Annotated in this window: 28 protein-coding genes, 3 rRNA genes and 18 pseudogenes (2 of these 49 running past the window's edge); 39 read left to right on the top strand and 10 right to left on the bottom strand. The window is 71.2% G+C overall.

The genetic code is table 11. The features are described from left to right. Positions 1 to 1,147, top strand: the 3' portion of a protein-coding gene (glmM, locus tag ACZ411_RS08860) for a phosphoglucosamine mutase (RefSeq protein WP_464169991.1). 203 nt of this gene lie to the left of the window's left edge; the window shows 1,147 of its 1,350 coding nt (coding positions 204–1,350); its start codon lies beyond the left edge, outside the window; its stop codon occupies positions 1,145 to 1,147. Between the two features lie 61 nt (positions 1,148 to 1,208). Here the strand turns inward: glmM and coaA are convergent, their stop codons facing one another. Continuing rightward, positions 1,209 to 2,168 carry a type I pantothenate kinase gene (gene coaA / locus ACZ411_RS08855; RefSeq protein WP_464169989.1) on the bottom strand — a complete coding sequence of 320 codons (960 nt, stop codon included), beginning with the start codon at positions 2,166 to 2,168 and terminating at the stop codon, positions 1,209 to 1,211. Positions 2,169 to 2,301: 133 nt separating this feature from the next. Between coaA and glmS the strand changes: the two genes are divergently transcribed. The 7 genes from glmS to ACZ411_RS08820 all read left to right on the top strand — a co-directional run bounded on the left by glmS (position 2,302) and on the right by ACZ411_RS08820 (position 10,230). Then, positions 2,302 to 4,152 carry a glutamine--fructose-6-phosphate transaminase (isomerizing) gene (gene glmS, locus ACZ411_RS08850; RefSeq protein WP_094116570.1) on the top strand — a complete coding sequence of 617 codons (1,851 nt, stop codon included), beginning with the start codon at positions 2,302 to 2,304 and terminating at the stop codon, positions 4,150 to 4,152. A gap of 10 nt (positions 4,153 to 4,162) precedes the next feature. After that, the gene (locus ACZ411_RS08845) at positions 4,163 to 4,522 is read left to right on the top strand and encodes a holo-ACP synthase (protein WP_094116569.1); all 360 of its coding nucleotides are present in this window, start codon (positions 4,163 to 4,165) and stop codon (positions 4,520 to 4,522) included. Next, complete coding sequence (gene alr, locus ACZ411_RS08840) at positions 4,519 to 5,676, top strand: alanine racemase (RefSeq protein ID WP_464169985.1); 1,158 nt, start codon at positions 4,519 to 4,521, stop codon at positions 5,674 to 5,676. The genes ACZ411_RS08845 and alr (ACZ411_RS08840) overlap by 4 nt, the downstream gene beginning before the upstream one ends. After that, positions 5,673 to 7,448: an alanine racemase gene (alr, locus tag ACZ411_RS08835; protein WP_464169983.1), complete on the top strand. Its 1,776-nt coding sequence runs from the start codon at positions 5,673 to 5,675 to the stop codon at positions 7,446 to 7,448. The genes alr (ACZ411_RS08840) and alr (ACZ411_RS08835) overlap by 4 nt, the downstream gene beginning before the upstream one ends. Before the next feature lie 9 nt (positions 7,449 to 7,457). Further along, positions 7,458 to 8,075: a tRNA (adenosine(37)-N6)-threonylcarbamoyltransferase complex dimerization subunit type 1 TsaB gene (gene tsaB, locus ACZ411_RS08830; protein WP_094116567.1), complete on the top strand. Its 618-nt coding sequence runs from the start codon at positions 7,458 to 7,460 to the stop codon at positions 8,073 to 8,075. After that, positions 8,072 to 9,703 carry a tRNA (adenosine(37)-N6)-threonylcarbamoyltransferase complex transferase subunit TsaD gene (gene tsaD, locus ACZ411_RS08825; RefSeq protein WP_464169980.1) on the top strand — a complete coding sequence of 544 codons (1,632 nt, stop codon included), beginning with the start codon at positions 8,072 to 8,074 and terminating at the stop codon, positions 9,701 to 9,703. The genes tsaB and tsaD overlap by 4 nt, the downstream gene beginning before the upstream one ends. A 101-nt stretch (positions 9,704 to 9,804) precedes the next feature. Then, positions 9,805 to 10,230, top strand: a complete 426-nt coding sequence (locus ACZ411_RS08820) for a DUF4190 domain-containing protein (RefSeq protein ID WP_094116565.1) — start codon at positions 9,805 to 9,807, stop codon at positions 10,228 to 10,230. A gap of 91 nt (positions 10,231 to 10,321) precedes the next feature. Here ACZ411_RS08820 and ACZ411_RS08815 read toward each other — a convergent pair whose 3' ends face one another. Continuing rightward, positions 10,322 to 11,524 carry a class I SAM-dependent methyltransferase gene (locus tag ACZ411_RS08815; protein WP_464169978.1) on the bottom strand — a complete coding sequence of 401 codons (1,203 nt, stop codon included), beginning with the start codon at positions 11,522 to 11,524 and terminating at the stop codon, positions 10,322 to 10,324. A gap of 145 nt (positions 11,525 to 11,669) precedes the next feature. On the opposite strand from ACZ411_RS08815, the gene groES reads away from it, so the two are divergent. The 3 genes from groES (at position 11,670) to ACZ411_RS08800 (ending at position 14,508) form a co-directional block, all read left to right on the top strand. Next, positions 11,670 to 11,966, top strand: a complete 297-nt coding sequence (gene groES / locus ACZ411_RS08810) for a co-chaperone GroES (protein ID WP_012039257.1) — start codon at positions 11,670 to 11,672, stop codon at positions 11,964 to 11,966. 120 nt (positions 11,967 to 12,086) lie between these two features. Continuing rightward, positions 12,087 to 13,040, top strand: a complete 954-nt coding sequence (gene rarD / locus ACZ411_RS08805; RefSeq protein WP_464169942.1) for an EamA family transporter RarD — start codon at positions 12,087 to 12,089, stop codon at positions 13,038 to 13,040. A 178-nt stretch (positions 13,041 to 13,218) separates the two neighbouring features. After that, positions 13,219 to 14,508, top strand: a complete 1,290-nt coding sequence (locus ACZ411_RS08800; protein ID WP_094116563.1) for an ABC transporter substrate-binding protein — start codon at positions 13,219 to 13,221, stop codon at positions 14,506 to 14,508. Between the two features lie 479 nt (positions 14,509 to 14,987). On the opposite strand, the pseudogene ACZ411_RS08795 reads toward ACZ411_RS08800, so the two are convergent. The 4 genes and pseudogenes from ACZ411_RS08795 to ACZ411_RS08780 all read right to left on the bottom strand — a co-directional run bounded on the left by ACZ411_RS08795 (position 14,988) and on the right by ACZ411_RS08780 (position 18,916). Beyond that, a pseudogene (locus ACZ411_RS08795) lies at positions 14,988 to 15,747 on the bottom strand (ABC transporter ATP-binding protein). Then, positions 15,744 to 16,667: an ABC transporter ATP-binding protein gene (locus ACZ411_RS08790; protein WP_094116561.1), complete on the bottom strand. Its 924-nt coding sequence runs from the start codon at positions 16,665 to 16,667 to the stop codon at positions 15,744 to 15,746. Before ACZ411_RS08790 ends, ACZ411_RS08795 begins: the two are co-directional and overlap by 4 nt. Further along, positions 16,660 to 17,632 (bottom strand): annotated as a pseudogene (locus tag ACZ411_RS08785) (branched-chain amino acid ABC transporter permease). Before ACZ411_RS08785 ends, ACZ411_RS08790 begins: the two are co-directional and overlap by 8 nt. A gap of 6 nt (positions 17,633 to 17,638) precedes the next feature. Next, the gene (locus ACZ411_RS08780) at positions 17,639 to 18,916 is read right to left on the bottom strand and encodes an ABC transporter permease subunit (protein ID WP_464169939.1); all 1,278 of its coding nucleotides are present in this window, start codon (positions 18,914 to 18,916) and stop codon (positions 17,639 to 17,641) included. Positions 18,917 to 19,323: 407 nt separating this feature from the next. On the opposite strand from ACZ411_RS08780, the pseudogene guaB reads away from it, so the two are divergent. The 8 genes and pseudogenes from guaB (at position 19,324) to guaA (ending at position 28,569) form a co-directional block, all read left to right on the top strand. After that, positions 19,324 to 20,827 (top strand): annotated as a pseudogene (guaB, locus tag ACZ411_RS08775) (IMP dehydrogenase). A 425-nt stretch (positions 20,828 to 21,252) separates the two neighbouring features. Beyond that, on the top strand, positions 21,253 to 22,182 hold the full coding sequence (locus tag ACZ411_RS08770) for a hypothetical protein (RefSeq protein ID WP_464169937.1): 930 nt from the start codon (positions 21,253 to 21,255) through the stop codon (positions 22,180 to 22,182). Further along, positions 22,175 to 23,293 (top strand): annotated as a pseudogene (locus ACZ411_RS08765) (GuaB3 family IMP dehydrogenase-related protein). The gene ACZ411_RS08770 and the pseudogene ACZ411_RS08765 overlap by 8 nt, the downstream one beginning before the upstream one ends. 99 nt (positions 23,294 to 23,392) lie before the next feature. Beyond that, complete coding sequence (locus tag ACZ411_RS08760; protein ID WP_464169935.1) at positions 23,393 to 23,929, top strand: hypothetical protein; 537 nt, start codon at positions 23,393 to 23,395, stop codon at positions 23,927 to 23,929. After that, the gene (locus ACZ411_RS08755) at positions 23,824 to 25,476 is read left to right on the top strand and encodes a cation:proton antiporter (protein WP_464169933.1); all 1,653 of its coding nucleotides are present in this window, start codon (positions 23,824 to 23,826) and stop codon (positions 25,474 to 25,476) included. Before ACZ411_RS08760 ends, ACZ411_RS08755 begins: the two co-directional genes overlap by 106 nt. After that, positions 25,473 to 26,207, top strand: a pseudogene (locus ACZ411_RS08750) (SURF1 family cytochrome oxidase biogenesis protein); the annotation flags it as partial. The gene ACZ411_RS08755 and the pseudogene ACZ411_RS08750, both read left to right, overlap by 4 nt. A 308-nt stretch (positions 26,208 to 26,515) precedes the next feature. After that, positions 26,516 to 26,854 (top strand): annotated as a pseudogene (locus ACZ411_RS08745) (DUF3817 domain-containing protein); the annotation flags it as partial. Between the two features lie 135 nt (positions 26,855 to 26,989). Continuing rightward, positions 26,990 to 28,569: pseudogene (gene guaA, locus ACZ411_RS08740) on the top strand (glutamine-hydrolyzing GMP synthase). A gap of 113 nt (positions 28,570 to 28,682) precedes the next feature. Here the strand turns inward: guaA and ACZ411_RS08735 are convergent. Next, positions 28,683 to 29,485: pseudogene (locus ACZ411_RS08735) on the bottom strand (Bax inhibitor-1/YccA family protein). 141 nt (positions 29,486 to 29,626) lie between these two features. Between ACZ411_RS08735 and ACZ411_RS08730 the strand changes: the two are divergent. Then, on the top strand, positions 29,627 to 30,889 hold the full coding sequence (locus ACZ411_RS08730) for a glycerophosphodiester phosphodiesterase family protein (protein WP_464169931.1): 1,263 nt from the start codon (positions 29,627 to 29,629) through the stop codon (positions 30,887 to 30,889). A gap of 68 nt (positions 30,890 to 30,957) precedes the next feature. Then, positions 30,958 to 33,408 (top strand): annotated as a pseudogene (locus ACZ411_RS08725) (ATP-dependent helicase). A 327-nt stretch (positions 33,409 to 33,735) separates the two neighbouring features. Here the strand turns inward: ACZ411_RS08725 and ACZ411_RS08720 are convergent. From ACZ411_RS08720 to ACZ411_RS08710, 3 genes are all read right to left on the bottom strand, one after another. Beyond that, a complete protein-coding gene (locus tag ACZ411_RS08720; RefSeq protein WP_464169930.1) occupies positions 33,736 to 34,260 on the bottom strand; it encodes a hypothetical protein in 525 nt (174 codons plus the stop codon). A 120-nt stretch (positions 34,261 to 34,380) separates the two neighbouring features. Beyond that, entirely contained in the window at positions 34,381 to 34,950 is a 570-nt protein-coding gene (locus ACZ411_RS08715) for a hypothetical protein (RefSeq protein WP_464169928.1), read from the bottom strand. A gap of 551 nt (positions 34,951 to 35,501) precedes the next feature. Then, entirely contained in the window at positions 35,502 to 36,182 is a 681-nt protein-coding gene (locus tag ACZ411_RS08710) for an oxygenase MpaB family protein (RefSeq protein ID WP_464170108.1), read from the bottom strand. 341 nt (positions 36,183 to 36,523) lie between these two features. Between ACZ411_RS08710 and sucC the strand changes: the two are divergent. From sucC to xerD, 18 genes and pseudogenes are all read left to right on the top strand, one after another. Further along, positions 36,524 to 37,680: pseudogene (sucC, locus tag ACZ411_RS08705) on the top strand (ADP-forming succinate--CoA ligase subunit beta). Positions 37,681 to 37,707: 27 nt separating this feature from the next. Further along, positions 37,708 to 38,593: pseudogene (gene sucD / locus ACZ411_RS08700) on the top strand (succinate--CoA ligase subunit alpha). 236 nt (positions 38,594 to 38,829) lie between these two features. Continuing rightward, positions 38,830 to 39,240, top strand: a pseudogene (locus ACZ411_RS08695) (cell division protein PerM); the annotation flags it as partial. Positions 39,241 to 39,355: 115 nt separating this feature from the next. Further along, a complete protein-coding gene (locus ACZ411_RS08690) occupies positions 39,356 to 39,988 on the top strand; it encodes a cell division protein PerM (protein ID WP_464170106.1) in 633 nt (210 codons plus the stop codon). Between the two features lie 50 nt (positions 39,989 to 40,038). Continuing rightward, a pseudogene (gene purN, locus ACZ411_RS08685) lies at positions 40,039 to 40,628 on the top strand (phosphoribosylglycinamide formyltransferase); the annotation flags it as partial. 28 nt (positions 40,629 to 40,656) lie between these two features. Continuing rightward, a pseudogene (gene purH, locus ACZ411_RS08680) lies at positions 40,657 to 42,266 on the top strand (bifunctional phosphoribosylaminoimidazolecarboxamide formyltransferase/IMP cyclohydrolase). Positions 42,267 to 42,838: 572 nt separating this feature from the next. Beyond that, positions 42,839 to 44,361 (top strand): 16S ribosomal RNA (locus ACZ411_RS08675). A gap of 421 nt (positions 44,362 to 44,782) precedes the next feature. Beyond that, positions 44,783 to 47,916, top strand: a 23S ribosomal RNA gene (locus ACZ411_RS08670). Positions 47,917 to 48,033: 117 nt separating this feature from the next. Continuing rightward, positions 48,034 to 48,152: ribosomal RNA gene (gene rrf / locus ACZ411_RS08665) — 5S ribosomal RNA — on the top strand. Together the 16S, 23S and 5S rRNA genes form the textbook arrangement of a ribosomal RNA operon. A gap of 1,142 nt (positions 48,153 to 49,294) precedes the next feature. Then, on the top strand, positions 49,295 to 49,951 hold the full coding sequence (locus ACZ411_RS08660; RefSeq protein WP_464169926.1) for a hypothetical protein: 657 nt from the start codon (positions 49,295 to 49,297) through the stop codon (positions 49,949 to 49,951). A 10-nt stretch (positions 49,952 to 49,961) separates the two neighbouring features. Next, positions 49,962 to 50,267, top strand: coding sequence for a hypothetical protein (locus tag ACZ411_RS08655; RefSeq protein WP_464169924.1), 306 nt, complete (start codon positions 49,962 to 49,964; stop codon positions 50,265 to 50,267). Next, positions 50,257 to 51,295: pseudogene (locus ACZ411_RS08650) on the top strand (HAD-IIA family hydrolase). Before ACZ411_RS08655 ends, ACZ411_RS08650 begins: the two are co-directional and overlap by 11 nt. A gap of 269 nt (positions 51,296 to 51,564) precedes the next feature. Further along, positions 51,565 to 52,363, top strand: a pseudogene (locus tag ACZ411_RS08645) (TlyA family RNA methyltransferase). Beyond that, positions 52,327 to 53,288: pseudogene (locus ACZ411_RS08640) on the top strand (NAD kinase). Before ACZ411_RS08645 ends, ACZ411_RS08640 begins: the two co-directional pseudogenes overlap by 37 nt. Continuing rightward, positions 53,281 to 55,008 (top strand): annotated as a pseudogene (gene recN, locus ACZ411_RS08635) (DNA repair protein RecN); the annotation flags it as partial. The pseudogenes ACZ411_RS08640 and recN, both read left to right, overlap by 8 nt. A gap of 197 nt (positions 55,009 to 55,205) precedes the next feature. Next, positions 55,206 to 56,846 (top strand): CTP synthase, encoded by a 1,641-nt coding sequence (locus ACZ411_RS08630; RefSeq protein ID WP_464169922.1) that lies wholly within the window; start codon positions 55,206 to 55,208, stop codon positions 56,844 to 56,846. Continuing rightward, on the top strand, positions 56,843 to 57,544 hold the full coding sequence (locus ACZ411_RS08625; protein ID WP_464169920.1) for an NUDIX domain-containing protein: 702 nt from the start codon (positions 56,843 to 56,845) through the stop codon (positions 57,542 to 57,544). The genes ACZ411_RS08630 and ACZ411_RS08625 overlap by 4 nt, the downstream gene beginning before the upstream one ends. After that, positions 57,541 to 57,671, top strand: partial view of a site-specific tyrosine recombinase XerD gene (gene xerD / locus ACZ411_RS08620; RefSeq protein WP_464169918.1) — the 5' portion only. Its footprint extends 829 nt past the window's final position; the window shows 131 of its 960 coding nt (coding positions 1–131); its start codon is at positions 57,541 to 57,543; its stop codon lies beyond the right edge, outside the window. The genes ACZ411_RS08625 and xerD overlap by 4 nt, the downstream gene beginning before the upstream one ends.

Genomic DNA, 57,671 nt, shown 5'->3' with positions numbered 1-57,671 from the left:
CCTCGCGAGCTCCGGCGTCGACGTGTTCGACGCCGGGGTCATCCCGACGCCGGCCACGGCCTACCTCATCGCGGACATCGACGCCGACTTCGGCGTCATGATCTCCGCGTCGCACAACCCCGCTCCCGACAACGGGATCAAGATCTTCGCCGCCGGCGGACGGAAGCTCGCCGACGAGCTCGAGGACCGCATCGAGGCGCAGCTGAGCCAGCCCGTCCTGCTCCCCACGGGAGCCGACGTCGGCCGCATCCGCCGCTTCGCGGACGCCGAGGACCGCTACGTCCTCCACCTGCTCGGCACGCTGCAGCACCGGCTCGACGGCATCCACGTGGTCCTCGACTGCGCCCACGGCGCGGCGGCGGGCATCAGCCCGGAGGTCCTCACCGACGCCGGCGCGCGCGTCACCGTCATCGGCAACGACCCCGACGGCATGAACATCAACGACGGCGTCGGCTCCACCCATCTCGACCTCCTCGCCGAGGCCGTCCTCGCGCACGGCGCCGACGTGGGCATCGCGCACGACGGCGACGCCGACCGGTGCCTCGCGGTCGACCACACGGGCGCCCTCATCGACGGCGACCAGATCATGGCGGTCCTCGCGCTCTCCATGGCCCGCCGCGGCCTGCTGGCGGAGCGCACGCTCGTGGCGACCGTCATGAGCAACCTCGGCCTCCGCATCGCGATGGCCGAGAACGACATCACCGTGCTGCAGACGCGCGTGGGCGACCGCTACGTGCTCGAGGCCATGAACGAGGGCGGCTACTCCCTCGGCGGCGAGCAGTCCGGTCACCTCATCATCGCGGAGCACGCCACCACCGGCGACGGGATCCTCACGGGCATCCAGATCCTCGGCGAGATGGCCGCCACCGGCCGGAGCCTGCGCGAGCTCGCATCGGTCATGACCGTCTACCCGCAGGTGATGATCAACGTCCGCGGCGTCGACCGCGAGCGCGTGGGGGACGACGCGGAGCTGAACGCCGCGGTCGCGCGCGCGGAGGCCGAGCTCGGCGACACGGGACGCATCCTCATGCGCGCCTCGGGCACCGAGCCGATGATCCGGGTCATGGTCGAGGCCGCCGACCAGGCGACCGCCGAGCGCCACGCCGGCGAGCTGGCCGCCCTCGTCACCGAGCGCCTCGCGATCTAGCCCGGCGCCGGGCTCGTCCCACGCCCGCCGCGGGGGCCGACCCGGCTCGCCGCCCGTTCCGTCAGAGCTTCCGCAGCAGGACGTTCGCGACCGAGTGGTCGGCGTCCTTCCGCAGCACCAGCGTCGCCCGCGATCGCGTGGGACGGATGTTCTGCTCGAGGTTCGGCTCGTTGATGGTCGACCAGATGCGTCGCGCGCGCTCCGCCGCCTCGGCCGGGCTGAGCTCCGCGTAGCGGTGGAAGTACGAGCGCGGGTTGCTGAACGCGCCGCGCTGGAGGCTCAGGAACCGCTCCTCGTACCACTGGGCGATGTCGTGCGTGCGCGCGTCGACGTAGATGGAGAAGTCGAAGAGGTCGCTCACCGCGAGCTTCGCGCCGGACGCCGCGGGCTGCAGGACGTTGAGGCCCTCGATGATGAGCACGTCCGGCTGCCGGACAACGACCTCCGCTCCCGGGACGATGTCGTAGGCGAGGTGCGAGTAGAAGGGCGCGCGCACCTCGGGGACGCCGCTCTTCACCTGCGTGACGAAGCGCAGGAGCGCCCTCCGGTCGTACGACTCGGGGAAGCCCTTCCGCTCCATCAGGCCGCGGCGCTCGAGCTCGGCGTTCGGGTGGAGGAAGCCGTCGGTGGTCACCAGCTCGACGCGCGGGGTGTCCTCCCAGCGCGCCAGCATCTCGCGGAGGAGCCGGGCCACGGTCGACTTGCCGACGGCGACGGATCCCGCGACCCCGATGACGAACGGCGTGCTCTTCGCCCGCTCGCCGAGGAACGCGCTGGTCTCGCGGTGCAGCTTCTTGGTGCCCGACACGTAGAGGTTCAGCAGCCGGCTGAGGGGGAGGTAGACGTCGCCCACCTCGCGCATGTCGAGCCGGTCGCCGATGCCCCGCAGCTGCACGAGCTCCGTCTCCCGGAGGGGCAGGTGCGTGGCGGGGGCGAGGGCCGCCCAGTCGGCGCGGGCGATCTCCACGAACGGGGAGACGCTGCCGTGGCTCGTCGAGTGTCCCGTCGCGGTGTCTGGCATGGCCCCTCATCCTACGGCCGGTCCGCGGCGGCGACCGGGCGGCGGGCAGGCGACCGCCGGTGGGACCACCGGGGCGCGCCCGGCGCACGGCCGCGCAGGGGATCCCCGACCCGCGACGGTAAACTCCTGCCCCATGTGCGGAATCGTGGGATACGTCGGTGGGGCCAGGAGCCTCGAGGTCCTCCTCGGAGGGCTGCGGAGGCTGGAGTACCGCGGATACGACTCCGCGGGCGTGGCCATCCTCGACGAGGACGGGACGCTCGGCGTCCGCAAGCGCGCCGGCAAGCTCGACCGCCTGCTGGAGGACCTGGAGGCGTCGCCGCTCCCGGACGGGTCCACCGGCATCGGCCACACCCGCTGGGCCACGCACGGCGGCCCGACCGACCGCAACGCGCACCCGCACCTGGGCGACGACGGCAGGCTCGCCCTCATCCACAACGGCATCATCGAGAACTTCGCGGAGCTCAAGGACGACCTCCTCGCGGACGGCTACACCTTCGAGAGCGACACCGACACCGAGGTCGCCGCCCGTCTCCTCGGCCGCGAGTACGGCATCACGCACGACCTCGAGCAGGCGTTCCGCAACACCGTGAGCCGCCTCGAGGGCGCGTTCACGCTCCTCGCCGTGCACCGCGACCAGCCCGGCCTGGTGGTCGGCGCCCGCCGCAACTCCCCGCTCGTGATCGGGCTCGGCGAGGGCGAGAACTTCCTCGGGTCCGACGTCGCCGCCTTCGTGGAGTTCACGCGTCGTGCGGTCGCCATCGGGCAGGACCAGATGGTCGCGATCCGCCCCGACTCGGTCACCGTCACCGACTTCCACGGCGCGCCCGTGGAGACGCACGAGTTCGAGATCGCCTGGGACGCGTCGGCCAGCGAGAAGGGCGGCTGGTCGAGCTTCATGGCGAAGGAGATCAGCGAGGGACCGGACGCCGTGGCGAACACGCTGCGCGGCCGCATCGTCGACGGCGTCGTCGTGCTGCCCGACCTCGACGCGATCGGCGAGGCCGACCTGGCGGACATCCAGCGCATCGTCATCGTGGCGTGCGGCACGGCGGCCTACTCCGGCATCCTCGGCAAGTACGCCGTCGAGAAGTGGGCGCGCGTGCCGGTCGAGGTGGAGCTCGCGCACGAGTTCCGCTACCGGGATCCCGTGCTCGACTCGCGGACGCTCGTCGTCTCGATCAGCCAGTCCGGCGAGACCATGGACACGCTGCTCGCCGTGCGCTTCGCGCGCGAGGCCGGCGCGCGCGTGCTCTCCATCTGCAACACGCAGGGCGCCACCATCCCGCGGGAGTCGGAGGCCGTCGTCTACACGCACGCGGGCCCCGAGGTCGCGGTCGCGTCCACGAAGGCCTTCGTCGCGCAGGTCGCGGCGCTGTACCTCCTCGGGCTGCACCTCGCCCGCATCCGCGGCACGCTGTCGGCCGACGAGATCGTCGCGAACACGGAGGAGCTCCTCGCGATCCCGGAGAAGCTCGCCACGGTGGTCGAGCAGGGCGAGACCATCCGCCAGCTCGCGAAGTGGATGGCGGACACGCGCGCCGTGCTGTTCCTCGGCCGCAACGTGGGCTTCCCGGTGGCGCTCGAGGGCGCGCTCAAGCTCAAGGAGCTGGCGTACATCCACGCGGAGGGCTTCGCCGCGGGCGAGCTGAAGCACGGGCCCATCGCGCTCATCGAGCCGGGCCAGCCCGTTTTCGTCATCGTCCCGAGCCCCACGCACCAGCTGGCGCTGCACAAGAAGGTCATCTCCAACATCGAGGAGATCCGGGCGCGGGGCGCGCGCGTCATCGCGATCGCGGAGCAGGGCGACGCGTTCGTCCTGCCGCACGCGGACGAGGTCATCCCGATCCCGCTCGCCGCGCCGCTCTTCGAGCCCCTGCTCGCCGTGACCCCGCTGCAGATCTTCGCGATGGAGCTCGCGGCCGCGAAGGGCCTCGACGTCGACCAGCCGCGCAACCTCGCGAAGTCCGTCACCGTCGAGTGACCGGGCGCGCGTGATCAGGGGCATCGGCGTCGACGTGGTCGACGTGGCGCGCTTCGCCCGGAGCGCCGGGCGGACGCCGGGCCTCGTGCCGCGCCTGTTCGCGCCCGCCGAGCGCTCGCTCCCGGTGCGCTCGCTGGCCGCGCGGTTCGCCGCGAAGGAGGCGCTCATCAAGGCGCTGGGCGGTCCCGGCGGGATCAGCTGGCAGGACATGGAGGTCGTCCGCGACGCGCACGGCGACCCGTCGTTCCGCATCGGCGGGGCCGTCGCGGCGGTGGCCGGCGCGCGGGGCGTGACGCGGATCCACCTGAGCATGAGCCACGACGCCGGGCTCGCGACCGCGTTCGTGGTGACGGAGGGGGAGGGCGCATGACCGACGAGGCGACCCTCCAGGCCCCGGCGGCCCTCCGCCGCGAGGCGCGGATCGACACGGGCGCCATCGCCCGGAACGTCCGCACCCTCCGCGCCGCCACGGGCGCCCGGCTCGTGATGGCCGTGGTGAAGGCCGACGGCTACGGCCACGGCGCGGTCGCGTCCGCCCGCGCGGCGCTCGCGGGGGGCGCCGACCGGCTCGGCGTGGTCGACATCCGCGAGGCTCTGGCGCTGCGGGCCGCGGGCATCGACGCTCCCGTCCTCACCTGGATGCACGCACCCGGTGCGGACTTCGACACCGCCATCGAGCACGGCATCGACCTCGGGCTCAACAGCCTGCGCCAGGTTCGGGAGGCCGGGGAGGCCGCGCGCCGGGTGGGTCGCCCCGCCGACGTCCACCTCAAGGTCGACACGGGACTCGGCCGGAACGGCGTCACCACGGCGGAGTGGCCGTCCGTGGTCGCCGAGGTGCGCGCGCTCGTCGCCGACGGCTCCGTCCGCCTCGGCGGGGTGTTCAGCCACCTCGCCAACGCGGGCGCCGACGAGGACTCCGCGCAGGTGCGCGCGTTCCACGCGGCGCTCGACGTGGTGCGGGCCGCGGGGCTCGAGCCCGGGATCCGGCACCTCGCGGCGACCGCCGGAGCGATGCGCGTGCCCGAGGCGCGGCTCGACATGGTGCGGCTCGGCATCGGGATCTACGGCATCTCCCCGCTCGAGGGCGTCACGTCGGCCGAGCTCGGCCTGGTGCCCGCGATGACCCTCGTCGGCAGCGTCGTCGCGGTCAAGCGCGTGCCGGCCGACACGGGAGTCTCCTACGGCTACACGTACCGCACCACCCGCGCGACGACCCTCGCCCTCGTCTCGCTCGGCTTCGCCGACGGCGTCCCGCGCCTCGCGAGCAACCGCGCGCCCGTCGCGATACACGGCGGCCGCTTCCGGGTGAGCGGCCGGATCGCCATGGACCAGTTCGTGGTCGACGTGGGCGACGGCGTCGTCGACGGGCGCGCGGTGGCGGTGGGCGACGACGCCGTGCTGTTCGGGGATCCGGCGACGGGTGCTCCGTCGGTGGAGGAGTGGGCCGAGGCGACCGGCACCATCGGCTACGAGATCGTCACGCGCGTCGCCGGCCGCGTGACCCGGAGGCACCTCGCATGACCGGATCCGCGCACGCGGCGCCCGCACCCGGCGCCGACCGGCCGGCGCCCACCGCGGCCGCCCCGGCCCCCGTCGCCCCGGGTCGTCGCGCCGTCATCGACCTCGACGCCATCCGCCACAACGTCCGGACCCTCGCCGCGCTCGCCGCGCCCGCCCGCACGATGGTCGCCGTGAAGGCCGACGCGTACGGCCACGGCGCCCTCCAGGTGGCGCGCGCCGCCCTCGAGTCGGGTGCCGAGAGCCTCGCGGTGCTCGACGTGGCGTCCGCGGTCGAGCTCCGTCGTGCCGGCATCGGGGCCCGCCTCCTGGCCTGGCTGCACGGCGTCGACACCGACTTCCGCGTGGCCGTCGAGGAGGGCATCGACCTCGGCGTCTCCGCCCTGTGGGAGCTGGAGCGCATCGCGGCCGCGGGGCGCGCCACGGGGATCCGCGCCCGCGTGCACCTCAAGGCCGACACGGGGCTCAGCCGCAACGGCGCCACACCGGAGCTGTGGCCGGACCTCGTGCGCGCCGCCGTCGCCGCCGACGCGGCGGGGGAGCTGACCCTGCACGCGCTCTGGTCGCACCTCGCCGACGCCTCCCTTAAGGACGACGACGCGGCCCTCGCGCGCTTCCACGAGGCTGTCCGCGTCGCCGAGGAGCTGGGTGCGCGCCCGGTGGAGAAGCACCTCGCGGCCAGCTCCGCCGGGATCCGCCTGCCCGCCGCGCGCTTCGACATGGTGCGCTTCGGCATCGCGGTCTACGGCATCTCGCCCTTCGACGACCGCTCCGGCCGCGACCTCGGGCTCATCCCGGCGATGACGCTCGAGGCCGACGTGGTCTCCGTCAAGCGCGTCGAGGCCGGGCAGGGCGTCTCCTACGGGCTCGACCACCGCACCACGGGCCCGTCCACCCTCGCGCTCGTGCCGCTCGGCTACGGCGACGGGATCCCGCGCATCGCCGGCCCGCACGCGTCCGTGCTGCTGGGCGGCCGCCGCTTCCCGATCGCCGGCCGCATCGCGATGGACCAGCTCGTGCTCGACGTGGGCGACCTGCCCGTCGAGGTCGGCGACACCGCCGTGGTCCTGGGCCCCGGCGACCGCGGCGAGCCCACCGCCGAGGAGTGGGCCGGCTGGGCCGAGACCATCGGCGACGAGATCGTGACGCGGGTCGGGCCCCGGGTCGACCGCGTGCACCTCCACGAGCGCGCCGACGCGGCGTCCGACCCGGCCGTCGACGCGGCGTCCGACCCGGCTGCCGATGCGGCCGGCGTCGCCGCTCCGACGGTCCTCTCCGACGAGCGGGTCCCCGTCCCCACGACGGACGACATGGAGGAGCTCGGCCGCGCCTTCGCGCGCGAGCTCGGCGCGGGCGACCTCGTGGTCCTGTCCGGCCCCCTGGGCGCCGGCAAGACCACCTTCACCCGTGGGCTCGGCGACGGCCTGGGCGTGCGGGGGCCCGTCACGAGCCCGACGTTCGTGCTCGCCCGCACCCACCCCAGCATCGTCGACGGGCCGCCGCTCGTGCACGTGGACGCCTACCGGCTGGCCGACGCCCGGGAGCTCGACGACCTCGACATCGACTTCGCGCGCTCCGTCGTCGTGGTCGAGTGGGGTGACGGGAAGCTCGACGGCGTCGCCGACGAGTGGTGGGACCTGCGGATCTCGCGGCCGACGGGAGCCGGGGACGCGGATCCCGATGCTGGCGACGACGACGCCGCGGATCCCGACGCCGCCCTCGAGGAGCCCCGCACCGTCCGCGTCCGACGGCTCCGCGCACGCGCCCGCGCCTAGACTCGACCAGTGCTCCTCGCGATCGACACCTCCGCCGGCACGGGCGTCGCCGTCATCGACCCCGACGGCCGGGTCCTCGCCGAGCGCCAGGAGGCCGACACGATGCGGCACGCCGAGGTCATCGGCACCCTGCTCGACGAGTGCCTCACCGCGTGCGGCGTCGACCGCTGCGACATCCGCGCGGTCGTCGCGGGCATGGGCCCCGGCCCGTTCACCGGCCTCCGCGTCGGCATCGCCGCGGCCCGCGTGCTCGCCACCGGCCTCGACGTCCGCGTCATCCCCGTCGTCAGCCACGACGCCGTCGCTCACGACCACTACGCGGCCGGCGGCACCGGATCCCTGGTGGTCGTCACCGACGCGCGTCGCCGCGAGCTCTACTGGTCCGTGTACGCCGAGCCCGCGGCCGGCGGCGTCGCCGAGCGCACCGCCGGTCCCGGCCTCAGCAGGCCGGACGACGTGCCCGGGGCCGACCACCGCATCGACGCCGCCGGGGTGCGCGCCGCGTCCCTCGCGCAGGTGGCGCGCCTCATGGACGCCCTCGACCTGCCGCAGGCCGCCGACGAGGCGCTGTACCTCCGCTCACCCGACGTCACCGTCTCCGCGGGACCCAAGCGGGTGACCTCGTGAGCGTGGTGTTCCGGCCCGCCGCGCTGGCAGACCTCCCGGCGCTGATGCGCCTCGAGACGAGCACGTTCGTCAGCGACGCCTGGTCGGAGGACGCCATGCGGGGCGAGCTCGTCTCCCCGCACGGCTGGTACGTCGTCGCGGTCGACCCGTCCGACGGCGCGGTCCTCGGCTACGCGGGCCTCTCCTGCCCGCGGGGCCTCCATGCCGCCGACGTGCAGACCATCGCGGTCGCCGGGTCGGCCCGCGGCCGCGGCATCGGCCGCGCCCTCCTCACCCGGCTCCTCGCGGAGGCGCACGGCCGGGGCGCGCGCGAGGTCCTGCTCGAGGTGCGTGCGGACAACCCGGTCGCCCAGGCGCTGTACGCGTCGCTCGGCTTCGAGCCGATCGCCGTGCGCCCGCACTACTACCAGCCCGACGACGTCGACGCAGTCGTGATGCGGGCCCCGCTCGGCCCGGAGCCGCATCCCGCGACCGAGCCGCGCCCCGGCACGGAGCCCACGGCCGCCGAGGCCGCCCCCGCCGCCGCCGACGCCGAGGTCGACGCGTCCGAGGAGGAGGGCGACGAGACGGCGGGCCCGCTCGTGCTCGGCATCGAGACCTCCTGCGACGAGACCGGCATCGGCATCGTCCGCGGCCAGACGCTCCTCGCGAACGTCATCTCGAGCTCGATGGAGGAGCACGCGCGCTACGGCGGCGTGGTCCCCGAGGTCGCCGCCCGCGCGCACCTCGAGGCGCTGACCCCGGCGATCGACGCGGCGCTCGAGGAGGCCGGCGTCACCCTCCGCGAGCTCGACGCGATCGCGGTCACCGCCGGCCCGGGCCTCTCCGGCGCCCTCATGGTGGGCGTCGGCGCGGCGAAGGCGCTCGCCGTGGCGCTCGAGATCCCGCTGCACGGCGTCAACCACCTGGTGGGCCACGTCGGCGCGGACCTCCTCAGCGTCGACGGCGGCCCCGGCCGGCCGCTCGAGGCGCCGAGCATCGCGCTCCTCGTCTCCGGCGGCCACACCTCGCTCCTCCTCGTGCGCGACCTCGTCGACGACGTCGAGCTGCTGGGCGAGACGATCGACGACGCGGCGGGCGAGGCCTTCGACAAGGTCGCGCGCGTGCTCGGCCTGCCGTACCCCGGCGGGCCGCACATCGACCGGGTCGCGGCCGACGGCGACCCCCGGGCGATCCGCTTCCCCCGCGGCCTGAGCCTCCCGAAGGACATGGAGCGCCATCGCTACGACTTCTCCTTCTCGGGCCTCAAGACCGCGGTCGCGCGCTGGGTCGAGAAGCGCCAGGACGCCGGCGAGCCCGTGCCCGTCGCGGACGTCGCCGCGAGCTTCCGCGAGGCCGTCGTCGACGTCCTCCTCACCAAGGCCGTCGCGGCGTGCGTCGACCACGGCATCCCGCGCCTCCTCCTCGGCGGCGGCGTGGTCGCCAACGCGCGGATCCGGGAGGTGGCGGCCGAGCGGTGCCGGGCGGCGGGCATCGAGCTGCGGATCCCGCCCCTGTCGCTCTGCACCGACAACGGCGCGATGATCGCGGCGCTCGGCGCGCGCCTCATCGAGGCGGGGCGCGCGCCGTCGGGCCTCGCTTTCGGCGCCGACTCGACGCTCCCGGTCACCGTCGTCCAGGTCGGCTGAGCCGGCCCCGGTCCGGCGGGCCCCCGTCCGGGGACATTTCAGCGAGCCTCTAAACGCGGGGGCGATGTCACGGTATGTTCCCAGGGACGAAAGGAACGACCATGACCGATCCGCAGAACCCGGACCGCTCCTCCGACGACTTCCCGCCCGCGCCCGGCCAGCCGTCCTACCCGGCTGCTCCCGCCGCCGGATCGGGCTCGCCCTACGCGGCGCCCTACCAGCCCGGCCCGGGCGGTGCGCCCAAGAAGGGCCTCGCCATCACGTCGATGGTGCTCGGCATCGTCTCCGTGGTGCTGTCGCTCCCGCTGTGGTTCCTCACGTTCTTCGTGGGCATCGCGGCGATCATCACGGGCGTCCTCGCGCGCAAGCGCAACCCCGGCACCAAGGGCTTCTGGCTCACCGGCCTCATCCTCGGCATCGTGGGCGTCCTCGTCAGCATCATCGTGGTGCTGGTCGTCGTGGTGTTCGTGAACACGGCGATCCAGACCGGCGAGATCAACGGCACGCCCATCCCGACGGCCCCGTAGCCCGTACGGCACGCAGGCACCATCCGCACCACCACGACGCGGTCGTCCCCTCGGGGCGGCCGCGTCGTCGCGTCCGGGAGGGGAGCCGGGATCAGCCCGCGACGGCCCCGTGGCGGTCCGCGAGGATCGCGACCCGCCGGCCGCCCACGCGCGTCGCGATGAGCGTCGCCGACGCGTCCCCCTTCAGCTGCAGCCGCGTGCGCAGCCGGGCCGGGTCGACGTCGACCCCGCGCTTCTTGATCTCCAGCGTCCCGATCCCGCGTGCCCGGAGCTCGCGCCGCAGCCGCTGCTCGTCGAGCGGCAGCACCTCCCGCACGCGGAACCCGCGCGCGAACGGGGTCGCCTGCTCCCGGTCGGCGGTGATCCACGCGATGCCCTCGCCGACCATGCGGCCGTCGAGCGAGCGCGCGAGGTCGCCGATGAGCCGGGCGCGGATGACGGCGCCGTCGGGCTCGTACAGGTGCTCGCCCAGCTCGCCGAGCTCCGCGTCGGGGCTGTCGGCGGCGGACACGAGCTCCGACGACGCCGCCCCGCTGATCACGAGCGCCGCCCGCCGCACGCCGTCGCGGCGCGTGGGCCCGAACCACAGTCCCATCTCCACCGCCTGCCCGTCGACGGAGACCCACTGCGCCTCCGCCTCCTCGGGGATGAGGTCGCGGTCGAGGCCGGGCCCGAGCTTGATGCCCGCGGGGCGCCCCGCCGCCAGCTCGAACGCCTGCGTCAGCGTCGGCGAGTACGCCGCGGGATCCGAGATGCGCCGCGTCGAGGAGTGCCCGTCGGTGCGCCGCGCGGGGTCCAGGTAGACGCCGTCGACGCGTCCGGCGTCGAAGTCCTCGGCCGTGCCCTGCTCGACCTCCGCCTCGGGGAAGGGCGCGAGGTTCCAGCCCGCGACCGCGGCGGTCACCTCGTCGCGCTCGACGGCCGTGACGCGGATGCCGATGGCCGCCATCGCCATCGCGTCCCCGCCGATCCCGCAGCCGAGGTCGGCGACGTGCGCCACGCCCGCCTGCTGGAAGCGCCCGGCGTGCTGCGCGGCGACGGGGAGCCGGGTGGCCTGCTCGAGCCCGGCCTCCGTGAAGAGCATCCGGCCGGCGAACTCGCCGAACTTGGCGCGGGCGCGGGCACGCAGCCGGGACTGGGTGAGGACGGCGCTCACGAGCGCGGGGGAGTGGCCCTCGCCGCGCAGCGCGGTGACGATGCGCACCGCGTCGTCGCCCGGCCGCGGCTCGGGCAGGCTGTCGAGCAGGCGGAGCCCCTCGAGGGAGAGCACCTCGCGGAGGTCGGTCTGGTCCATCCGCCCACCGTATCGAAGCGGCTCCCCACCGATTGGCACTCGCGTTGCACGAGTGCAAGCCCAGCCCGTAGAATCTCACCTGGCACTCTCCCCCGGGGATTGCCAATCAAGTCTTGTCCCTTAGTCACGAAGGAAGAGGTCAACCGTGTCGGTCTCCATCAAGCCGCTCGAGGATCGCATCGTCATCCAGCAGGTCGAAGCCGAGCAGACCACCGCGTCTGGTCTGGTCATCCCCGACACCGCCAAGGAGAAGCCCCAGGAGGGCGAGGTCGTGGCCGTTGGCCCCGGCCGCATCGACGACAACGGCAACCGCGTCCCGCTCGACGTCGCCGTGGGCGACAAGGTCATCTACTCCAAGTACGGCGGAACCGAGGTCAAGTACGACGGCCAGGACCTCCTCGTCCTCTCCGCGCGCGACGTCCTCGCGGTCATCGAGCGCTGACGCTCGTCGTCTAGCGACACCGCACCACCCGGGAGCCCGGCCGACGCGTTCGGCCGGGCTCCCGTGCGTCCGGCGGCCCATCCGGCGGGCCGGCCCCGGTCGCGGGGCTAGCCTCGGGTGGTGACGCAGCCCTCCCCGGAGACCTCGACCCGCACCGGCCTCCTCGCCGCCGTCGGCGCGTACGGCCTGTGGGGGGTCCTGCCGGTCTTCTTCCTCCTCCTGGTGCCGGCGGGGGCCTTCGAGATCGTCGGCTGGCGCATCCTCTTCTCGCTGGTCGTCTGCGCCCTCGTCATCACGGTCGCGCGCCGCTGGTCGCGCGTGGTCGCGATCGTGCGACGCCCGCGGATCCTCCTGGGCCTCGGGCTCGCCGGGCACCTGATCCTCGTCAACTGGACCGTCTACGTCTACGGCACCCTCTCGGGCCACGTCGTCGAGACCGCGCTCGGCTACTTCATCAACCCCATCGTCACCGTGCTCCTCGGCGTCCTCCTCCTGCGGGAGCGACTCCGTCCCCTGCAGTGGACGGCCGTCGGGCTGAGCGCCGTCGCGGTCGCGGTCATCGCGGTCGGCTACGGGCAGCTCCCGTGGGTCTCCCTGGCGCTCGCCGGCTCGTTCGGCCTGTACGGACTCGTGAAGAAGCGCGTCAGCGGCGGGGCGGACGCGCTCTCCGGGCTCGCCCTGGAGACCGCCTGGCTCGTGCCCGCCGCCACGACCATGCTCGTGATCACCGGCGCGGGGGCGGGCCTCACCATCGGCACCGTCTCGCTGGGGCACACGCTCCTCCTGGTGAGCACCGGCGTCGTGACCGCGGGGCCGCTGCTCCTGTTCGGGTTCGCCGCGGGCCGCCTGCCGCTCTCCGTGATCGGCCTCACGCAGTACCTCGCGCCCCTGCTGCAGTTCGCCTTCGGGGTGTTCGTGATGCACGAGGCGATGCCGCCGGAGCGCTGGGCGGGCTTCGCGATCGTGTGGGCGGCGCTCGTGCTGCTCACCATCGACATGCTCCGGACGGCGCGTCGCGCCTCGTCGCCCTCCGTGCCGATCCGGAGGGATCCGGCGGTGGTCGAGGGCATCTGATTCGGATCCCGTCGCGCATTCCGCGAAAGGTAACGATCGGGTCGCGTTACACGCCGGAAATGCCGATGCATTGTGTCCGTCTCACGCGCGCCATAGGGTCGCACCAGGCGAGGCGCGCATTCGCGTGCCTCATGCACCACATTCCCGAGCATCACCACACACATCCATAAGGAGCACCATGAGCGCATTCGGCAGGGCTTCGGCCTCCCGCTCACGATCCGCCCGCACCGCCCTCAGCGCCGTCACCATCGCGGTGGCCGGCGCCCTCGTCCTGGCCGGCTGCTCCGGCGGCAGCGGCGACAGCGGCAGCGGAGGCACCACGGGCGACGGCGGCCTGGAACTCAAGATCGGCACGATCCTGCCCCAGACCGGCTCGCTGGCCGTCCTCGGCCCGCCCGAGTTCGCGGGCGTCCACCTCGCCGAGCAGGACATCAACGATGCCAAGGCCGGCATCACGGTCTCCGTCACCGACAAGGACTCGGGCGACACCACCACCGACATCGCGAGCCAGTCGGCCACGTCGCTCATCGCGGACGGCAACAGCGCCATCCTCGGTGCCGCGTCCTCCGGCGTCTCGAAGACCTTCATCGACCAGGTCACGCAGGCCGGCGTCGTCCAGCTGTCGCCCGCGAACACGTCGCCCGACTTCACGACCTACGAGGACGACGGCTACTACTGGCGCACCGCCCCCTCGGACGTGCTCCAGGGCCGCATCCTCGGCAACAAGATCCTCCAGGACGGCAAGACGAACGTCTCCATCCTCTACATGAACGACGCGTACGGCACCGGCCTCCGCGAGAACATCAAGAAGACGCTCGAGGAGGGTGGCGCCACCATCGCCGCCGAGTCGGTGTTCGAGCCGTCCGCCACGGACTTCAACAGCGCCATCACGTCGGTGCTCGCCCCGAACCCCGACGCGCTCGTGGTCATCTCGTTCGACGAGATCAAGACGATCGCCGACCAGCTCGCGTCCAAGGGCTTCGACTTCGCGAACTTCTACGGCACGGACGGCAACTACGGCGTCATCAAGGAGACCGACACCAACGTCGACATCGCGGGTGCGCAGTTCACGAACCCCGGCGTCGAGGCCAAGGAGGACTTCCAGGGTCGTCTGCAGGACATGGTCAAGGCCGACGGCGACCCCGAGCTGACCGTCTTCAGCTACGCCGCCGAGTCCTACGACGGCACGACGCTCCTCGCCCTCGCCGCCCTCCAGGGCGGCGCGACCGACGGCGCGACGCTGAAGGACAACCTGCAGTCCGTCTCCGAGGGCGGCACCAAGTGCGAGTCGTTCGCCGACTGCGCGAAGCTCATCGCCGACGGCACCGACATCGACTACGACGGCATCTCCGGCCCCATCACGTGGGATGAGAACGGCGACCCGACCGAGGCGTACGTCTCCGTCTACAAGTACGAGGAGGGCAACGTCCAGACCTTCTCCGAGCAGGTCTACGGCAAGCTCGACTAGCACCGCAGCACGCACGTCCCGAGGGGCCCGGTCCGCATGGACCGGGCCCTTCGGCGTCTCCCCTCCTCCGCCGCGTGGGCGACGGCATGCGGGATAAGGCCGTGTGTTCCCCTGCGTGGGCGACGGCATGCGGGATAAGGCCGGGTGATCCGCATCGCGCGTGGGGCCGGGGCCTCGGCCGACAGCGCCCGGTGCGCACGAGGCCGCATCTCGGGGCGAGAGCCCAGCGGTGCTGCGCACGCGGCCACGTCGTCCGGGGAACTGGGTCGACGTCGCCTGTGCGCGGATCCGAGGCCCGATGGCGGACGGGCGGATGCGCGCCGCATGCCCAGCGCCGCGGCCGTCAGCGGCGCCGGGACGCGCTGCGACAGCCTGGAGCCCCGTCGGCCCCATCTGCCCTCGGACGGGCGCCTCGCGGGCCCCACACGACGACGCGGCACCCCCGAGGGGATGCCGCGTCGGACGGTGCGAGGAGCGGGTCAGGGCTGCGGCGCCGCCTTGGCCTTCTCCTGGTCGGCGGCGAGCGTGCCGAGGTACAGCTCGATGACCTTCGGGTCGTTCATGAAGCTCGCGCCCCCGGCCCTCGTAGGCGTCCTTGCCCTGGTCGAGCACGTAGCCGCGGTCGCAGATCTGCAGGGCCCGGCGGGCGTTCTGCTCGACGATCATGACCGAGACGCCCGCGCGGTTGATCTGCGCGACGTTGATGAACGTCTCGTCCTGACGGACGGGGGACAGGCCCGCGCTCGGCTCGTCGAGCAGCAGCACCGTCGGGTCCATCATGAGCGCGCGCGACATGGCGACCATCTGCCGCTCGCCGCCGGAGAGGGACCCGGCGCGCTGCTTGAGGCGCTTGCCGAGCTCCGGGAACAGGTCGGTGACGAACGCCAGCCGCTCCTTGTACATCCGGGGCTTCTGGTAGACCCCCATCTGCAGGTTCTCGTCGATGGTGAGGGTCGGGAACACGTTGTTGTTCTGCGGCACCATGCCGACGCCGCGGGACACGAGCTTGTCGGCCTTCAGCCCGGTGATGTCCTGGCCGTTCAGCTCGATGCTGCCGCCGCGCACGTTCACCTGCCCGAAGATCGCCTTCAGCAGCGTCGACTTGCCGGCGCCGTTCGGGCCGATGATCCCGACGAGCTCGCCCTTGTCGACGTGCACGTTGCACCCGTTGAGGATGTTCACCCCGGGCAGGTAGCCCGCGTGGAGGTCGGTGGTCTGGAGGACCCGCTCTACCGTCACTTCTCTGCCGCTTCCTTCTCGATCTCTTCCTTGACGAGGTCGGACTCCATGTCCTTCGCCACCTCGCGCTGGCCCGTGAGCGTGCCGAGGTCGGTGTCGTGGTGCGCGCCGAGGTAGGCGTCGATGACGGCCGGGTCGCTCATCACCGTCGAGGGCGGGCCCTCGGCGACGATGCGGCCCTCGGCCATCACGACCACCCAGTCGGCGATCTCGTTGACCATGTGCATGTCGTGCTCGACGAACAGCACGGTCATGCCCTCGGTCTTGAGGTCGAGGATGTGGTGGAGGAGCGACTGCGTCAGCGCCGGGTTGACGCCGGCCATGGGCTCGTCGAGCATGACGAGCTGAGGGCGGGTCATGAGCGCGCGGGCCATCTCGAGGAGCTTCCGCTGTCCGCCGGAGAGGCTGGCCGCGTAGTCCTCCTCCTTGGCGTCGAGCTTGAACTTCCGCAGGAGCCCGCGGGCGCGCTCCGTGATCTCGTCCTCCTTGCGGCTCCACAGGGGGCGGATCAGCGCGGAGAAGAAGTTCTCGCCACCCTGGCCGGTGGCGCCGAGGCGCATGTTCTCCAGCACCGTCATGCCGCCGAGCGCCTTCGTGAGCTGGAACGTGCGCACCATGCCGAGGCGGGCGACGCGGAACGCGCTCATCCCGGCGAGGTTCCGGCCGGAGAACTCCCACTTGCCGGTGTTCGGCTTGTCGAAGCCGGTCAGCAGGTTGAAGAAGGTCGTCTTGCCGGCGCCGTTCGGGCCGATGAGGGCCGTGATGGAGCCGCGTGGGATCTCGAGGTGGTCGACGTCCACCGCCTTGAGGCCGCCGAACTGCCGGCTCACGCCGTGCGCGACGATGATGGGGTCCTTCTTGGCGCAGCCCGGACCGGCGTCGCCGTCGAGGATGGCCGAGACCGGGGTCTTGTCAGGCAAAGTGCGTCTCCTTCTTCTTCCCGAAGATGCCCTGTGGTCGGAAGATCACGAGCAGCATGAGCGCGACGCCCACGATGATGAAGCGGATCGGGCCCTGCTGGGTGCTCGAGATGGGCAGCCAGTCGTTCGTGACCGCGAGGCTGAGCAGGCCGTCCGACAGCGACAGCGTGACCCAGAAGATGATCGAGCCGATGACGGGGCCGAAGATCGTGGCGGCACCGCCCAGCAGCATGATCGTGTACAGGAAGAACGTGAGCTGCGTGCCGTAGTTGTCGGGTTGCAGCGACCTCGGGAGGATGAAGACCACGCCCGCGAGCCCGCCGAACACGCCGCCGAGCACGAGCGCCTGCATCTTGTAGGAGTACACGTTCTTGCCGAGCGCGCGGACCGCGTCCTCGTCCTCGCGCACGCCCTTGAGCACACGGCCCCAGGGGCTGCGCATGAGGAGGAAGACCAGGAGGCAGGCGATGCCGACGAGGCCCCAGCCCACGATGCGGATCCACCACTGGTCGGCGGAGTAGGTGAGGACGCCCGCCCCGAAGCGGCCCTCGGGCAGCGGGTTGAGGTCGTTGAACCCCGCGGCCGCGCCGTTGATGCCCTCGGAACCGCCGGTGACGCTCGAGAACTCGGGGTGTCTTGACGCTGAGGCGGATGATCTCGGCCGCGGCGATGGTGACGATGCTGAGGTAGTCCGCCCGCAGCCGGAGCGTGGGGATCCCGAGGATCAGCGCGAAGACGGTGGACGCGACGATCGCCGCGAGCAGGGACGCCCAGACGGGCCAGTCGTACATGACCGCCGTGATGGCGAACGCGTACCCGCCGATGGCCATGAATCCGGCCTGGCCGAAGTTGAGCAGGCCCGTGAAGCCGAAGTGGATCACGAGGCCGACGGTCGCGAGCGCGTACGCCGCGGTGGTCGGCGAGAAGATCTCGCCGATCGCCAGGAAGATGAAGTTGGTGTTCATGCGCGGCTAACCGATCCGATCTTTCCGGCCCAGGATGCCCTGGGGCCTGACGAGCAGGATGACGATCATGACCACGAGAGCGGCCACGTACTTCATGTTCTCGGGCAGGACCATGGTGCTGACGTTGATGAAGACGCCGATCACGATCGAGCCGATGAGGGCGCCGAACGCCGTCCCCAGGCCGCCGAGGACGACGGCGGAGAAGACGAGCAGCAGGATCGAGGCGCCCGTGTCCCAGCGCAGCGACTGGTAGTAGGCGATGAAGACGCCGGACAGCGCCGCGAGGGCCGCGCCGCCGACCCAGACCACGCGGATGACCCGCTCCACGTCGATGCCGGACGCGGCCGCCAGCGAGCGGTTGTCCGAGACGGCGCGGGTGGCCTTGCCGATCTTCGTGTAGAGCAGCACGTACGCGACGGCGAGCAGCAGCACGATGGAGACCACCGCTCCGGCGACGTCCGTGAACTTGAGGCTCACCGGCCCGACGACGAGGAACGGCGCGGGGCTGTTCGGCAGCGTCAGGCGGTCGGCGCCGAAGATGAACTGGAAGAGGTAGCGCAGCGCGAGCGACAGGCCGATGGTGACGATCATCAGCGGCACGAGGCCGAGGTTCCGCCGCCGGAGCGGCTTCCAGATCGCGGCGTCCTGCGTGTAGCCGAAGGCCCCGCCGAGCACCACCGTGATGAGGATCGCGAGCACCGGGTCGAGCCCCAGCACGTTGCTGAAGAGGTAGGCCATCAGGGCCCCGAAGGTCACCAGCTCGCCGTGCGCGAAGTTGTTGAGGCCGGTCGTGCCGTAGATGAGGGAGAGGCCGATGGCGGCGAGGGCGAGGAGGAGGCCGAAGATGAGGCCCGTCACCACCTTGGGCCAGAAGATCTTCCAGAAGTTGTTGCCCGACACCGGCTCCGCGGTGCCCGAGACCGTGCCGGTCTCGGTGTCCGGGGCGGCGGTCTCGCCGCCCGTGGACGTGCCCGCGTCGGTGCTCGGCGTGGGGCTCGGGCCCGCCGCCGCGCCGCCGTCGGGGGAGAGGAAGAAGAAGGCCGGCACGTTCTTGTTGCCGGCGGCGACGTCGATCTCGCGGGGGCTCGATCCCGCGCGGGGGATGCCCGCGCCCTCGGGGACCGTGGACTCGTCGACCTCGACGGTGAACGACCCGGGGGCGGACAGCCCGACCTCCGCCTTGCCCTCCGCGTCGGTCGTGCCGGTGGCGTCGACGCCGCCGCCCGACACCGTGACGGTGACGCCGGCGATGCCGGTCTTGTCGGCGTCCGCCCGGACCCACACGAGCAGGGACTGCTCGGCGGACGCCGGGTCGACGGCCTGGGCGCCGCGCGGGGATCCGCGTGAGCACCCGCCGGGGCCGTGAGGACGAGTGCGGCGCAGGCGAACGCCACCGCGAGAATCAGGGCCCACATGCGCTGCGCGCGTGCTCCGGCCGAACCAGTGGCTATCACTAGACCTCCATAGGGGGAGCCGTGGGATGGGCACATCCGCACAGGCACCGCGACTACCGTCAGGACGACGTTGGTTGACAGTACGTGCTGATTATGTCCTGGATGTTTCGAGTCCACGGCGCGCGGCGGCGTGCTAGCGCGGGAATAGCGCGGGAGCACGACCGTTAACATCGACACACCGGTTGCCGACGCGGTCCCCCGGGTGCATCGTCCGCCTCTCACCCCCCTGGAGGGAACTTGGATCAGTCCGACCCGTTCGGCGTCATCGGCCTCACCTACGACGACGTCATGCTCCTCCCGGGGCACACCGACGTCATCCCCAGCGAGGCGGACACCACGTCCCGCCTCACCCGCAACATCAGCGTCGCGGCTCCCCTCCTCTCCTCGGCGATGGACACCGTCACCGAGGCGCGCATGGCCATCGCGATGGCCCGCCAGGGCGGGCTCGGCGTGATCCACCGCAACCTCTCCATCGAGGACCAGGCGGCCTTCGTCGACAAGGTCAAGCGCAGCGAGTCGGGCATGATCACGAACCCGGTCACGACGCGACCCGACGCCACCGTCGCCGAGGTGGACGCGCTCTGCGGCCAGTTCCGCGTCTCCGGCCTCCCCGTCGTCGAGTCCGACGGCACCCTCGTCGGCATCATCACCAACCGGGACATGCGCTTCGTCTCGCCCGTCCAGGCGGCGACGACGCTCGTCCGCGACGTCATGACGCGCACCCCGCTCATCACGGGCGAGGTCGGCATCGACCCCGACCACGCGATCGCGATCTTCGCGGAGCACAAGATCGAGAAGCTCCCCCTGGTCGACGACGCCGGCAAGCTCCGCGGCCTCATCACCGTCAAGGACTTCGACAAGTCCGAGCAGTACCCGGACGCCACCAAGGACTCCGAGGGGCGGCTCCGCGTCGGCGCGGCCATCGGGTTCTTCGGCGACGCCTGGCAGCGCGCGCTGGCCCTCGTGGAGGCGGGCGTCGACGTGCTCGTCGTGGACACCGCGAACGGCGACAGCAAGGGCGTGCTCGACATCATCCGCCGCCTGAAGTCCGACCCGGCGACGTCGCACGTCGACGTGATCGGCGGCAACGTCGCCACCCGGTCGGGCGCCCAGGCGCTCATCGACGCAGGCGCGGACGCCATCAAGGTCGGCGTCGGTCCGGGATCCGATCTGCACCACCCGCGTCGTGGCGGGCGTGGGCGTGCCCCAGGTCACCGCCGTCTACGAGGCGTCGCTCGCCGCGCGCGCCGCCGGCATCCCGGTCATCGCCGACGGCGGCCTGCAGTACTCGGGGGACATCGCGAAGGCGCTCGTCGCCGGCGCCGACACCGTCATGCTCGGCAGCCTCCTCGCGGGCTGCGACGAGAGCCCGGGCGACCTCATGTTCGTCGGCGGCAAGCAGTTCAAGAGCTACCGGGGGATGGGCTCGCTCGGCGCGCTCCAGACCCGCGGCTCGAAGACCTCCTACTCGAAGGACCGCTACTTCCAGTCGGACGTGCCGAGCGACGACAAGCTCATCCCCGAGGGCATCGAGGGCCAGGCGCCCTACCGCGGGTCGCTCGCGAACATGGTGTACCAGCTCACGGGCGGCCTCCGGCAGTCCATGTTCTACGTCGGGGCGCGCACGGTGGGCGAGCTCAAGGACCGCGGGCGCTTCGTGCGCATCACGGCGGCCGGGCTCAAGGAGTCGCACCCCCACGACGTGCAGATGGTCGTCGAGGCGCCCAACTACCGCCGCTGAGGCGCGGGGCCGCGCGTCACGCGCGGTGAGGACGAGGGGCCGGCGCGGACAGCGCCGGCCCCTCGCGCGTCCCCGGTGGCGGTCGCGCGGTCGCGTCGGGAGGCCGGGCGCCGTCCCTCACAGACGCGCGCGGCGGCCGTCGTCCCGGGGTCACGGCGGAGAGCGCCCGGGGTCCGGGATGCGCGGCACAGTGCGGTCATGTCCCCGTACCCCGACCCGTACCCCGACCCGGACGCCGTGCCCGACCTCCTCGGGGCGGGGGTGCTGGGGCCGTGCGACGTGGTCCTGATCCTGTCCGGCCCGGTCTCCGCCGGCCTGCCGTGCGCGCGTGCGGCGCGTGCGGAGGGCGGCTCCGAGGCGCGCATCGGGGCGCACGACCGCGCCGGCGCCGCGACGGTCGCACGGGCCGAGGCGCGGGGGAGCTCGTGCGGCTGCGCGCCGGGGTCCACGTCGAGAGGAGCGGCTGGGAGGCCGTGTCGGGTCGCGAACGGCACCTCCTGCGCATCCGGGCGCTCGCCTGCGCGTCGACGACGCCCGTCGTGATCGGCGGTGCGTCCGCCGCTGCCGTGCACGCGCTGCCGCGCATCGCGCCGTGGCCGCAGCTCGTGACGCTCCTGCACGTGCCGGGGCGAGCGGCCGCGCGCCGGTCGGGCACGCGCGTCGTGCGGGATCCGGCGGGCGGGCGGTCCCCCCTCGTGGCGGCCGGAGGGGGAGTGCCGCCGCCCGCACTCGCCGCGACGGCGCTGGCCGCGTCGCACGAGGCGGCGATGGCGGCCGTGCGGGAGGCGGCGCCGCGCGCACCGGGCTGGTTCGCGCACGGCCTCGTCGCGCTCGATGACGCGCTCGGTGCGAGCCGCCCCTCGCCCGTCACCCGCGCGGGCCTCGAGGCGGAGCGGATGCTGCGCGGCCCCGGCCCGTGGAGCCGGCGGTCCGCGCTCCTGGTCGGGGCCGCGGAGGGTGCTGCGCAGGGCCCGGCGGAGTCCGTCGCGCGGGGCGTCGCGGCGGAGATCGGGATGGCCCGCCCGGAGCTCGGCGTGCACGTCGAGGGACACGGGCGCGTCGCCCTGGCCTGGCCGGGCGACCGCGTCGGACTGAGGATCGTCCCGCCGACCCCGCCGACCCCGCCATCCGTGCCGGCCGCGGTCGGCCGCGGACCGTCGGGCGATCCTGCGGGCTGGCGCATGGTCGACGTCACCGAGCGGGACGTGCTGGGCCCCGGGCGGCTGCGCGTGCTCCTCGTGCACGCGGGCCTCGAGCCCGTGCGACGAGCCGGCCTCGCCTCCGGCCGCGCGCGGAGCGCCTCCGGCGTCGGCTGGCCGTCCAGCGGCCCGCCGCTAGGCTGTGCGGGTGAGTGATGTAGAGATCGGCCGCGCCAAGCGGGCCCGCCGGGTGTTCGCGTTCGACGACATCGCCATCGTCCCGTCGAGGCGCACACGCGACCCGCAGGACGTGTCGGTCGCCTGGTCGATCGACGCCTACCAGTTCGAGATCCCCTTCCTCGCGGCGCCCATGGACTCCGTGGTCTCCCCGGCCACGGCCATCGCGATGGGCCGCCTCGGCGGGGTCGGCGTGCTCGACCTCGAGGGCCTGTGGACCCGCTACGAGCACCCCGAGCGGCTCCTCGAGGAGATCCGCTCGCTGCCGCCCGAGTCCGCGACGCGGCGCATGCAGCAGATCTACTCCGAGCCCATCAAGCCCGAGCTCATCACGGCGCGCATCGCGGAGATCCGCGCGGCCGGCGTCGTGGTCGCCGCGGCCCTCTCGCCGCAGCGCACCGCCGATCACTACGAGACCGTCGTCGCCGCCGGGATCGACCTGTTCGTCATCCGCGGCACCACCGTGTCCGCCGAGCACGTCTCCAAGGCCGCGGCCCCGCTCAACCTCAAGGAGTTCATCTACGAGCTCGACGTGCCCGTCATCGTCGGCGGCGCGGCCACGTACACGGCGGCCCTGCACCTCATGCGCACCGGTGCGGCCGGCGTCCTCGTCGGCTTCGGCGGGGAGCGGCGTCCACGACGCGCTCGACGCTCGGCATCCACGCCCCCATGGCCACCGCGCTCTCCGACGTCGCCGGCGCCCGTCGCGACTACATGGACGAGTCCGGCGGCCGCTACGTGCACGTCATCGCCGACGGCGGTCTCGGCAGCTCGGGCGACATCGTCAAGGCCATCGCGGTCGGCGCCGACGCGGTCATGCTCGGCTCGACCCTCGCCCGCGCGACGGACGCGCCCGGCCAGGGCTTCCACTGGGGCGCCGAGGCGCACCACGCGGAGCTGCCCCGCGGCCACCGCGTCCGCGTCGACCAGGTCGGCCCGCTGGAGCAGATCCTCGACCGCTCCGTCCACCACCGCCGACGGCAGCGCCAACCTGGTCGGCGCCCTGCGTCGCGCCATGGCCACCACCGGCTATTCCGACCTCAAGGAGTTCCAGCGCGTCGAGGTCGTCGTCGCGCCGTACGGCAAGTAGTCCGCGCCGGCCGCCCGGCCGGTCCGCTCCGCGTCCGCGGTCCGGGAACATGCGGGGCGCGGCCCGCGTTGTGATCGTCAGGAAGAGGGAGGTGCGCGCATGGCGGAGGTCCGTCGCGTCAAGCTGCCGGGTGTCGGCGTGCTGCACACCTTCATCACCGACGACGGGGGCAAGGTCGGCGTCATCGCGCACCGCTCCGGCCACAGCGACCTGATCACCTTCTCCGAGGAGCAGGACGGACCCGACACGCAGAAGGTGTCCTTGCGCCTCAGCGAGGACGAGGCCCACACGCTCGCGGAGCTGCTGGGCGGCACCCTGGATCACCGAGTCGATCGACAAGCTCGACCAGATCCCGGGCCTCAGCATCGACTGGTTCACCGTCGACTACGACGACCACATCGCCGGGCAGGCGCTCGGCAACCTCGCCTCCCGCGGCGTCGTCGGCCTCACGGTCGTGGCGGTGGTGCGCGGCGACTCGGCGGACCCGGCCCCCGCCGACGACTTCACCGTCTACCCGGGCTGACACGCTCGTGGTCGCCGGCTCGCCCGAGAAGGTGGCCAAGGCCTTCGCGTTCTATCGGACGGGCCAGTTCCCGCACCGTCCCCGCATCCGGCTCCGCGCCGGACGGAGGGTAGCGGGTGCACCACGGCCACGACCTCATCGTCCTCGGCCTGCTGTTCGTCCTCGCCTGCTCGCGTTCGGCCAGCTCGGCAAGCGCATCGGCCCGCCCGCGATCCCCATCTACATGCCGCCGTCGGGCTCCTCGCCAGCCCGAGCGTCCACTGGGTCCCCCTCGACTTCGCCTCGGGCACATCGAGCTGATCGCCGTCTTCGGCCTGATCCTGCTCCTGTTCAACCTCGGCCTGGAGTTCGACCAGGACGAGTCTTCGGCAACGCCGGGAAGCTCATCGTCTCCGGCGGCTCCTACGTGCTCATCAACATGGGCGTCGGCTTCGCGTTCGGGTTCGCGCTCGGGTGGGGGACCCGGGAGGCACTCATCATCGCCGGCATGACGGCGACCTCCTCGAGCGCCATCGTCACCAAGCTGCTCATCGAGCTCAACCGCCTCGCCAACGACGAGACGCCCATGATCCTCGGGGTGACCGTGGTCGAGGACATCTTCATCGCCGTCTACCTCGCCATCGTGTCGGTCGTGCTCAGCGGCCAGACCGAGCCCTGGGCGGTGGTGGGGCAGCTCGCCGTGTCGTTCGCGTTCCTCGTCGTGATGTTCACCGTCGCGAGGAAGGGCGGCGCGTTCCTGTCCCGATTCCTGCGCACGCGCGACGTCGAGCTGTTCACGGTCCTGTTCTTCGGGCTCGCCATCCTCTTCGGCGGCATCGGCGAGGTGCTCGGCGTGACCGACGCGATCGGCGCCTTCCTCATCGGGCTCGTGCTCGGCGCGACCCGCATGCGCAACCGCATCGAGCAGATCGCGATCCCGCTGCGCGACGTCTTCGGCGCGTTCTTCTTCCTCAACTTCGGCCTGGCGCTCGATCCCGGCGAGTTCCCGACGGTGGTCGTGCCGGTCCTGGTCGCCGTGGTGATGACCTTCGTGCTCAACCTCATCGCCGGGCAGTTCGTCGCGTGGCTGAACGGCCACGGGGCCCAGGCGGGCATCAACACGGCCTTCATCCTGCAGAACCGGGGCGAGTTCGCGCTCATCCTCGCGACGCTGTCGCTCTCCGCGGGACTCGACGAGCGGATCCAGCCGTTCGCCGGCCTGTACGTGCTCGTCATGGCGATCATGGGCCCGCTGCTCGCCGCCAACTCGGTGCGCATCGGCACGGCCGTGCTCCCCACCCGCTACCGGTCCGCGACCCGGCGCGCCGCCGAGAAGGCCGAGCGCGACGCGGAGCGCGCCGGAGCGCTCGCGCTGTTCGAGGCCGCCGAGCGCGGCGACGCTCCTGCCGCGGCATCCGCGTACGACGACGGGCTCGCGGTCGCCGGGGCCCGCCCCGGTGCGCCGGGACGCGGCACGACGCCGGGCACCGGGCCCGAGGCGGAGGGCACGCGCGGCGCCACGGCGTCCCCGGGCTCGCCCGCGGCCGAGGGGAGGCGGACGCCCATCCCGCACCCGACCGCCGTCGCGCCGAGCAGGCCGGACAGCAGTCCGACCACGACACCTGGACACCACCCACCCGCGAACGGGAACCCGACTACTGATGACGCACGCACCCGATGACCGCACCCCCGCCTCCGGCCCGGCCGGCCTCGGAATCCGCTGGACCCGGACCCGAGGCTCCCGGCCCCACCATCGGCCAGGTCGCCCGCCGCCCCCGCTCGGTCGCGCTGCTGGCGCTCGCGCTGGTCATCGCGGCCGGCTTCGCCGCCCTCGGCCAGTGGCAGCTGGCGCGCGCGGTCGAGTCCGGCGTCGTGATCGAGCGCGACACGGAGACGGCGCTCCCGCTCGGCACCCTCGTCGAGCCGCAGGGCTATGTGACGGATCGGTCCGCGGGCCACATGGTCACGGTCTCCGGCACCCTCGTCCCCGGCGACTTCGTCGTCGTCGCCGACCGCCGGAACGACGATCGCACCGGTGCCTGGGTCGTCGGACACCTCGCCATCACCGACGCCGGCGTCCCCGCGGACCCCGACCAGGGAGCCCTGCCCGACAGCGTGCCCGTGGCGCTCGGCTGGGCCGAGACGGACACGGAGGCCGCGCGCGTGGCCGCCGCCCTGGACGCGGGCGACGGGGCGCCGACCGGGGTCGTCGAGGTCGTCGGCCGGTTCCTGCCGAGCGAGCAGCCGGAGCCGCCCGGCTCGGGCCAGGATCCCGAGCGCATGACGCGGCTCAGCACCGCGGCCCTCGTGAACCTCTGGCCGGGCGACGTCGGCGCCGTCTACAACGGCTTCATCGTGGCGTCGTCGCCCATCGCGGGACTCGCGGACATCGACTCCCCGCCGCCGAGCGAGGCCGTGCAGCTCAACTGGCTCAACATCTTCTACGCGGCGGAGTGGGCGGTCTTCGCGATCTTCGCGATCGTCATCTGGTACCGGACCGTCCGCGACACCTGGACGCGGAGCAGCCCGGCTACCGCGAGGACGAGGACGAGGACGACGACGAGGGCTCCCGCGAGGACGACCTCGCGGCACCCGCCGGGGCCTCCCGCCCCGGGAGCCTGTGCAGACGCCTCGACCGGGCAGGTATCGCCGCATGGCCTACGGACTCAAGCGCTCCGACGTCCCGCAGATCCGGAGGGTCCTCGCCTTTCTACCGCGTCATGGCGTTCATCACCGGCGCGTTCCTCCTGCTCCTCGTCGTCGAGATGGGCTTCGAGTGCCTGCCCGGGCTCCAGCTCGCGGACGGGCTCGCTGCAGTACCTCGCGGGCGCGGGCTACGAGCTCGAGCTGAACGGGCCGTCCGGCTTCCTGGCGCCTCTCGCCCGCCGACACGCTCCACGGGCACCAACCTGAGCCTCATCATCCAGATCGTCCACGGCAACATCTACGTCGTCTACCTCATCAGCGACTTCCTGCTGTGGCAGCGGATGCGCTGGTCGTTCACGCGCTTCATCCTCATCGCGGCGGGCGGCGTTGTGCCGTTCCTCTCCTTCGTCGTGGAGGCGCGCATCGCCCGCCAGGTGCGGGAGACCATCGCGAGGCTCGAAGGCGCCTCGGCGCGCGGCCACGACCGGCCGGCGCCGACGATCCCATCCCCGACCCATCGACCCCACCACCACCACGGAGGCCACCACTTGAGCGTCGACAACCCCACGAACCAGCGCCCCGTCCTCGTCGTCGACTTCGGCGCGCAGTACGCGCAGCTGATCGCCCGCCGCGTCCGCGAGGCCAACGTGTACTCGGAGATCGTGCCGTCCACGATCACGGCGGAGGAGATCCGCGCGAAGGACCCCTCGGGCATCGTGCTCAGCGGCGGGCCATCCAGCGTCTACGAGGAGGGGTCGCCTGGTCTCGACGAGGGCATCCTCGACCTCGGCGTCCCCGTGCTCGGCATCTGCTACGGCTTCCAGGTCATGGCCCGCGCGCTCGGCGGCGAGGTGGCGCACACCGGCCAGCGCGAGTACGGATCCACCGCGGTCACGCTCACGCCCGGCAGCACCCTCCTCGACGGCCAGCCCGACGACCAGACCGTGTGGATGAGCCACGGCGACTCCGTGTCGAAGGCCCCGGAGGGCTTCGAGGTCCTCGCCTCCAGCGCGTCGACCCCCGTCGCGGCCTTCGCGAGCGACGAGCGCCGCCTCTACGGCGTGCAGTGGCACCCCGAGGTCAGGCACAGCGCGCACGGCCAGGCCGTGCTCGAGAACTTCCTGCACCGCGCAGCGGGGATCCCCGGCGACTGGAACAGCGGCAACGTCATCGCCGAGCAGGTCGAGCGCATCCGCGCCCAGGTCGGCGACGCCCGCGTCATCTGCGGCCTCTCCGGAGGTGTCGACTCGGCCGTCGCCGCGGCTATCGTGCACCGCGCGGTCGGCGACCAGCTCACCTGCGTCTTCGTCGACCACGGCCTCCTCCGCCAGGACGAGCGCCGCCAGGTCGAGGAGGACTACGTGGCCGCCACGGGTGTCCGCCTCGTCACGGTCGACGCGGCCGAGCAGTTCCTCGACGGCCTCGCGGGCGTCACGGACCCCGAGGCGAAGCGCAAGATCATCGGCCGCGAGTTCATCCGCTCGTTCGAGGGCGCCGCGGAGGCGCTGGTGCTCGAGGCGAAGGCCGACGGCGAGCCGATCCGCTTCCTCGTGCAGGGCACGCTCTACCCGGACGTGGTGGAGTCCGGCGGCGGCACGGGCACCGCGAACATCAAGAGCCACCACAACGTCGGCGGCCTCCCCGAGGACCTCAAGTTCGAGCTCGTCGAGCCGCTCCGCACTCTGTTCAAGGACGAGGTGCGCGCCATTGGCCGCGAGCTCGGCCTCCCCGAGGTCATCGTGGACGCCAGCCGTTCCCCGGTCCCGGGCTCGGCATCCGCATCGTCGGCGAGGTCACGGCCGAACGCCTCGAGCTGCTCCGCAAGGCCGACGCCATCGCGCGCGCCGAGCTCAGCGCGGCCGGCCTCGACCAGGAGATCTGGCAGTGCCCGGTCGTGCTCCTCGCGGACGTGCGATCCGTCGGCGTGCAGGGCGACGGCCGTACCTACGGCCACCCCATCGTGCTGCGCCCCGTCTCCAGCGAGGACGCGATGACCGCGGACTGGACCCGCCTGCCGTACGACGTGCTGGCGCGCATCTCCAACCGCATCACGAACGAGGTCGACGGCGTGAACCGCGTCGTGCTCGACGTCACGTCGAAGCCGCCGGGCACCATCGAGTGGGAGTGATCCTCCCGCTTCGGCCCTCGCGCCGGCGCTGAACGACGAAGGCCGCTCCCCGAGGGGAGCGGCCTTCGTCGTGCCGCCGGTCCGCGGTGCTGGGCCGCGGACCGGCGGTGGTGCTAGTTGTTGCCGCGCAGGATGGCGAACAGGCGGAGCAGCTCGACGTACAGCCACACGATGGTGACCACGAGGCCGAACGCCGCGGTCCAGCCGTAGCGTCGCGGTGCGCCCGACCGGACGCCGCGCTGGATGAAGTCGAAGTCGAGGACCAGCGAGTACGAGGCCAGCAGGACGACGAAGATGCCGAGGATCACGCCGAGCGGGATGCCGGCGATGGTGGCGCTGCGGAGGCCGAACGGGCTGTCGAGCACGCCGAACGCCGTGAGGGCGAAGTTCACGAGCGAGAAGAGCAGGTAGCCGACCATGGCGACCATGAAGATCTTCGTGGCCTTCTTCGAGGCGCGGATCTTGCCGCTGCGGAAGAGCAGCAGCACCGTCGCGAAGACGGCCGCCGTGCCGAGGACCGCCTGCGTCGCGACACCCGGGTAGATGCTGTCGAAGACGTGGGAGATGCCACCCACGAAGAGCCCCTCGAACGCCGCGTAGGCGACGATCAGCGGGACCGACGGCTCCTCTTGAAGGAGTTGACGAGGCCGAGGACGAGGCCGCCGATGGCGCCGAGCATGGCGAGGGGGAGCGCAGCGGACCCGAGATCCACGCGACGGCGCCGAGCACCACGACGATGGCGAGCAGGCTGACCGTCTTCACGGTCGTGTCCTCGAAGGTCATCCGGTCGGTCTGGACCGAGGTCGCCGAGGGGCGGTTGTAGAGCTCGTCGAGGCTCTCCGGGGTCACCTCCCTCGTCGGCTGCGCACCCCCGGCCGTTGAAGACCGGGTTGTTGGAGAACGTGGGGTTGGCCATGGTCCTTCTACTCTCAGTGGTGGATGAACGTGATTGCCGACGAATTTAGCCGACCAGCCTGGGAAACCACTCGCGCGGCCTCCCTATTTCCTCGGATGAGCACGCGCTCTCCGTCCACCTGGCGCCTGTAGCGTCCCCCGGGTGGATCACGCCCGTCGCCCCCGCCCCCTCGTCATCGCCCATCGCGGCGCCAGCGGCCACCGTCCGGAGCACTCGGCCGCGGCCGTCCGGCTCGGCTTCGCCCAGGGGGCGGATGCCGTCGAGCCGGACCTCGTGGCGTCGTCCGACGGGGTGCTCGTCATCCGGCACGAGAACGAGCTGTCGGGCACGACCGACATCGCCGACCGTCCCGAGCTCGCGGACCGCCGCACCACGCGGCTCGTCGACGGCGTCGAGCGCACCGGCTGGTTCACCGAGGACATGACGTGGGCCGAGATCCGGACCCTCCGCTGCCGCGAGCGGATCCCCGCGGTGCGGCCGGGCAGCGCGAGACACGACGACGAGGAGACCGTGCTGTCGCTCCCGGACCTGCTGCGGATCATCGACCAGGAGTCCGCGCGCCACGGACGCCCGCTCGGCATGGTCGCGGAGATCAAGCACGCCACGCACTTCCGGGCGCTCGGCCTCCCGCTCGACGAGCTGCTCGCCCGCGACCTCGGTGCGCACGGCTGGGCGGAGGACGCGTCCCGGCTCACGGTCGAGTCCTTCGAGCGCGACGTGCTGCTGCGCGTCCGCGCGCGCGGCGTCGCGGCACGGCTCGTCTACCTCCTCGAGGGGCGTGGCCGACCCGCCGACGAGGTCGCGCGGGTCGGCGACCGCGCGGTCACCTTCGACGACCAGCTGACCGACGCGGGGCTGGCCGCGCTCGCCGCGGAGGTCGACGGGATCAGCGTCGGCGTCGAGCGCATCGTGGCCGCTGCCGGGTTCGGTGCGGCGAGGGCGGCGTCCGCTGGGCCCGCGCCGGTGGATCCCGCGTCGGCCGCGGGTGCGTCGGCCGCGCCCGCGTCGGCCGCGCCGGCACCGGCGGGTGCGGCGGGTGCGGCGGTGCCCGCAGCGGCCGAGGGCGCAGAGCGCGCGGCCGCCGACGCCTACGCCGACGCCGACGCCGACGCCGACGCCGACGGCTCCGACGGCGCGGGCGGCGGCCTCCCGATGGTCGCCCCCGTCTCCGACCTCGTCGAGCGCGCGCATCGCGCCGGGCTGACGGTCTTCACCTGGACGCTGCGGCCGGAGAACGCGTTCCTGCCCCGGCCGCTCCGGAGCGCCGGGCCGCGATCGGCGCACGGCGACCACCGCACCCAGTGGGGGCGGCTCCTGGACGCGGGCGTGGACGGCGTCTTCGCCGACCATCCAGACCTCGCGGTGCGCCTGGTGGCAGAGCGGGCGGCCGCGGCGGGGCGCTGACGCGGCGGGGCTGACGCGTCCACGGGCCCGGTCCGCCGTCGGGGGCAGCGCCTAGGATCGATGCCGACATGAGTGCCGACCCCGCTGCCCTTCGCCCCTCCAGCACGCCGATCATCCTGGATGGCCGTGGTGGCGCCGACGGCGGTGCCGGGAGCCCCCGCGGACCCGCTCCTCGAGGGCCTCAACCCCGAGCAGCGCGAGGCGGTCGTGTACCGCGGTCCGGCGCTCCTCATCGTCGCCGGCGCGGGTTCCGGCAAGACGCGCGTGCTCACGCACCGCATCGCGAGCCTCATCGAGTCCCGGGAGGCATGGCCGAGCCAGATCCTGGCCATCACCTTCACGAACAAGGCCGCCGCGGAGATGCGGGAGCGCGTCGAGTCGCTCCTCGGTCAGGCCTCCGAGGGCATGTGGATCTCGACCTTCCACTCCGCGTGCGTGCGCATCCTCCGTCGCGAGGCCGAGGCCTTCGGCTTCACCCAGAACTTCACGATCTACGACTCGGCCGACTCGCGCGTGCTGATCAAGCGGATCATCAAGCAGCTCGACGCGGACACCCTCGGCTTCACGGTCTCGTCGGTATCGGGTCGCATCTCCAAGTTGAAGAACGAGCTGTCGGACGCGGACACCTTCGCGCGGACGGCGAACTTCCAGGACCCGGCCGAGGCCATGTTCGTGGAGATCTTCCGCCAGTACACGCGCTCCCTCGCCGCGGCGAACGCCTTCGACTTCGACGACCTCATCGGCCAGACCGTCTTCCTCTTCCGGGCGTTCCCGAAGGTCGCGGCGCTGTACCAGCGTCGCTTCCGTCACGTGCTGGTCGACGAGTACCAGGACACGAACCACGCGCAGTACTCGCTCATCCGGGAGCTGACGCGCGCCGTGTCGCCGGACGACGTCCCCGCCGACACCCGCATGTCGACGAACGGCATGGGCGGCATCGACGGCGCGTCGCTCACCGTGGTGGGCGACAGCGACCAGTCCATCTACGCGTTCCGCGGCGCCGACATCCGCAACATCACGGAGTTCGAGCGCGACTTCCCGCAGTCGAAGGTCGTGCTGCTCGAGCAGAACTACCGGTCCACGCAGAACATCCTCACCGCGGCCAACGCCGTCATCTCGAACAACTTCGACCGCAAGGACAAGAAGCTCTGGACCTCCATCGGCGACGGCGACAAGATCGTCGGCTTCACGGGGTACTCGGGTCACGACGAGGCGCAGTTCGTCGCCGACGAGATCCAGAGGCTGCACGAGGAGGGGACCGCGTACTCCGAGATCGCCGTCTTCTACCGCACGAACGCGCAGACCCGAGCGCTGGAGGAGATCCTCATCCGCTCGGCGGTGCCCTACCGGATCATGGGCGGCACCAAGTTCTACGAGCGCGCCGAGATCAAGGAACGCGATGGCGTACCTCATCGCGGTCGCCGACCCCGCCGACGTGCTGGCGCTCCGTCGTATCCTCAACACCCCCAAGCGCGGCATCGGCCCGGCCACGGAGACCGCGCTGGCGAACTTCGCCGAGGCGCACGGGGTGACCTTCCGCGAGTCCATGCGCCTGGGCGTCGGAGCTCGGGCTGGGGCCCAAGGTGACCCAGGCCATCCTCACGCTGTCCCGGATGCTCGACGAGGTGGCACTGCTGCTCGATCCCGACCGGCCGGAGGGCCGCACGACCGTCGGCGACCTCGTGACGACCCTCCTCGACCGGAGCGGTCTCGTGCAGGCACTCCGCGCGAGCCGTGATGCGCAGGACGAGGCGCGCGCCGAGAACGTCGAGGAGCTCGTGGCCGTGACGAAGGAGTTCTCGCGGAACAACCCCGAGGGCCAGCTCGTGGACTTCCTCACGGAGGTGTCGCTGGTCGCTGCCGCCGATGAGCTCGACGACTCGAGCGGCACCGTGTCGCTCATGACCCTCCACACCGCGAAGGGCCTCGAGTACGACTCCGTGTTCCTCACGGTGGAGGAGGACCTGCTCCCGCACCGCATGTCGGCCAACGAGCCGGGCGGCCCCGCCGAGGAGCGCCGCCTGTTCTACGTGGGGATCACGCGTGCGCGTCGTCGCCTCTTCATCTCCCTGGCCATGACCCGGGCCCAGTTCGGCGAGGTCAACGTCGCCGAACGCCGAGCCGGTACCTGCAGGAGATCCCCGCGAGCTCATCGACTGGAAGCAGTCCCCCGGCATGGCCACGTCCCGGGGCGGCACGCAGCCCCGCGCCTTGAACGCCCGTCGGGAGGGTGGAGGAGACGTGGCCGCTCCCGGTCCTCGAGCGGCTTCGAGGATCCGGCGCTGCCGCCGCCGCCGCGTCCCAAGACCCAGTGGGCGAACACCGTCACGGGGCAGGTGCGCGACAACGGCGACCTCGAGCTCGCGTTCGGCGACCGGATCCGCCACACCGACTTCGGGGACGGCCGTGTGCGGGGCGTCACGGGCGAGGGACGGAAGCGCATCGCGGAGGTGCAGTTCGACGGCCCGGCCGGCCGGAAGTGGCTCCTCATCAAGATCGCGCCCATCGAGAAGCTCTGACCCAGGGGCGTGCCCGGCGTGCCCGACGGGCGCTGATGCCTGCCGCCCCCAGGACGCCGAGGGCGACCGCGGCGAGCGCCAGCGTCCCCGGGCCCGCATGCGCCGGTGCTCCCGGCCACGGCACGTCGACGCCGGTCCCGCCGCCCGTCATGGCCAGCTCGTGTCGCGGCGGGGCGTCCGACCCCGTCGGCGGCGGTACCGCACGGAACGTCTCACCGACATGGGCCACGTGATCCGCGAACGCCGCGATCGCCGCGCCATCCGCGTCTCCGGCGGGTCGGCCGACGCTGTCGAGCACGGCCACGTACCACCCCGGGGACGTGACGGTCATGCGCACGGCGTCGTCACGTCCCCCTCGCCCGTGAGCTCGACCTCGGACGCGGACCCCTCCGCTGCAGGGCCGGCGGTCGTGCCGACGGCCTCGCCCTCCGCGGGCGCGGCCGAGAACGGGCCGACGATGAACTGCACCGGGGACGGCGCCGACGCCGACGAACGAGGACGCGTGCAGCGTGTCGGGGTCCTCGGCACCGCCGGGCGCGATCTCGGGCGCGCCGATGGTCGTCGTGATGGTCGGAGGCTGCGGGACCTGCGTGGTCTCCGTCGCCGCGCCGAACGTCGACCGCCAGGGCAGCACCCGATCCCGTCCGCCGGCTCCGCGGGGGTGTCCGCCGGCGAGATGGACTCGACCCAGGTGTAGAAGCCGCCGCCGGGAAGGCGGCAGGCGGGCGAGGAGTAGTCGCCGGCGCCGTGGTCGACGCGGGTGAGGACCTCGCAGACCTGCGGTGCCCCCTCGGGGGCTGCGTCGCGTTCCGGTCCGACCTGCTCGGGGAACGGGCCGAGCTGGCTGCGCACGGTGACCGGTATCGGGGAGAGCCCTCCATCGGAGCCAGGGCGAGTCCCAGCCGCCGGTCGTCGCAGGCCGGTCGCCGTCCGCGGGTGCGGCGGCGTCCGCGGACACGCTGAGCGAGTCCGTCAGCCGTCACCGGCGACCGCGACCGGCAGCGAGGTCCGCGTGACGACGCGGGGGGCGAAGGGGAGGGGGCTCGGTGCTCGCGCCTCCGCCCGTGCATCGGCCCGCGCGTCCGCGGCACGCGCCAGGATCATGCCCTGCGACGCGCCGCCGTCGCCGACGACGTCGAGTGCGTCGCCGTAGGGCAGCGATGCGAACGCCGCGCTCGCCGTGACGTGCACGGACGGTGCCGATCCGGTCGCGCGGACGGGCACCGCCGTGCCGTTCGGGAGGGCCGCGGTCGCCGTGCCGTCGTCGAAGACGGCGCCGTCGAGGGAGACGTCGGCCGTCTCGGACCCTGCGGGGACGTCGGTCGGCCCGCCGGCGATCAGGTCGGCGCGCAGGTCGACGCGGACGCTGCCTCGCCCGTCGTCGCCCAGGACGACCGACGCCGACGCCGACACCGAGCGCGACGCCCCGGATGCCGCCTCGGCGAGCATGTCCCGCGCACGCGACTCGACGGCTGCCGCACGGTCGCCGGCGCGGGCCGCGTACCAGGAGAGGTCGTGCCCGCCGAGGCCGGTGATGTCCATGTGGCGAGCTGGCCGGCAGCCGCGGTGTCGGGATCCTCGGACCCGGCCCACCGGCGGGAGACGTAGGCGAGCCGCGCGCGATCCTCGGGGGAACGGCCCACGTCGTCGGTCGTGGCGTACTCGTGGCCGGGTGGCGCGGCGAGCCCGACGTCGATGCAGAACCCGAGCCGCCCGTCGTCCAGGCGGTAGGACCCCAGCCATCGGCCGTCGTGGCCGGAGGCGTACCCGATGCCGTGGGAGACGGCGCTCAGCGCGTGCGCGGCGGACGGCGCCCGCCGCGAGTCCCAGCCCGAGCGCGAGGCCGATCCCGACGAGGACCGATGCGCCCCGGGTGGCGCGTCGGGCGGATGGCGTTCGCTCGGGGTGGGAGCCCGACGAGGGGAGGAGGCGGGGAGGCGAGGTGTCCGGTGTCATGCCCGCACGATGCGGGGCACCGATCGGTCTGCCCATCCGGTGCGCCGCAGGCGGGACGGCCCGCATCCGGCCGCGCCTGTGCAGGGGCGGCCGCGACGCGCGCTATCCGACGTCGCGTCGGCGGTACCTGCGCGAGATCAGCGATCGCGGGACTCGCGGACCCGGCGCGGCAGCACCCGGTAGACGGCGAGGAGGCATCCGAGCCACCGACTGAACCGGCTCTCGAGCCGGGCATCCCACCGCAGGCCGAAGCCGGGTCGGAGGCGGGGCGGGAGCAGCCCGGCGGTGATGAGGGCGACGAGCGGCATCACGGCGCGGACGGCGGGCGATCCGACGCGCCCGCCGAGCAGGGTCCGCGCGACGCGACGCGCGTCCGCCGTCGGCTCCAGGGTCGCGATCCGCCCGTCCCAGTACGCGCGGAACGCGGCGCGGTCCGCCGGCCACCGCCCCTCCGGCACCTGGAGGGCGGTGCCGAGCACCGCGTACTCCCGGTAGACCCGGTCGGCGGCCTCGTCGGGGAGCGGGCCGAAGCACCGCTCGAACATCGTGATCGCGGAGTCGTAGAGCGTCGCGGCCACCCAGAGCTGCAGGTCGGGGTCTGACGCGCTGTACGCGGGCGCCGATCCGTCGGCCGCGGGGTGCGGCGACCGCACGGCCGCATGGGCCCGGCCGACGACGCGTCGAGCGCGCGCGACCTCGGCGGGGGAGCCGAAGACGACGGCGTAGACGTAGCCGAGGGTCCCCTCGAGGCGGTCGAGCGGGCGCGCGGCGAAGTCGCTGTGCTCCGCGACGCCGCGCGCGACCGAGGGGTCGGCGATCTGCAGCAGGATCGCCGTCCGCCGCGAGGAGGATCCCCTCCCCGGCCAGGTCGCGGATGGATCCCTCCCGTCGTCGTGCGGGATGCGCGCTCGGCCTCGACCACGGTCTCCCTCCCCAGGCCCGCGATCCCACCCCGCGGACGAGCCCGCGTTTCGGGCTTTGCTCTATCCGGATCGGGCGCCTTCCACGGTCGTCGACGCGGCGGGCCGGTCCACCACGGTGGGCGGTGCGCGGGTCGACCAGCCGCAACACACCGGGTGCCGCCACCAGACGGTCGCGGCACCGCAGCCTCGAACGACGCACGTAACCGCCTGGCGCGGGTGCGGATGGGATGACACGCGTGGATCTTTTCGAATACCAGGCCAGGGACCTCTTCGAGTCCTACGGCGTCCCGGTCCTCCCGGGGATCGTCGCCGACACCGCCGAGGAGGTGCGCGCCGCGGCCGAGAAGCTGGGCGGCACCGTGGTCGTGAAGGCGCAGGTGAAGACCGGAGGCCGCGGGAAGGCCGGCGGCGTCGAGGTTGCCCCGAGCGCCGACGCGGCGTACGAGGCGGCGCAGTCCATCCTCGGGCTCGACATCAAGGGCCACACTGTCCACCGGGTCATGGTCGCGGCCGGCGCGCGCATCGAGCAGGAGTTCTACTTCTCCATCCTGCTCGACCGTGCCGAGCGCTCCTACCTGTGCCTCGCCAGCTACGAGGGCGGCATGGAGATCGAGGAGCTCTGGTCACCCGGCCCGAGGCCCTCGCCCGCATCGAGATCGACCCGGTCGCCGGCATCGACGCCGCGAAGGCCGAGGAGATCGCGCGTGCCGCCTCGTTCCCCGAGGAGCTCATCGCCAAGGTCGCGCCCGTGTTCGAGCGCCTCTGGTGGGTGTACCGCGACGAGGACGCCACGCTGGTCGAGGTCAACCCGCTGGTCCTCACCGAGTCGGGCGACATCATCGCGCTCGACGGCAAGGTGACCCTCGACGAGAACGCGGGCTTCCGCCACGAGGGCCACGCCGCCCTCGAGGACGCGGCAGCCGCCGACCCGCTCGAGGCCAAGGCCAAGGAGTCCGACCTCAACTACGTCAAGCTCGACGGCCAGGTCGGCATCATCGGCAACGGCGCGGGCCTCGTCATGTCGACGCTCGACGTCGTCAGCTACGCCGGCGAGTCGCACGGCGGCGTGCGCCCGGCGAACTTCCTCGACATCGGCGGCGGAGCGTCGGCCGAGGTCATGGCCGCGGGCCTCGACGTCATCCTCGGCGACGAGCAGGTCACCAGCGTGTTCGTCAACGTCTTCGGCGGCATCACCTCCTGCGACGCGGTCGCGAACGGCATCGTCGGCGCGCTCGACAAGCTGGGCGACGCCGCCACCAAGCCGCTCGTCGTCCGGCTCGACGGCAACAACGTCGAGGAGGGCCGTCGCATCCAGGAGCGCGATCTCCTCGTCACCGTCGTGGGCACCATGGACGAGGCGGCCGACAAGGCCGCCGAGCTGGCCGCCGGTTAACTCCCGAGAGAGAACAGGAACAGGTACATGTCGATTCTTCTCGACGAGAACAGCAGGATCATCGTCCAGGGCCTCACGGGCTCCGAGGGCACCAAGCACGCGGGCCGCATGCTCGCGTCCGGCAGCAAGGTCGTCGGCGGCGTCAACCCGCGGAAGGCCGGGAGCACGGTCACGATCGAGGGCGTCGAGCTCCCATCTTCGGGTCCGTCGCCGAGGCCATGGCCGAGACGGGCGCGGACGTGTCGGTCATCTTCGTGCCGCCCGCGTTCGCCAAGAGCGCCGTGGTCGAGGCCATCGACGCCGCCATCCCGCTCGCGGTGGTCATCACCGAGGGCATCCCGGTCAAGGACTCGGCCGAGTTCTGGTCGCACGCGAAGAGCACCGGCGGGAAGACGTGATCGCCGGCCTGACCTGCCCCGGCATCATCAGCCCCGGCAAGTCGAACGCCGGCATCATCCCCGCCACCATCACCGAGGCCGGCCCCATCGGCCTCGTGTCGAAGTCGGGGACGCTCACGTACCAGATGATGTTCGAGCTGCGTGACCTCGGCATCTCGACCGCCATCGGCATCGGCGGCGACCCGATCATCGGCACCACGCACATCGACGCCCTCGAGGCGTTCGAGGCCGACCCCGAGACGCGCGCCATCGTCATGATCGGCGAGATCGGCGGCGACGCCGAGGAGCGCGCGGCGGAGTACATCAAGGCCCACGTCACGAAGCCGGTCGTCGCGTACGTCGCGGGCTTCACCGCTCCCGAGGGGAAGACCATGGGTCACGCGGGCGCCATCGTCTCCGGCGGCAGCGGCACGGCGCAGGGGAAGAAGGAGGCCCTCGAGGCGTCCGGCGTCAAGGTCGGCAAGACCCCGACGGAGACCGCGAACCTCCTGCGCGAGGTGTTCGCCGCCCTGTAGCGGGACGCGCTCCGGCGCCGACGTCGACGGCCCGCATCCCCCGTGGATGCGGGCCGTCGGCGCGCCCGCTCCCTCCCCGCGCGGATCGCGACGCCGATGCTCCGCCGCGCCCGCAGGGGGGCCGGCCGGCCGGGGCACGGCCGGTAGGGTCGTCGAGGCATGAACCGACACGCAACCGCCCTGTTCGCGGCACTCGAGGCGCTCCTGGTGGTGGGGGTCGCGTCGCCCTGCCGCTCGTGCCGCTCACCGCGCTGTGGGCGGGCCAGTACGACCTCCAGGTCGACTGGGGCGTCTTCGCGCGGACGGCCGTCGACCTCTGGCTCCTCGGCCACGGGGTGCCGCTCACCGCGTCCCTCGATCCGTCGCTCGCCACCGCGCTCGGCCTCCCCGGCGTCGACAGTCCGTTCGCGCTCTCCCTCGCGCCCCTCGGCTTCGCCCTCCTGACGCTCCTCCTCGGGATGCGCGCCGGCCGCCGCATCGTCGAGACGGACCACCCGGGCGTCGGGACCGCCGTGGCGGTGCTGACGACCGCCGTGCTGTCGCTCTCCCTGACGCTCGCGGTGCAGCACGAGGGAATCGCGCCCGCCGTCGCCCGCGGCGCGATCCTCCCGACCCTCGTCCTCGCGCTGGGGCTCCTCGTGGGCGGCGTGACGCGGGCGGATCGGGCACGAGCCGCGCGCTGGTGGACGTCCCTGATGCTCCGGGCGGGCCGCCGGCACGATCCGCGGCGCGCGCGATGCGCTCGACCGGCTCCCCGAGGGAGTGCTCTCCGCCTGCGCCACCGCCGTCCGGGGCGGGGCGGCCGCCGCGTTCGCGGTCGTCGGGGTCTCCGCCGTCGTCGTCGCGGTGCTGCTCGGCCTGCAGTACGCCACCGTCATCACGCTCTACGAGACGCTCCAGACGGGGATCGTCGGCGGCGTCGCCCTCACGCTCGCGCAGCTGGCCCTGCTGCCCAACCTGGTCCTGTGGGCGGCGTCATGGCTGGTGGGTCCGGGCTTCGCGCTCGGCACGGGCTCGTCGGTGTCCCCGTCGGGGACGTCGGTGGGCCCGCTGCCCTCGGTGCCGGTGCTGGGATCGTCCCGCAGGGCACCCTCGACCTGGGCTACCTGGGCATCCTGGTGCCGGTCGTCGTCTCCTTCGTCGCGGTGGTCGCCCTGCTCCCCGGGTGGCCCGCATCCCCGAGCCCGAGGGCCGGCGCTGGCCGTGGTTCCTGGCGGCGGGCCTCGGGATGGGCGTGCCGGCGCCGTCGTGCTCGCGCTGCTCGCCGTCGTCTCCGGCGGCGCCGCCGGTCCGGGCGGCTGGCGGACGTCGGTCCCGCCGCCGGGTGGATCCTCCTCGCGGCGTTCCTCGAGATCGGTGTTGCGTCGGTCGCCGGGATGTTCGTCTCCGGGCTGATGGCGCCGCTGGTCCGACGGAGCCCGGAAGGACGCGGATAGGCTGTGCGGGTGCTCAACGTGGTCGTCCTCATCTCCGGCAGCGGGACCAACCTCCACGCCCTCCTCCAGGCGGCCGAGCACGCGGACTACCCCGCCCGCGTCATCGCCGTCGGCGCGGACCGCGACGCGGACGGCCTGCTCTTCGCGGAGGAGCGGGGCATCCCCACCTTCACGGTCCCGTTCGCGAGCTTCCCCGACCGCGCGGCGTGGGGAGACGAGCTGGCCGCCGCCATCGCCGCATGGGAGCCGGACCTCGTGGTGCTCAGCGGCTTCATGCGCCTGCTCCCCCCGCGGGCGGTCCAGGCGTTCGCCCCGCGCATCGTCAACACGCATCCCGCCTACCTGCCGGAATTCCCCGGGCGCACGCCGTCCGGGACGCCATCGCCGCCGGGGCCACGAGCTCCGGAGCCTCCATCATCGTCGTCGACACCGGCGTCGACACCGGTCCCGTGCTCGCGCAGGAGCGGGTGCCCGTGGAGCCCGGCGACACCGAGCACACCCTGCACGAGCGCATCAAGGTCGTGGAGCGCAGGCTCCTCGTCGACACGGTGCGCGCCATATCCCTCGGCACCATCGACCTCAAGGAGCTGTCCCCGGCACTGAGCGGATCCCCGTCACGACCCGTCCCTGTTCCGCGACCGCGACGGCATCGAGGTGGCACGCGCCCTCGTCTCCGTCAGCGACAAGACCGGTCTCGTTCGAGCTGGCCGCGGCGCTCGCGGCAGCCGGCGTCGAGATCGTCTCCACCGGATCCACGGCGAGCACCATCGCGGCGGCGGGCTTCCCGGTGACGCAGGTGCAGGACGTCACCGGGTTCCCGGAGTCGCTCGACGGTCGGGTGAAGACGCTGCATCCCGCCGTGCACGCGGGGCTCCTGGCCGACCTGCGGCTCGAGTCGCACGAGGTCCAGCTCGCGGAGCTCGGCATCTCGCCGTTCCAGCTCGTGGTGGTGAACCTCTACCCGTTCGTGGAGACGGTGGCGTCGGGAGCGCCGGCGTCGGAGGTGATCGAGCAGGTCGACATCGGCGGGCCCGCGATGGTGCGCGCGTCGGCCAAGAACCACGCGAACGTGGCCATCGTCGTGTCGCCGTCCTCGTACGCCGAGGTGATCGCCGCGGTGGGATCGGGCGGGACCACCCTCGAGCAGCAGCCGGCGCCGGCTCGCCGCTGCGGCCTTCGCCCACACCGCCGACTACGACCGCGCGGTGGCGGACTACTTCCGGTCGACGGTCGTCGGCGGTGAAGCGGGGACGCCGACCGGTGCCGCCTGGCCCGATGCCTGGGAGGTGGCGGGCGACCTCGCGCAGGTGCTGCGGTACGGCGAGAACTCCCACCAGGCACGCCGCGCTCTACCGGCGCGCGGACGGCGCGGGGATCGCCCAGGCCGTGCAGCTGCACGGCAAGGAGATGTCCTACAACAACTTCGTCGACGCGGATGCCGCGGTCCGGGCCGCCTACGACTTCGCCGAGCCGGCGGTCGCCATCATCAAGCACGCCAACCCCTGCGGGATCGCGGTGGCGGCGCCTCGGGCGGTGGACGCCATCGCCTCGGCGCATCGCAGCGCTCACGACTGCGATCCGGTCTCGGCCTTCGGCGGCGTCATCGCCGCCAACCGGACGGTCACCCTGGGGATGGCCGAGACGGTCAAGGAGATCTTCACCGAGGTGCTCGTCGCCCCCGGGTTCGACGACGACGCCCTGACGCTGCTGAAGACCAAGAGGAACCTGCGGCCTGCTCACCCTGCCGGAGGGCTACCGCCGCGAGGAGCTCGAGGCCCGGCAGATCTCGGGGGGGTACCTCGTGCAGTCCGGGGACGCGTTCCCCATGGACGGGAGGCGCTCTCCTCCTCGACGTTGGACCCTGGCGGCAGGGAACCCCGTGGACGACCAGACCCTCGCGGACCTCGAGTTCGCCTGGAAGGCGTGCCGCGCGGTGAAGTCGAACGCGATCCTGCTGGCGCACCACGGCGCTTCCGTCGGCGTGGGCATGGGCCAGGTGAACCGGGTCGACTCGTGCCAGCTGGCAGTGCAGCGCGCGGGGGACCGGGCGGCCGGTTCGGTGGCGGGCGTCGGATGCGTTCTTCCCGTTCGCGGACGGACTGCAGGTGCTGCTCGATGCGGGGGTGCGCGCGGTGGTCCAGCCTGGGGGATCGGTCCGTGACGAGGAGGTCGTCGAGGCCGCCCGCGCGGCCGGCGTCGCCATGTACTTCACGGGTGAGCGCCACTTCTTCCACTGACCAGGGGGCGGCGGTCCCCTGGGCCGCCGCCGGCTCTTCTCCTCGGAGCCGTTCGCGACACGCCCGGGATGCGGGTTGTTTTGCGGGGGTGGGGTGGTCCGCGTAATGTCTCCTCTTGTCGCCGGAACGGGCGGGAAGCGAAAAGCTTCCGGAGCTGTTCTGGCGGGTGATGATCCTGGTGAAACAGAAGTTGCCGCGGCTTACGGGTTGCGTGTTTACCATCAACTGAGCTAGGGTCTGAATCTGCTTCCGACGTGAGTGCTGGGCCTTCTGGGTCTGGATCACTCCCACGGGGAGCGGTGGAGTGTGAGCTCCGATGGCTGGCTGTGATGGTCGGTGTCGGGAGCGTCCGTTCCTTGAGAACTCAACAGCGTGCACAATGTCAAATGCCAAATACCCGTGGCATCGTCCTTCGGATGGTGTCTCGGATTCCTTTGGAAAACATTTAAACAAACAAGCAAGTCAGTAATGATTTGTTCTGTCGGTTTCAAACTTGCTGGTTCGTGTTCGATTCCCGTTCACGTCTGGCTTTAGATGTGCCGGCTGCTTTCGGGTGGTCGTGCGTTTAAGCATTTATGGAGAGTTTGATCCTGGCTCAGGACGAACGCTGGCGGCGTGCTTAACACATGCAAGTCGAACGGTGATGTCAGAGCTTGCTCTGGCGGATCAGTGGCGAACGGGTGAGTAACACGTGAGTAACCTGCCCCCGACTCTGGGATAACTGCTAGAAATGGTAGCTAATACCGGATATGACGACTGGCCGCATGGTCTGGTCGTGGAAAGAATTTCGGTTGGGGATGGACTCGCGGCCTATCAGGTTGTTGGTGAGGTAATGGCTCACCAAGCCTACGACGGGTAGCCGGCCTGAGAGGGTGACCGGCCACACTGGGACTGAGACACGGCCCAGACTCCTACGGGAGGCAGCAGTGGGGAATATTGCACAATGGGCGCAAGCCTGATGCAGCAACGCCGCGTGAGGGATGACGGCCTTCGGGTTGTAAACCTCTTTTAGTAGGGAAGAAGCGAAAGTGACGGTACCTGCAGAAAAAGCACCGGCTAACTACGTGCCAGCAGCCGCGGTAATACGTAGGGTGCAAGCGTTGTCCGGAATTATTGGGCGTAAAGAGCTCGTAGGCGGTTTGTCGCGTCTGCTGTGAAATCCCGAGGCTCAACCTCGGGTCTGCAGTGGGTACGGGCAGACTAGAGTGCGGTAGGGGAGATTGGAATTCCTGGTGTAGCGGTGGAATGCGCAGATATCAGGAGGAACACCGATGGCGAAGGCAGATCTCTGGGCCGTAACTGACGCTGAGGAGCGAAAGCATGGGGAGCGAACAGGATTAGATACCCTGGTAGTCCATGCCGTAAACGTTGGGAACTAGATGTGGGGACCATTCCACGGTCTCCGTGTCGCAGCTAACGCATTAATTTCCCCGCCTGGGGAGTACGGCCGCAAGGCTAAAACTCAAAGGAATTGACGGGGGCCCGCACAAGCGGCGGAGCATGCGGATTAATTCGATGCAACGCGAAGAACCTTACCAAGGCTTGACATATACCGGAAACGTGCAGAGATGTGCGCCCCGCAAGGTCGGTATACAGGTGGTGCATGGTTGTCGTCAGCTCGTGTCGTGAGATGTTGGGTTAAGTCCCGCAACGAGCGCAACCCTCGTTCTGATGTTGCCAGCACGTAATGGTGGGAACTCATAGGAGACTGCCGGGGTCAACTCGGAGGAAGGTGGGGATGACGTCAAATCATCATGCCCCTTATGTCTTGGGCTTCACGCATGCTACAATGGCCGGTACAAAGGGCTGCGATACCGTAAGGTGGAGCGAATCCCAAAAAGCCGGTCTCAGTTCGGATTGAGGTCTGCAACTCGACCTCATGAAGTCGGAGTCGCTAGTAATCGCAAGATCAGCAACGCTGCGGTGAATACGTTCCCGGGCCTTGTACACACCGCCCGTCAAGTCATGAAAGTCGGTAACACCCGAAGCCAGTGGCCTAACCGCAAGGGAGGAGCTGTCGAAGGTGGGATCGGTGATTAGGACTAAGTCGTAACAAGGTAGCCGTACCGGAAGGTGCGGCTGGATCACCTCCTTTCTAAGGAGCATGTGCACTTCTCCTCTGTATACAGGGAGATTACGGGTGCCAAGTCACGCGTCAGGCGTATGTCCTGACGGTGGCGCTCATGGGTGGAACATTGACATTGATGCCGGCTGATTCGTCGTGCTGCTAGTACGCCTCCTTGTGGGTGGACGTGGTGCGGGGTGTCGAGGCACGTTGCACGCTGTTGGGCTCTGAGGGACCGGGCCGCACCTTTCGGGTGTGTCTGGTTTCTTGTCGGACCCTTTCCGTCGTCCTGTTGTGGATGGTGGTGGTGCTGCCCGTATATTGAGAACTACACAGTGGACGCGAGCATCTTAGATTCACCGGTTTACCGGTGGATCACAAAGATCTATTTATAGATCATTGGTCAATTCTGTCTCCTCTAGGGGAGGCGAAACGATTCAATCTCATGTGATTTCAAGATTCTAAGAGCAAACGGTGGATGCCTTGGCATCTGGAGCCGAAGAAGGACGTATAAATCTGCGATAAGCCTCGGGGAGCTGATAATAGAGCTGTGATCCGAGGATCTCCGAATGGGGAAACCCCGCCAGGCCCTTTGGGTGACCTGGTGACTCCCGCCTGAATGTATAGGGCGGGTAGAGGGGACGTGGGGAAGTGAAACATCTCAGTACCCACAGGAAGAGAAAGCAAAAGCGATTCCGTTAGTAGTGGCGAGCGAAACCGGAAGAGGCCAAACTCGATCATGTGTGATATCCGGTAGGAGTCGCATGGTCGGGGTCTCGCGGGACTTTCCGTACAGTCCAACCGAGCTGTGAGGGCAATGAGCGCGATATAGACGAATGGTCTTGAAAGGCCAGTCATAGAGGGTGCGAACCCCGCAGTCGAAATGTCGTCGCCTGTCCGGAGAGTATCCCAAGTAGCACGGGGCCCGAGAAATCCCGTGTGAATCTGTCAGGACCACCTGATAAGCCTAAATACTCCACAGATGACCGATAGCGGACAAGTACCGTGAGGGAAAGGTGAAAAGTACCCCGGGAGGGGAGTGAAATAGTACCTGAAACCGTTTGCTTACAAACCGTTGGAGCACCCTTGTTGGTGTGACAGCGTGCCTTTTGAAGAATGCAGCCTGCGAGTTAGTGATATGTGGCGAGGTTAACCCGTGAGGGGCAGCCGTAGCGAAAGCGAGTCTTAATAGGGCGTATGAGTCGCATGTTCTAGACCCGAAGCGAAGTGATCTATCCATGGCCAGGTTGAAGCGACGGTAAGACGTCGTGGAGGACCGAACCCACTTCAGTTGAAAATGGAGGGGATGAGCTGTGGCATAGGGGTGAAAGGCCAATCAAACTTCGTGATAGCTGGTTCTCTCCGAAATGCATTTAGGTGCAGCGTTGCGTGTTTCTTGCCGGAGGTAGAGCTACTGGATGGACGATGGGCCCCAAAAGGTTACTGACTTCAGCCAAACTCCGAATGCCGGTAAGTGAGAGCGCAGCAGTGAGACGGTGGGGGATAAGCTTCATCGTCGAGAGGGAAACAACCCAGACCACCATCTGAGGTCCCTGGAGCGCGTGCTAAGTGGGAAAGGATGTGGAGTTGCATAGACAACCAGGAGGTTGGCTTAGAAGCAGCCACCCTTGAAAGAGTGCGTAATAGCTCACTGGTCAAGTGATTCCGCGCCGACAATGTAACGGGGCTCAAGCACGCCACCGAAGTTGTGGCATTTATATTATAGGCAGGCCTTCGTGGTCCAGCCGTATGGATGGGTAGGGAGCGCGTCGTGTGGCCAGCGAAGCGGCGGTGTGAACCAGCCGTGGAGGCCACACGAGTGAGAATGCAGGCATGAGTAGCGAAAGAACGGGCGAGAAAACCCGTCTCCGAAAGACCAAGGGTTCCAGGGCCAGGCTAATCCGCCCTGGGGTAAGTCGGGACCTAAGGCGAGGCCGACAGGCGTAGTCGATGGACAACGGGTTGATATTCCCGTACCGATGAAGAACCGCCCAAGACAATCCAGTAATGCTAAGTGTCTGAATCCTTGATTCGATCCCTTCGGGGTGACGGTCTTGGCCTAGCACACGACCCTACGCTGGGGCGTTTAGCGTATTAACAGGTGTGACGCAGGAAGGTAGCTGAGCCGGGCGATGGTTGTCCCGGTCTAAGGATGTAGGGCAGAAGATAGGCAAATCCGTCTTCTATGTAGCCTGAGACCCGATGGGGTAGTCCTCACGGACGAAATCAGTGATCCTATGCTGCCGAGAAAAGCATCGACGCGAGGTTCCAATCGCCCGTACCCCAAACCGACTCAGGTGGTCAGGTAGAGAATACTAAGGAGATCGAGAGAATCGTGGTTAAGGAACTCGGCAAAATGCCCCCGTAACTTCGGGAGAAGGGGGGCCTGAGGCGTGTAGGGATTTACTCCTGAAGCGTTTGAAGGCCGCAGAGACCAGTGGGAAGCGACTGTTTACTAAAAACACAGGTCCGTGCTAAGTCGCAAGACGATGTATACGGACTGACGCCTGCCCGGTGCTGGAAGGTTAAGAGGAACGGTTAGCACGCAAGTGCGAAGCTGAGAATTTAAGCCCCAGTAAACGGCGGTGGTAACTATAACCATCCTAAGGTAGCGAAATTCCTCGTCGGGTAAGTTCCGACCTGCACGAATGGCGTAACGACTTCCCAGCTGTCTCAACCGCGAACTCGGCGAAATTGCACTACGAGTAAAGATGCTCGTTACGCGCAGCAGGACGGAAAGACCCCGTGACCTTTACTACAGCTTGGTATTGGTGTTCGGTGTGGCTTGTGTAGGATAGGTGGGAGACTGTGAAGCTCGGACGCTAGTTCGGGTGGAGTCATTGTTGAAATACCACTCTGGTCACTCTGGATATCTAACTTCGAACCGTAATCCGGTTCAGGGACAGTGCCCGGCGGGGTAGTTCAACTGGGGCGGTTGCCTCCTAAAAAGTAACGGAGGCGCCCAAAGGTTCCCTCAACCTGGTTGGTAATCAGGTGTCGAGTGTAAGTGCACAAGGGAGCTTGACTGTGAGACTGACAAGTCGAGCAGGGACGAAAGTCGGGACGAGCGATCCGGCAGTGGCTTGTGGAAGCGCTGTCGCTCAACGGATAAAAGGTACCTCGGGGATAACAGGCTGATCTTGCCCAAGAGTCCATATCGACGGCATGGTTTGGCACCTCGATGTCGGCTCGTCGCATCCTGGGGCTGGAGTAGGTCCCAAGGGGTTGGGCTGTTCGCCCATTAAAGCGGTACGCGAGCTGGGTTTAGAACGTCGTGAGACAGTTCGGTCCCTATCCGCTGCGCGCGTAGGAAATTTGAGAAGATCTATCCCTAGTACGAGAGGACCGGGACGGACGAACCTCTGGTGTGTCAGTCGTTCTCGCCAGGAGCACCGCTGATTAGCTACGTTCGGAACGGGATAACCGCTGAAAGCATCTAAGCGGGAAGCCGGCTTCGAGATGAGATTTCCATCCCTTTCAGGGTGAAGGCTCCCGGCTAGACTACCGGGTTGATAGGCAGGATGTGGAAGCGAGGACTAAGACTCGTGTAGCTCACCTGTACTAATAAGCCGATATCTTGAAAACACTTTGCTTGCGTCCACTATGTGGTTCCCGATATACGGTCGGGTACTAATTGAACAACCAGCTTGACTGGTCGATTCATCACAGTTTTCATGCCCTTTGTGGGTGTGTATGAGGTGTTTCGGCGGCCATAGCGAGAGGGAAACGCCCGTCAGCATCCCGAACCCTGGGAAGCTAAGACTCTCAGCGCCGATGGTACTGCAGGGGGGACCCTGTGGGAGAGTAGGACACCGCCGGACTTGATTTGGTAGTAACGGGAGGGCCCGTCGCACATCGTGCGGCGGGCCTTTCTGCGTTAACACTCACCGCCTTGATCAGGATGCGCGCCGGTCGATCGGCTGGGCTGTCGCGGGCCTGACGCCGTAGCCGGCCTGCGTGGTCGTCCCCTGAGATCGTGATGCGGCGTTGCGCACACCCGGGGACGCGATGCGGCCGATGGCATCGTGTAGGAGCAGCGCGGTTACTGTGTGGCTGCTCTTCCTGTCGCTGGTCCTCGCAGCTGCGAGCGATCACATGCACCGCACCGGTTAGCCTGGACCTGACTTCGGCACGACCCACAACACAACAGACATCATCTGGCCCGCGGGCCGACAGGAGCACAGTGAGCGACTCATCCGACCGAGACAGCCGGCCCGAGGGCCAGGACCGCGGATCGTCGCACTCCGCCCGCGGTCGCGATGCGGGCGGGCCCCCGGGCAACGAGCGCGGCTCGTCGGGCGCACCGCGTGGCCCGAGGGACGGGAGGCCGCGCGTCGGGCCCCCGCGGGTCCGGCGGGGACCGCCCTCAGCGTGATGGAGAGCGCAAGCCGTGGTCCCGGGGACGGTGGGCGGCGCTGCGCGTCCCGCACGGGACGGTGAGCGGAAGCCGTGGTCGAAGGACCGGGCGGCGGCTCGGCTCGACCCCCGCGGGACGGTGATCGGAAGCCGTGGTCGAAGGACGATGGCGGCTCGGCTCGACCCCCGCGTGACGGTGAGCGGAAGCCGTGGTCGAAGGACGGTGGCGGCTCGGCTCGACCCCCGCGGGACGGTGATCGGAAGCCGTGGTCGAAGGACGGTGGCAGTGCTGCGCGTCCCGCGCGTGATGGTGAGCGGTAAGCCGTGGTCGAAGGACGGTGGCCGAGACGCCGGCCGCGGTGGGGCGCGTCCGCCCCGCGACGGCGACAAGCTGTGGACCCGGGACGGGCGTCCGGCGCGCAACGATCGCGATGCCCCGCGGTACGAGGAGGCTCTCACGGAGGAGCAGCTCCGGCACGCCAGCTGCGGTCCGTGCGGCCGCGCCACGACGATCCCGAGATCCCGGAGGATGTGAAGCCCGGCGACCTCGACCGCGTCGCCCGCAACGAGCTGAAGACGTTCGTCGAGCAAGGACAACGCCGAGGGGGTGGCGCAGCACCTCGTGATGGCAGCCCGCCTCATCGAGGAGGATCCGGAGTTGGCGCATCGGCACGCGACCTCCGCGGTCGACGGGCCGGCCGCATCGCCGTGGTCCGGGAGTCGCTGGCGATCACGGCCTACGCGGTCGGCGACTACGCCCTCGCGCTCCGCGGAGCTCCGGACGTACCGCCGCATCTCCGGCAAGAACGACCAGCTCGCGCTCATGGTCGACAGCGAGCGCGGACAGGGTCGCCCCGACAAGGCGCTCGAGCTGGGACGCTCCGTCCCCAAGGAGACGCTGCCGGCGGCGGAGCAGGTCGCTCTCGCGATCGCGATGTCCGGTGCCCGCCTCGACCTCGGTCAGACCGAGGCGGCCCTCGACGAGCTGTCGATCGCGCAGCTGAACCGCGACGTCGCGTACTCGTACAGCGCCGACCTCTTCCACGCCTACGCCGAGGTGCTCGAGGAGCTCGGCCGGTCCGAGGAGGCGGAGGCGTGGAGGCAGCGTGCCGAGGCAGCTGAGGCGGCGTTCGCCGATCCGGACGAAGGGTGGACGACATGGTGGAGGTCGTCGAGGAGGAGCTGGAGGTCGACGACGCAGCCATGCGGCGGGCACCGGCGACGACGCCGCCGCGACGCCGTCCCTCGAGGACGGGGACGATGACGACATCTCGGTGGACATCGACGACGAGCTGGATGTCGCCGAGGAGGTGCCGTCCGACGACGACGCAGATGCAGATGCCGATGCCGATGCTGACGGTAGCGGCGTTGCCCATGCCGACGGTAGCGGCGACTCCAATGCTGAAGGCAGTCGTGATGCTGACGGCAGTCGTGATGCTGACGGCAGTGGCGATGCCGACGGCAGTGGCGATGCCGACGGCAGTGGCGATGCCGACGGCAGTCGCGATGCCGACGCCGCGTCGGACGTCGACGGCGATGCGCACGGCCGAGCAGGGGCGGGTCCCGACGATGTTCGCTAGGGCGGCCAAGGGGGCGACGCCCCTCGACGGCGTCGACGTGATCCTCGCGGACCTCGACGGCGTCGTCTACGCGGGTCCCGCCAGCATCCCCCACGCCGTGGAGGCGCTCAACCGCGCGGCTGACGGCGGGATCCGCCTGGGGTACATCACGAACAACGCGTCGCGCACGGACGCCTCCGTGGCGGAGCACCTCAGCTCGCTCGGGCTGGCCGTCGCGCCGGAGGACGTCGTGACGTCGCCGCAGGCCGCGCTGCGGCTGCTGCTGGCGGACCGGGTCCCCGCCGGGTCCATCGTGCTGGTCGTCGGCGGCGACGGGCTCGTGCACGAGCTCGAGAAGGCCGGGTACGTCGTCACGCGCTCCGTCGAGGACGCTCCGGTGGCGGTGGTGCAGGGATTCGCCCCCGACGTCGGATGGACGCAGCTCGCCGAGGCGGCGTTCGCGCTGGCCGACGCGGAGGTGGCGTGGGTGGCGACCAACACGGACTGGACCATCCCCGTCGCCCGGGGCATCGCACCCGGCAACGGCACCCTCGTCTCGGCCGTGCACACGGCGGTCGGGCGCCTGCCCGTCGTCGCCGGAAAGCCCGAGACGCCGATCTTCGACGTCGCCCGCGAGCGCTTCGGCGCGCAGCGTCCCGTGTTCCTCGGCGACCGCCTGGACACCGACATCCTCGGGGCGACGCGCGCGGGGATGGCGTCCGTGCACGTGCTGACCGGCATCGACCGGGCCAAGCAGCTCGCGGCCGAGGAGGACCAGCGGCCGCGTTCATCCTCGAGCACCTCGGGAGCTGCACGAGCCGTACCCGGAGACGCGGTTCTCGCAGGAGGGCCGCGTGGCGACGGTCGGCAAGGCGTCCGTGCGCATCGCGGGCGACCGCGTGGAGGTCGTGAAGGACGGCGGGTCGACCATCGACACGCTCCGTGCCGCCTGCGCGGTGATCTGGAACTCGGGTCGGCCCATCTACGGGCTCGACGTGCCCGAGTCCCTCTACGTCGCCGCGGGTGCCGGCGCCGCGGGGCGGGCGTAGCGTGACGGCGTGAGCGACGACCACGCGGATCCCCACGGCCTGCCCCGGCCGGGCGCCGGGCTCGATGCCGCTCAGGACGGGAGCGACGTGGCCGAGGAGCTCGTCTCGCGGCTGCAGCTGATCGAGGAGCAGCCGCTGGGGAGCGGGCGACGGCGTTCGCGATGCTGCACGACGAGCTGCGCGCACGGCTCAGGGCGGCGACGGGGCCGCGACGCGTGGGTGACACGGCAGGGCCCGCCGGCGAGTCCGCCGCGCACCCGGGCGGCGGCATGCGGCTCGACGCCGCGCTGCCCGCGATGGGCCTCGCCCGCTCCCGGACGCACGCCGCGCGCCTGATCGCCGACGGACTCGTCACGGTCGACGGCCGCGGCGTCGTCAAGGCGTCGGTCAAGGTGCTGCCCGGATCCGCCGTCGCCGTCGCGGGCACCGACGCCTACGTCAGCCGCGGCGCCCACAAGCTCATCGGCGCGCTCGACGCCTTCGACGGCGTGCGGGTCGCGGGCCGGCTCGCCCTCGACGTGGGCGCCTCCACCGGGGGCTTCACCCAGGTGCTCCTCGAGCGGGGCGCCCGACGCGTCATCGCGCTCGACGTGGGGCACGGCCAGCTGGACCCCCTGATCCGCGAGGACCCGCGGGTGGACGTCGTCGAGGGCGTCAACGTGCGCGACCTCACCCCGGACTCGCTCGGCGCGGTCGCGCCGTCGGCCGCCGGCGAGGCGCCCGCGCTCGTCGTGGGCGACCTCTCCTTCATCTCCCTGGGGCTGGCGCCGCCCGCGATCGCCCGCACCGCCGCGCCCACGCGGACATCGTGCTGCTCGTGAAGCCGCAGTTCGAGGTCGGGCGCACGGGGATCCGCGAGGGCATCGTGCACGACCCGGGACTGCGCGACGACGCCGTCATGCGCGTGCTGTGGGCGGCCTGGGCATCGGGTCGGGCATCGGCCGGCCTGATCCCTTCCGATTGTTCGGCGGAGCGGGCAACCACGAGTACCTCGCCTGGTTCAGCGGTCGTGCGGGGAGCAATCCGACACAATGGAGATCGACGTCGAACGAGATCACAGGAGCGTGAGCGAAGTGGCTGGACCCGCGAGGCACATCCTGGTCGTCTCGCACACGGGGCGCCGCGACTCCATCGACGCCGCGCTCAGCGTGTGCGGGCAGCTGGCGGACGCCGACGTCCGCATCGTGCTCACGGCCGAGGAGAAGGCCGACATCCTGCCGTTCGCTCCCGGGATGGAGGGCGTCGCCGTGCTCGGGGAGGACGTGCAGACGGCCGATCTCGAGATCGTCATCGTGCTCGGCGGCGACGGCACCATCCTCCGCTCGGCAGAGCTCGTTCGCGGCACCTCCGTCCCGCTGCTCGGCGTGAACCTCGGGCACGTCGGCTTCCTCGCGGAGAGCGAGCGGGAGGACCTGGCCGCCACCGTCCGACGCGTCCTCGACCGCGACTACACGGTCGAGGAGCGGATGACCCTCGACGTCACGCTCAAGGTCGGAGCCGACGTCGTGTACCGCACGTGGGCGCTCAACGAAGGGCGATGGTCGAACAGGCCAGCCGTGAGCGCATGCTGGAGGTGGTGGTCGAGATCGACGGGCGCCCGCTCGCGTCGTACGGCTGCGACGGCATGGTCGTGTCCACCCCCACCGGTTCCACCGCCTACGCGTTCTCCGCCGGCGGCCCCATCGTGTGGCCGAGCCTGGAGGCGATGCTCGTCGTGCCGCTCAGCCCGCACACGCTCTTCGCGCGCTCGCTCGTCGTCGGTCCGGAGTCCACGGTCGCCGTGGAGGTGCTCCGCCGCACGTCCGGGTCCGGCGTGCTCTGGTGCGACGGCCGCCGCACGCGCGACATGCCGCCCGGCGCCCGCGTGGAGGCGCGCCGCTCCACCATCCCGGTGCGCCTCGCGCGCCTCAAGCAGTCGCCCTTCACCGACCGCCTCGTGAACAAGTTCGAGCTGCCGGTCACCGGCTGGAGAGGTCCCGTCGACCGTGATTGAGGAGATCACCATCCGCGACCTCGGGGTGATCGGCCAGGCGACCCTGCCGCTCGGCCCGGGCTTCACGGCCGTCACCGGCGAGACCGGCGCGGGCAAGACCATGGTCGTCACGGCGCTCGGGCTCCTGCTCGGAGCGCGCGCCGACTCCGGAGCGGTGCGCCAGGGGAGCGAGCGCGCCGTCGTCGAGGGCCGCTGGATCATCGCGGCCGAGGACCCGGTGCCCGACCGCGTGCGCGACGCCGGGGGAGACGTCGACCCGTTCGGCGACGGCACGCGGGGCGAGCTCATCGTCACGCGCCAGCTCTCGTCCGAGGCCGCAGCCGCGCGTCGGTCGGCGGGCGGGGAGCGCCCGCGGCGCTCCTGACCGAGATCGGCGAGCAGCTCGTCGTGGTGCACGGGCAGTCCGACCAGATGCGCCTGCGGTCCTCCACCGCGCAGCGCCAGGCGCTCGACCGGTTCGCCGGACTCGCCCTCGCGCCCGTGCTCGGCGAGTACCAGGACGTGTTCCGCCGTTGGCAGGCCGCGCGCGCGGAGCTCGACCGCCTCGTCGCCGAGCAGGACGCCCGCACGCGCGAGGCGGAGGACCTGCGCGCCGCCATCGACGCCATCGAGGCGGTCGCGCCGCAGCCCGGCGAGGACGAGGAGCTGCGCGAGCGCATCGACCGGCTCACCAACCTGGAGGACCTGCGCGCCGCGGCCTCCGCCGCCCACGAGCTCATGTCGGCGGAGGACGCCTCGGGCGAGATGGCGGACGCCGCCTCCGTGCTCGACACCGCGCACCGCCGCCTCGACAGGGTCGCCGCCCACGACCCCGCCCTGGCGGAGGTCGTGGAGCGCTTCGACAGCGCGCGCATCCTCGTGTCGGAGATCGCGGTGCAGCTGTCGGGGTACCTCGCGGGCCTCGACGCGGACGGCGCCCGGCGAGCTCGAGACCCTGCAGGACCGCCGGGCCGAGCTCGTCGCGCTGACCCGCATGCACGGACCGACCGTGGAGGACGCCATCGCGTTCCTGGACACGGGCAGCGCGCGCCTGCTGGAGCTCGACGGCGACACCGACAGGATCGACCTCCTGCGCGTCGAGGTGGAGCGCGACGAGTCGCTCGTCGGGGAGCTCGGCGCTCGGGTCACGGCCGTCCGCGAGGAGGCCGGTGCCCGTACTCGCCGAGGCCGTCACCACGGAGCTCGGCGCCCTCGCCATGGCGGACGCGTCGCTCGAGGTGCGTGTGCGGCCCTCGCGCGGAGCCGGCCCTGTCCGGCGCCGAGCCGCGTCGAGATCCTGCTCCGGCCGCATGCCGGCGCGGGAGGCGCGCCCCCTGGGGCGCGGTGCGTCCGGCGGCGAGCTGTCGCGGGTGATGCTGGCCATCGAGGTCGTCGTCGCGGTGCGACGACCCCGTGCCCACGTTCGTGTTCGACGAGGTCGACGCGGGTGTCGGCGGGGCCGCGGCCATCGAGATCGGCCGGCGGCTGGCCCGTCTCGCCGAGCGGGCGCAGGTCATCGTGGTCACCCACCTCGCGCAGGTCGCCGCCTTCTCGACCAACCACCTGCGCGTCGTCAAGGGCGGCGACGGGCAGGTCACCGCGTCGAGCGTCACGCAACTGGAGGGCGATGCCCACATCCAGGAAGACGGCGCGGCTGCTCTCCGGCCTCCCGGACAGCGAGAGCGGGCTCGCGCACGCCCGCGAGCTGGTCGAGCCCGCCGCCTCTCCTGCGCTGAGGGCCGGCCTCCGCGGGCCGCGGGCGGCATCCGGAGAGGGCCCGCGCGCGTCGTGGCTGTCGCGGGGCCCCGGACACACACGTAGGATGGAAGCCCGTGGCGGACATTCACTCAGCGGCGGTTACGGACTCGAACACGACGACCAGCACGACCAGCACGGCAGGCGGGAAGAGCCGCCCGGCACATCTTCGTGACCGGCGGCGTGGTCTCCTCCCTCGGCAAGGGCCTCACGGCGGCCAGCCTCGGCAACCTCCTCACCTCGCGCGGCGTGCGCGTGGTCATGCAGAAGCTCGATCCCTACCTCAACGTGGATCCCGGCACCGTGAACCCGTTCCAGCACGGCGAGGTCTTCGTGACCGACGACGGTGCGGAGACCGACCTCGACATCGGGCACTACGAGCGCTTCCTCGACATCGAGCTCGACCAGGCGGCCGACGTGACCACCGGCCAGATCTACTCGGAGGTCATCGCCAAGGAGCGCCGCGGCGAGTACCTGGGCGACACCGTGCAGGTCATCCCGCACATCACGGACGAGATCAAGCGGCGCATGCGCCTGCAGGCGTCGGACGACCCGCAGCCGGACGTGATCATCACCGAGGTCGGCGGCACGGTCGGCGACATCGAGAGCCAGCCCTTCATCGAGGCGGCGCGTCAGGTGCGGCACGAAGCTGGGCCGGAACAACGTCTTCTTCGTGCACGTCTCCCTCGTGCCGTACATGGGCGCCTCCGGCGAGCAGAAGACCAAGCCCACGCAGCACTCCGTGGCGGCGCTGCGCTCCATCGGCATCCAGCCGGACGCGCTGGTGCTCCGCAGCGACCAGGCCCGTCTCCGACTCCAACAAGAAGAAGATCGCGCCTGATGTGCGACGTCGACGAGCGCGCGGTCGTGAACGCGGTGGACGTGGCGAGCATCTACGACATCCCCGAGATGCTGCACGGGCAGGGCCTGGACAGCTACATCATCGACCACCTCGGCCTCCCGGCGACGGACGCCGTGGACTGGTCCGGCTGGAGCGACCTGCTCGACGCCGTGCACGACCCGAAGCACGAGGTCACGGTGGGCCTCGTCGGCAAGTACATCGACCTGCCCGACGCGTACCTGTCGGTCACCGAGGCGCTGCGGGCCGGCGGGTTCGCCCACTCGACGCGCGTGAAGCTCCGCTGGGTCGCGTCGGACGAGTGCGAGACCCCCGAGGGCGCCGCCAAGAGGCTCGGCGACCTGGACGCGCTGTGCGTGCCCGGCGGCTTCGGCATCCGCGGCATCGAGGGCAAGCTCGGCGCGCTCAAGTTCGCGCGCGACAACGCGATCCCGGTGCTCGGCCTGTGCCTCGGCCTGCAGTGCATGGTCATCGAGTACGCGCGCAACGAGGCGGGCCTCACGGGCGCGTCCTCCAGCGAGTTCGACCCGGACAGCGAGTACCCGGTCATCGCGACGATGGCGGAGCAGGTCGACATCATCGCGGGCGGCGACCTGGGCGGCACCATGCGCCTCGGCATGTACGAGGCCGCCCTCCTCGAGGGCTCCCTCGCGGCGGAGCTCTACGGCGCGCCCGTCTCGCACGAGCGCCACCGCCACCGCTACGAGGTCAACAACCAGTACCGCGAGCGCATCCAGGACGCCGGTCTCGTGTTCTCCGGGACTTCGCCGGACGGCACGCTCGTCGAGTACGTGGAGCTGCCGCGCGACGTGCACCCGTTTTACATCGGCACGCAGGCGCACCCGGAGCTCCGGTCGCGCCCGAACCGCGCGCACCCGCTCTTCGCGGGACTGATCCGCGCGGCTCTCGACCGCCAGGAGGCGAGCACCCTGTTCGCCGAGGACGACGCCGAGGCCGTCGCGTGACGGACGCCGCCACGGGCTCGCCCGCGCCCGGATCGCCCGCCGAGGGTTCGCCCGCCGACGGCCTCCACGACGACCCGGTCTCCTACGAGATCACGTCGAGCGAGCGGGTGTTCGAGGGGAGGATCTGGGACGTCCGCCGCGAGACGTTCGCGTACGGCGACGGCGAGATCACCCGGGAGTTCGTCGACCACACGGGCGCCGTCGCGGTGCTCGCGATCGACGACGAGGACCGCGTGCTCCTCATCAAGCAGTACCGGCACCCGGTCCGGATGCGCGAGTGGGAGATCCCGGCGGGGCTCCTCGACGTGACCGACGAGCCGCCGCTCACGGCCGTGCAGCGCGAGCTCGCGGAGGAGGCCGACCTCGAGGCTGCGGAGTGGAGCGTGCTCGCCGAGTACCTCACGACGCCCGGCGGCAGCGACGAGGCCATCCGCGTGTACCTCGCCCGCGGGCTCACCCCCACGGCGGAGGCGTTCGCGCGCACCGACGAGGAGGCCGACATCGAGAAGCGGTGGGTCGACCTCGACGAGGTCGTGTCCGCGGTGCTCGAGCGGCGGATCCAGAACCCGTCGACCGTGATCGCGGTGCTGCAGGCGCACGTCGCCCGCTCGCGCGGCTGGGCGGACCTCGGCCCGGCCGACGCGCCGTGGCCCCGCCACCCGAAGCTCCGCCAGGACGGCACTGCGCCCGCCTCGTGACCGTCGACGACGCGGCTCCGGAGGTGCCCGCGGCGCTCCGCCGCGCCGTCGACCGGTGGCTCCGGCACGTCGAGGTCGAGCGCGGGCTGTCCCGGAACACCGTGCAGGCGTACCGGCGCGACCTGGC

The organism is Clavibacter sp. AC415 (assembly GCF_979252985.1).
Note: the sequence above shows the minus strand (reverse complement) of the source record. Positions and strands in the feature narration are given on the sequence as shown.

Coding starts and splice junctions, on each gene's coding strand:
- ACZ411_RS08760 (WP_464169935.1), top strand. CDS start 23,393: ATGGCGGAGGTCCGTCGCGTCAAGCTGCCGGGTGTCGGCGTGCTGCAC.
- ACZ411_RS08820 (WP_094116565.1), top strand. CDS start 9,805: ATGACCGATCCGCAGAACCCGGACCGCTCCTCCGACGACTTCCCGCCC.
- ACZ411_RS08800 (WP_094116563.1), top strand. CDS start 13,219: ATGAGCGCATTCGGCAGGGCTTCGGCCTCCCGCTCACGATCCGCCCGC.
- alr (WP_464169983.1), top strand. CDS start 5,673: ATGACCGGATCCGCGCACGCGGCGCCCGCACCCGGCGCCGACCGGCCG.
- ACZ411_RS08815 (WP_464169978.1), bottom strand. CDS start 11,524: ATGGACCAGACCGACCTCCGCGAGGTGCTCTCCCTCGAGGGGCTCCGC.
- coaA (WP_464169989.1), bottom strand. CDS start 2,168: ATGCCAGACACCGCGACGGGACACTCGACGAGCCACGGCAGCGTCTCC.
- alr (WP_464169985.1), top strand. CDS start 4,519: ATGACCGACGAGGCGACCCTCCAGGCCCCGGCGGCCCTCCGCCGCGAG.
- ACZ411_RS08715 (WP_464169928.1), bottom strand. CDS start 34,950: ATGGACATCACCGGCCTCGGCGGGCACGACCTCTCCTGGTACGCGGCC.
- glmS (WP_094116570.1), top strand. CDS start 2,302: ATGTGCGGAATCGTGGGATACGTCGGTGGGGCCAGGAGCCTCGAGGTC.